Source organism: Bradyrhizobium sp., from assembly GCF_050014615.1.
Classification (GTDB): domain Bacteria; phylum Pseudomonadota; class Alphaproteobacteria; order Rhizobiales; family Xanthobacteraceae; genus Bradyrhizobium.
Genome location: NZ_JBEKCZ010000017.1, coordinates 1 through 55,194, shown reverse-complemented (window position 1 = coordinate 55,194; position 55,194 = coordinate 1). Strand labels below are relative to the sequence as shown.

Sequence of the window (55,194 nt, the reverse complement as noted above, 5' to 3'; positions counted from 1 at the left end):
CATCTCCGCCGGACAATTGACCATCCAGGGAATGCCGAACTGATCGACGCACATGCCGAAGCCCTTGGAGAAGAAGGTCTTGCCGAACGGCATATTGACGCTGCCGCCCTCGGACAGCGCCTTGAACTTGCGCTCGGCCTCGGTGGGGTCGTCGACCGTCAGCGAGACCGCAAAGCCCTGCGGCTTGTTGAAGCGTTCGGGAGGCGCATCGGACGCCATCAATATCGCGCCATTGATCGAAATCCTGGCGTGCATGATTTTCTGTTTGCGTTCCGGCGGCGACGGCATCTCGGCCGGGGCCTCCTCATTTCTCAACATCATCTCGATCTTGCCACCAAGCGCCTTCTCGTAGAACTTGAATGCCGCTTCGCAATTGCTGTCGTAGAACAGATAGGGATTGATCTGCATCGCTTGCTCCTTGGGTAATCCTGGACAACGCGTGGTGCTCTTGACGTGCCCGTGATGTCGCGTCCCGCATCCGGAACACGGCGACTTATGCTTCGGTGAGTCGTTTCAGGTTGGCGAGGCCGGCTTCAAAATCCTTGCCGATCATCGTGTCCAGATTCAGGAACACCTGCATCAGCTTCGACATGAAGCGCGCGGGACCATGCATCACCCATGTGACGCTGGTGGCATCGCCCTGCGGCAGCATGGTGAATTCGGCCGTGTTGTGGCCCTCGAACGGCTTGAAGAAATCAAGCTTGATGATGATTTTCGAAGGCGTGGACGCATCCAGGATTTCCATACGGCCGGAGCCGACATTCTTGTTGCCATCCCAGGCATAGACGGCACCTCTCCCGCTTTCGGCGCCGCTAAAGCTGCGCTGCATCGCGGGATCCTTGGCTTCCCACGGCGACCAGCTTCCCCATTGATGAAAATCGTTGATCAGGGCGAAGATTCTCTCCGGCGGCGCCTTCATGGCGACCCCGCGCTGGACACTGAACGTGTCCGGCTTGGCCGCGGCGAGGATCAGCACGATCGCGATGGCGATCGCAAGCACAATAGCAACGATGGCAATGATCTCAAACATGGGACGCTCCCGCTTCGCTATTATCAGCCAGGCCCATCAATTCCGCAGCGGCACCAACGCGCGCAGGCTCCGCGCAAGACTTTTGCTCGCACCATAGCCGATCCGGTCCATCGTTGCCGTGACCATCCGCCATGACGCCAGCCTGATGATAACGTCGAACAGCAGGAATAAAAACTGGATGGTTTGCATGTTCATCGCTCGTCCCTCTTCAGCAAACTGTCATGCCTTAGAGACGAACGAGACAGGCCCGATCCGACAGGGAACCAATTATTTTTTTGAGATACTGGACCCGCCCGGCGCGCTGTCGCGGATCAGCCGGTCGAGATGCATCCGGATGTGGGCGGCTTCGGCCGAGGTATTGGCCAGCGCGATGGCGCGGTCGAATGCCACGCGGGCTTCTTCATTGCGGTTGAGCTGCATCAGGAACGCACCGCGCACGCCAAAGAAATGGAAATAATTCGAAAGCCGCGGCCCGAGCGGCTCGATCATGTCCAGCGCCGCTTCTGCGCCGCGCACCTTGGACACCGCGACGGCGCGGTTCAGCGTGACCACCGGCGATGGTTGCATGATTTCGAGCGCCCCATAGAGCAGATCGATCTGGGTCCAGTCGGTGTCGTCGGGCTTTGCGGCACGGGCATGCAAAGCCGCGATCGCCGCCTGAACCTGATACGGCCCGCTTTGCCGGTGCCGCATCGCCTTGTCGATCAGCGCCAGGCCCTCGGCGATCATCTTCTGGTTCCACAGCGAGCGATCCTGATCGTCGAGCAGCACCAAGGCGCCCTCGGCATCGAAGCGCGCCGCGGAGCGGGCATGCTGCAGCAGCAATAGCGCGGTCAGGCCCATGATCTCGGGCTCGCTCTGGAACAGCCGCAGCAGCAGCCGCGCCAGGCGGATGGCTTCCTCGCACAGCGGCGCGCGAGCCTCAAGCGTATCGCCGCTGGCGGAATAGCCTTCGTTGAAGATCAGGTAGATCATCGCGGCGACGGCGGAGAGTCGCTCGGCGCGCTCCGCCGCGCCCGGCGTCTCGAACGGCATCCCGGCGTCGGCCACGCGCGCCTTGGCGCGGGTGATACGCTGCTCCATCGCGGCTTCACCGACCAGGAACGCGCGCGCGATCTGCCTCACCGTCAGCCCCGACACGATGCGCAGCGCCAGCGCGATCTGCTGGGTCGCCGGCAAATCGGGATGGCAGCAGATGAACAGCAGCCGCAGAATGTCGTCACGATAATGCGAGCCGTCGAGCCGCTCGGCCAGCGCGTCCTCGGCGTCTTCGAGATCGGAGATCGCCTCGTCCCCGGGCAGCGGCTCCTGCCTGCGATGGCGGCGCACCTCGTCGATCGCGACATTGCGCCCGACCATGATCAGCCATGCCGCCGGGTCGCGCGGCGGTCCGTGTTGCGGCCAGTTCTTCAGCGCGCGCAGGCAGGCGTTCTGGAAGGCTTCTTCGGCGGTATCGAGATTGCGGAAATAACGCAGCAGCGCGCCGACCGCCTGGGGACGCGCCGAGGTCAGCGCGCCGTCGATCCAGGCGGTATCGGTCACGTCGGAATGCTCCCGGGCGTGAACACCCCGACCGGGCGAATTTCGTAGGCCCCGCCGGGATTGACGGCGCCGAGGTCGCGCGCAAAATCGAGCGCCTCATCGAGATTCTTGCAATCGACGACGTAGAAGCCGAGCAGTTGTTCCTTGGTCTCGGCATAGGGGCCGTCGAGCACCAAGGGCGGATTTTCTTTCCGCAACGTCGTCGCCGAGGTCGTCGGCAATAGCCGCGCGACCGGGCCGAGCCGGCCCTGTTCGGCCAATTTGTCCTGCACGACGCTAAGTTTCTGCATGACGGCGGCGTCCTGTTCCTGGGTCCAGGAACCGACGAAGTCCTCATCATGGTAGCAAAGGATGGCATAAAGCATGCGGAAGAATCCCTGTTGCACTGGAAGACGAACCAACAGCCGCGGAGCCGACCGCCCAGCGGAAATATTTTGCATGGTCGGCGCGGGCCGGTAATGTCGCCTGCAATCAGCGATTATAAGGCGAAAATCCAATGAACAAAGGCGCGCTCGCTCTGCTGGTGCATGGCGGGACTGAAAACTGGTCGCCGGAACGCTGGAAACGCCGGTTTGACGAGGTGTGCGGCAACCGGCGCGTCTGGCGGCTGCCCGATGCCGATTGCAACCCCGCCGAAATCCACTACGCCGCGGTCTGGAAGCCGGCCCAGGGCGAGCTTGCGGCATTTCCAAATCTGCGCGTCATTTTCAATCTGGGAGCGGGTGTCGACGCGCTGATGGCGGATACCAGCCTGCCCAAGGTGCCGCTGGTTCGCGTCGCGGTCGGCGATCTCACCGCCCGGATGACGGAATATGTCGTGCTTCACGTACTGATGCATCATCGGCAGGAACCGTACCTGCGGGCCTGCCAGCAAGAAAAACGCTGGGCACCGACGTCTCAATGGCCGGCCGGCGCCATTTCGGTCGGGATCATGGGCCTCGGCACACTGGGTTCGGACGCGGCGCAGGCGCTTCGGCATCTCGGCTTTCGAGTATCGGGCTGGAGCCGAAGCGAGAAGAAAATTGCCGGCGTCGAATGTTTTCACGGCAGCACCCAGATCGATGCGTTTCTGCAGGCGACCGATATCCTGGTTTGTCTGCTGCCGCTCACGCCGGACACACGACACATTCTCAATCGTGGACTGTTCGCGAGGCTCAACCGCAACAGCCCGCTGGGCGCGCCGGTCTTGATTAATGCCGGGCGGGGCGGGCTGCAAAACGAGGCCGACATCCTGGCGTGCCTTGACGACGGCACGCTCGGCGCAGCGTCGCTCGACGTCTATGCCATCGAGCCGCTGCCAGCCGACAGCCGGTTCTGGACCCATCCCAAAGTGGTCCTGACGCCGCACAATGCGGCCGACACCGACCCCGACGAAATATCGAAATATGTGGCGCGCCAGATCGAACGCTTTGAGGCCGGCGGCGCGCTGGAGAACGTGGTCGATCCCGGGCGTGGGTATTAGCGGCAGACGTTGTATTTATCGTCGTCCCCGCGAACGCCGGGACGACGTATGGAGCTAGGCGCCTACCATCAGATCGATCGCGCCCTTCACGATCGCCTCCAATTCCCTCCGCGGCACGCGGGCGCGGGCGCGGATCGCGATGGTGTGGAGGGTCGCGGAGGCGAGTTGCGCCAGCACCACGGGATCGGCGGTGTCAGGCAGTTCGCGCTTTTCCCTGGCAAGGCGGAAGCAGGCCGCGAAGGCTTTATCGAGTTCGGAAAATCCCTCCAGCACCATGGCGCGGATATCGGAATCGGCCACCGCTTCGGACGCCGCCGTCATCACCGTGAAACAGCCGCGCGGACCGGCCTCACCGGAGAGATAGATATCGAGCGCCACCGCGTAGATCCGCTGCAGCCGTTCGCGGATCGGCAGTTCCTCTCTGAAGATGTCGATCATCGCCGCCCGCGCATCGGCGCGATAGCGCGCATAGCTCTTGATGTAGAGCTCGCGCTTGTCGCCGAACGCGGCGTAAAGGCTCGGCCGGTTCATGCCGGTGGCGGCGCTGAGATCGTCGAGCGACGTGGCCGCGAAACCATCCTTGCGAAACAGATCGAGCGCCTTGCCGAGCGCAATTTCCGGCTGATAGGCGCGCGGCCGGCCGCGGCGCTTCGGCGCGGCGGCTGCATCGGCTTTCGCCGGCCGCTTTTTACTTTTTTGTACCATTTCGCAAATAATCCCTTGACCGGGTTTATATTATGCGGAACAGTATAAAAATCAACCATGGTTCGCCAACCCGAACCGAAACCGCCAAGGAGGCACAAATGGACCTGTATTTCTCGCCGCTGGCCTGCTCGCTGGCGACCCGCATCGCGCTGTATGAAGCCGGCGCCGACGCCAACTATCTCGAGGTCGATCCCAAGACCAAGGTGGTGCAGAACGACGGCTCCAATTTTCGCGAGGTGAACCCGCTCGGGCTGGTGCCGACACTGCGCACCGACGACGGTCAAATTCTCACCGAGAACGCCGCGATCCTGCAATATGTCGCCGACCGCTTCCCACAGGCCGGCATCTCGACTGGACCCGGCATGGATCGCAGCCGGTTGCATCAATGGCTGTGTTTCATCGGCACCGAACTGCACAAGGGATTATTCGTGCCGGTGCTCGACCGGAACGCGCCGCCCGAAGTGAAGACCTACATCCTCGGCAAAGGCCTGTCGCGACTCGACTACCTTGAGAACTATCTCAAAGGCCGGGAATTCCTGCTCGACCATTTCAGCGTCGCCGATGCGTATCTGGTCACCGTCATCAACTGGACCATGGCGACGCCGCCGATCGAACTGGCGAAATGGCCCGCCGTGAAAGCCTATTACGAGCGGCTGCGCGCGCGGCCCAGCATCGCCAGAGCCGTCGCCGAGGAGTTCAAGCTGTACCAGGCCGAACTCGCACGCCACAAGGCGGCGGCGTAAACCCCATCCAAGCGCGGGGCGCCGCCAGGCGGCGTCCCGTTGATCAAGACGACGTATTTCACCCCTGCTCCATACTTAATACTTCGTTTTTTCCGCAAGCTTTCTTCAGTTTATGTCCCGGCGATATGCCGATCGTCAAACTTTCGCGGGCAGCATCGGTCATGACGCGCCGGAGCCAGCAGATGACACAGCCGCGATTATACAAAAGAGTTGCTCCGTCGGGGCAGATGTCCCGGACAGGCCAGATCATTGTCGGCCCGAAATTGCCGGCCATGACCTGCAGGGTCGTCGACTATTCCGCCGGCGGCGCCTGTCTCGACATCTACGGCCTGGGCGCGGTGCCGGACCGTTTCGAATTCCTCTATGGCGGCGTCAGAAAGAAAAGCCACATCGTTTGGCGCCGCGGAATTCGTATCGGCGTGGCGTTCTAGGCAAACGCCGGGCACAGCACACCGATCAGAACGGGCTCTCGCCCAGTCCCGCAACATCCGCCGGTCTCGGCCCCGGCGCGCTCCAGTGGAAGCGGCGGTCTTTTTCCGCGATGGCGATATCGTTGATGCTGGCTTCGCGGCGGCGCATCAGGCCGGCCGCGTCGAATTCCCATTGCTCATTGCCGTAGGAGCGATGCCACTGCCCGGCATCGTCGTGCCACTCGTATTGAAACCGCACCGCGATGTGGTTGCCGTCGAACGCCCAGAGATCCTTGATCAGGCGATATTCGTGCTCCCGGCTCCATTTGCGGGTGAGAAACGCCACGATCGCGGCGCGGCCTTCGAAAAACTCGGAGCGATTGCGCCAGCGGCTGTCTTCCGTATAGGCCAACGCGACGCGCTCGGGATCGCGCGAGTTCCAGGCGTCTTCGGCCATGCGCGCCTTCTGGGCGGCGGTCTCTCGGGTGAACGGCGGAAACGGGGGACGTGACATGGCGGGCCCTCTTCTATCGATGCGGCCGGCAATGTAGCGCCATCGAACCATGAGTCGAGGGCGCGTTGCCTATCGCCCGATAGCTAAACCTGATCGGCCTTCATCAGGGTTCGCAGCGCTTTCGGAATCGGCTGCGCCTTGCCCTCGCTGATGAAGGCGACGCGCACCTGCGCCTTCACCAGCACCTGCTCGCCGCGCCGTACCTCCTGCGCCAGCGTGATCGAGGCGCCCTTCACCATCACCGGCCACGTCACCACGTCGAGCACGTCATCCATCCGCGCGGGCTTGAGGTAATCGATCTGCATCGAACGAACCACGAAGGCGAAGCCCGGCGTCTCCGCCTGCGCCTCGGCAAACAATGCGTGCTGCTCCGCGCCCATCAGCCGCAGATGATTGGTCCGTCCGCGCTCCATGAAGCGCAGATAATTGGCGTGATAGACGATGCCGGAAAAATCCGTGTCCTCGTAATAGACCCGGATCTGCATGGTATGGCGGCCATCGCGGATCACGCCGTCAAGATGAGCTGTTTGCACCTGCCGTCCCCGAAATGAACAATCGATCGTGACATGCCCTGGCAATACGCCCCGCGTCAATTCTCCGGCGGATCGCCGGGACTAGTCGCGCCTGGAACGTTGATCGAAGTCAAGACCGGCGTGGTCCCTACGGGATATCCAGCAAGCCAATCGCGAACGCCCGCCGTGCGCTTCACGGCACGCTTTATCGGCAGCGCGGCCCGCATCCAAAAAAGGCGAATCTCATGGCAAACACCGATGGTGCCGCGCAGCGGAGCGAAACCAAGGCCTATCTGGTCGGAAGCGGCATCGCATCGCTCGCCAGCGCAGCCTATTTGATCCGCGACGGCGGTCTTAAGGGAGCCAATATCCGCATTTTCGAAGAGACCCCGCAGCTTGGCGGCAGCCTCGACGGGAGCGGCTCGCCTGATCACGGCTACGTCATCCGTGGCGGCCGAATGTTCACCTACGAGGCCTATACCTGCACTTTCGATTTGCTGTCGTTCGTTCCATCGCTGACGGACCCGACCAAATCCGTCAGCGACGAGATCCATGAATTCAACGACAAGCACATCCCCCATTCGAACGCGCGGCTGGTGCGGGGCGGCGAAAAGGTCGACGTCTCCAACATGGGATTTTCGAACCGGGACCGGCTCGACCTGATCGAGATCATGGCGGTGTCGGAAGCCTCCCTCGGAGCCAAGCGGATCGAGGACGTGTTCGCTCCGTCATTCTTCACCACCAATTTCTGGTACATGTGGGTCACGACCTTTGCCTTCCAGCCCTGGCACAGCGCGGTCGAGCTGAAACGCTATCTGCACCGTTTCATTCAGGAATTTCCCCGTATTCATACGCTCGGCGGCGTTCGCCGCACACCCTACAATCAGTACGATTCCATTGTGCTGCCGGTGACCACCTGGTTGAAGGCCCACGGCGTGGTCTTTCAGACCGGCACCGCCGTCACCGATCTCGATTTCGTCTACGGTCCGAAAGGCAAGGGCGTCGAGCGGCTGCACTGTCTGCGCGACGGCAAGCCCGAGCTGATCGCCGTCGGTGCCGACGATCTGGTGTTCGTCACCAACGGATCGATGACCACCGCGGCAAGCCTGGGTTCGATGACGCGGCCGGCCACGCTCCACGACAAGGACGGCAAGACCGATGGATCATGGACATTATGGGAGAAGCTCGCCGCGAAGCATTCCGAATTCGGCCGGCCTTCGGCATTCAACGGCAAGATTGATGAATCGAAGTGGCTGTCGTTCACGGTGACGATGCGCGATCCGACCTTCTTCGAGCTGATGGAGAAATTCACCGGCAACGTCGCAGGTACCGGCGGCCTTGTTACCTTCACCGATTCGAACTGGCTCATGTCGGTGGTGCTCGCCGCCCAGCCGCATTTCATCGGCCAGCCCGATCATATCAAGGTATTCTGGGGCTACGGCCTGTTCGTCGACCAGGTCGGCAACTTCGTCAAGAAGAAGATGTCGGATTGCAGCGGTGAGGAGCTGATGATCGAACTGCTTGGCCACCTGCGTTTCGATGCGCAGAAAGACCTGATCCTGAAGACTTCGAACTGCATCCCCTGCATGATGCCTTACATTACCAGCCAATTCATGCCGCGCGTCCAGGGTGATCGGCCGCCGGTCAAACCTCCCGGCACCACCAACCTCGCCTTCATCGGCCAATATTGCGAGATCCCCGACGACGTGGTGTTCACCGTCGAATATTCGGTGCGCTCGGCGCAAACCGCGGTGATTGCGCTGCTTGGCCTCGAAAAGGAGGTCTCGCCGCTGTACAAGGCGCAATACGATCTGGGGGTGCTGTTCGGTGCGGCGAAAACGCTGGCTCATTGAGGGCTGAAACTAAGCCAAGCCCAACCAGATGGTTCAGCGATCGTCATTACGATTTTGACGGGCTACGAAATGGTGGAAGGTGGTCCACCCAGCGTCACCAGCACGATTTCGGGCGGAACGCCGAGACGGAATGGCATGAAGCTGCAGCCAAGGCCGCCGGAGACAATGACGTCGCAGTTGACCCGCGTGTGGCCATAGGCCAGCCGGTTTCCGTAACGCGACGGCACCACCGGCGACCATCCGAATAATCGCACCTGGCCGCCATGGGTATGCCCCGAGAGCTGCAATGCGACCCGCGCCGGTACGCGCATCGCGACGTCAGGCTCGTGCGCCAGCAAGATGACCGGGGCATCGTCGGCGACCTTTCCAAGTGTGGCGGCAAGATCATCGACACCGATGCGCCGCACCGGCCGGAAGCGGCTGGCCGGCAGATAAGCCAGTTGATCGCCAAGCCCGGCCAGCCAGAACGCGTGATTGTCCTTGGTCAGGCGCCTGGCGTCATTTTCGTAAACTGGAATTCCCGCAGCTTCGAGCGCCTGCCGCGCCCGCGTTGGCCCCTGCCCCGCACGCTGCACGATATTGTCTTCCCACCAGTCGTGATTGCCGAGAATCGCATGGACACCGAGCGGCGCCTTCAATCCGCCAAGCACGGACGCCCATTCGGTGGCTGGAATGTAACGCGTCACCCGACGATGCCCGGCCACGTAATCGCCCAGCATCACGATGATATCCGCGTTGAGCGCATTGGTACGATCGACGATCGCCTCGACGTGCTCCAGCGTCATCCAGGGATCGCAGGCATGAAGATCGGCGATGACGGCGATCTTGAGCTGGAAATCGGCGGGCCATTGCGGCGGCAGGATATCATACCGCGCGACCCGAAGCCGCAGCATAGGTTCAACGCCGACTCCGTATGCCGTAGTTGACGCACCGAATGCGCCGAAGCCAGCGAGGAAGCGCAAAAAATGTCGGCGTGAGATCATGAAATGGTTAATCGTGATGCATCCTCTTTTTAATCAGGGATTGCAGCTGAATTGGGGTGCGTTTGTGCAGAAAGTCAGCAGAGCGCGTCAGTCATCGCCGCCGAACAATCCGAGTTGCGCCGGATCACGCCATCGAGGGGCGGCAGGCCAGCGGCAGGACATGGTCGCGGGTCAGTGGCGCCAGCAGGATATCGGGCGGCGCAGCCGGGTCGATCCAGATCATCGCATCGATCTCGCGGTTCGGCACGATATCGCCGGTCACGTCGATGCCATACAGGCAAGCGTGAACCCGCCATCCCGGCTCATTCGCCGCGACGGCATCGAACTCGCCGAGCGGCTGGATCGAGTCGCGAACCATGCGACACCCGAGTTCCTCGGCGATTTCGCGCGCCAGCGCCGCCACATCGTCTTCGCCGGGGTCGCGCTTGCCGCCGGGCTGCATGAAGGCTGAGGTTCCGCGCTTGCGCACCAGCAGCACCCGGCCCGCGGCATCGCGTATCAGTGCCGCAACAACCCTGATCGTGCCGGTTTCCATTACCCGTCCTCACCTTGCCCGAACAACCCAAACTGCGCCGGATCGCGCGCAGGTTCGGCGAGACCGAGATGACGGAACGCATGCGAGGTCAACAGCCGGCCGCGCGGGGTGCGCTGCAGATAACCGCACTGGATCAGGAACGGCTCGATAATATCCTCGATCGCGTCGCGCGGCTCCGACAGTGCCGCCGCCATGGTCTCCACGCCGACCGGGCCGCCGCCGTAGTTCATCGCGATGGTGGTGAGATAACGCCGGTCCATGGCGTCAAGCCCGGCGGCGTCGACTTCAAGCGCGCTGAGCGCGTTGTCGGCAATGGCGCGGTCGATCGAGGCGGCGTCCGCCGCGGAAGCAAAATCGCGCACCCGCCGCAGCAGACGACCGGCGATGCGTGGCGTGCCGCGGGCGCGGCGGGCGATTTCGTTGGCGCCGTCGGGCGTCATGCCGATCTTGAGCACGCGGGCGCCGCGGGTGACGATCTTTTCGAGTTCTTCCTCGGTATAGAAATTCAGCCGCACCGGAATCCCGAAGCGGTCGCGCAGCGGATTGGTCAATAGCCCCGCGCGCGTCGTCGCGCCGACCAGGGTGAACTTTGCGAGCTCGATCTTGACCGAGCGCGCCGCCGGTCCCTCGCCGATAATCAGGTCGAGCTGAAAATCCTCCATCGCCGGATAGAGCACTTCCTCGACCGCGGGGCTGAGGCGGTGGATTTCATCGATGAACAGCACATCGCGCTCTTCGAGATTGGTCAGCAGTGCCGCGAGATCGCCGGCCTTCGCGATGACAGGCCCGGAAGTGGCGCGAAAGCCGACGCCGAGTTCGCGCGCCACGATCTGCGCCAGCGTGGTCTTGCCGAGGCCGGGAGGACCGACGAACAACACGTGGTCCAGCGCCTCGTTGCGCTTGCGCGCGGCCTCGATGAAGATCGAAAGATTCGCGCGTGCCTGCGCCTGGCCGACGAATTCGGACAGCAGTTGCGGGCGCAGCGCGGTGTCGCCGACATCGTCGACGCGGCGCTCGGGTGTCACGATGCGGGAGGGCGTGGTCATGCGGCGATGTTAGCACGATGCAGCGGCTTCGCGAGCCACCAGCACAGGGTCGTCGGCAGTATCGCCAATACGGAGAGCACAGCGAACAAGGACAGCGTCTCACCGGCCGATCGGGCGCTCGGCAGGATAACCGCCGATGATTCATCCGGGATAATAAAGACGCCGAGCACGATCACACCGATAATGGCAAGCGCCACCGCGAGCCATGCCATCCAGACCGCATTGACGCCGGCATAGACCGCAATCAATGCGAAAATGCAGCCAGCCACCGCGGACGGCGGAAACGACGCCAGCCACGTCGCGACCACAAGCAGCCACAACGCGACCGAAACCACGGTGCTGAACCCGTCAAGATGGACAAAGGCCAGAGCGATCTGCAGCAGCGGTGCGCTGAACCCGGCCACAATCAGCAGGATCAGCGTCGCGAAGGCGAGCGGCCCCACGATCGAAAAGATCAGGACGATCCCGATCACGCGCCCGAAGCTGCGGAGTGCTGCGCCCACGCTCACTTCGCCAATTCCTTCAGCCCGAGCCGGATCAGCTGCGCGGTCCCGGCACCTTCCCCCGCGATCCGCGAGGCGCCGGCGATCGCGGCGGCCGCCTGCGGAGGACCGTAACCGAGATTGACCAGCGCCGAGATCGCGTCGGTGACCGGACGCGGCGCGCGCTCGTCATCGATAGCGCCCGACAGATGCACCAGCGCTGGATCGACATTGGCGAAGGCCGGCGCCTTGTCCTTGAGTTCAGTGACGATGCGCTCGGCCACCTTGGGGCCGACGCCCGGCGTGCGCGTCACCGCGGCCTTGTCGCGCAGCGCGATCGCGTTGGCGAGATCGGACGGCGGCAAGGTCGAGAGCACCGCCAGCGCCACCTTGGCGCCGACGCCCTGCACCGTCTGCAGCAGCCGAAACCATTCGCGTTCGATATCGCTGCGAAAGCCGAACAGCTTTATTTGATCCTCGCGAACGTAGGTCTCGATCGAGAGCACCGCGGCCTCGCCGATCGAGGGCAGCGCCTGCAGCGTGCGCGCCGAGCAATGCACCTGATAACCGACGCCCCCGACGTCGAGGATCACATAATCCTCGCCGTAGCTGTCGATCAGGCCCTTCAGTTTGCCGATCATACCTCGACCACCCTCAGCCTCAGGGCCGCGCTCTGACGATGATGGGCATGGGTAATGGCGACCGCGAGCGCGTCGGCGGCGTCGGGAGATTTCGGCTCGGCCTTCGGCAGCAGGATCTTCAACATCATCAGAATCTGGTTCTTGTCGGCATGGCCGGCGCCGACAACCGTCTTCTTGACCTGGTTCGGGGCGTATTCCGCGACCGATATCCCGAACATCGCCGGCGCCAGCATCGCCACGCCGCGCGCCTGACCGAGCTTCAAGGTGGCGACGCCGTCCTTGTTGACAAAGGTCTGCTCGACCGCGGCTTCAGCAGGACGAAAATCGCCGAGAACGGCGGCGAGGCCCTCATGAATCGCCAGCAGCCGGCTCGCCAGCGGCAGGCCTTCCGGCGGTTCCACCGAGCCGCAGCCGATAAATATCAGCCGGTTACCGTCGATCTCGATCACGCCCCAGCCGGTGCGGCGCAGGCCCGGATCGATGCCAAGGATGCGGACGGGTTGGCGAATCGGCTGAGATGTCATGGGTTATTTTACACCATGCCGGAGTCTCAAGCCTAGCGCGGGCCATTCATCATCAACCGTCATACCCCGCGAAAGCGGCAGAACTCTCCTTCCGTCGTTCCGGGATGGTGCGTTAGCACCAGACCACAGATGTGCATTGCACATCGGGGAATCTCGAGATTCCGGGCTCGATGCTTTGCATCGCCCCGGAATGACGAAAATCCTACCCGCCCATTTTGGCGACCAGCGCGTCCGAGACCTCGAAATTGGCGAACACATTCTGCACGTCGTCATGCTCGTTGAGAAGGTCGATCAGCTTCAGCAGCTTCTCGCCGGTTTCGTCGTCGACCGGCACGGTGTTATGCGGCTTCCAGGTCAGCGCCGCCTTGCGGGCTTCGCCGAATTTCGCCTCCAGCGCCTTGGCGACGTCGCGGAAGGTCTCCTGCGAGGCATAGACCTCATGGCCGTTCTCGCTGGAGGAAACGTCATCGGCGCCGGCCTCGATCGCCGCATCCAGCATCGCATCGTCGGATGCGACCTTGGCGTCATATTCGATGATGCCGGTGCGATCGAACATGAACGCGACCGAACCGGTTTCACCGAGATTGCCGCCGGACTTGGTGAAGTAGGAGCGGATGTCGGACGCCGCGCGGTTACGGTTGTCGGTGAGCGCCTCGACGATCACGGCGACCCCGCCCGGGCCATAGCCCTCATAGCGGATTTCATCGTAATTCTCGCTCTCGGAGCCGCTGGCCTTCTTCACCGCGCGCTCGATCGAATCCTTCGACATGTTCTCCTGGCGCGCGGAAATGATCGCGGCCCGCAGCCGCGCATTCATGCTGGGATCGGGCTGGCCCAGCTTGGCGGCGACGGTGATTTCCCGCGCCAGCTTGCTGAACAACTTCGACTTCTGGGCATCCTGCCGGCCCTTGCGGTGCATGATGTTCTTGAACTGGGAATGTCCGGCCATGCGATTTCTTTCGGGATTCGTCCGGGATGGGTTTTGGTGGAAAGCGCGGCGTTATAGGCCGTGGCACCGGCAAAATCAAAGATTTGGAGGGATTTTTGGTATTTCGGTAGTGCCAATTGCCTGTATGTGAGGCAATTATTAACCATGAGTTCACAACGGCGTGAGAGGATACCGGTCTCATTCTCATGTTCCCGAGAGAGCCCATGGCGTTCGGTTTGTTTCGAAAGCGTCCACCGGAACCGGCTGCGCCGGCCATCGCGCCGCCGCCAGCGCCGGCCGTCGTCGCTGACGCCTCCGGCGCGTCCGACAACGATTCCGCCAGGCAAATCCTCGAGCTGCTTGAGGTCGAACTCGGCGCGATGATCCGCCAGCTCGAGCGCGCGGCCAATTCGGTCGCCGGCGGCGCCGAAGCAACGGCGACGACGCTCTCCACGATTCGCCAGCGCACCGACGCCCTCACCGGACGCACCAGCGCCGCGCAATCGACCGCAACCACCTTCTCGCAGGCCGCGGACAAGTTCACCCAGTCGGCCGACGGCATTGGAGCGCAGGTGCGCGACGCCGGCAAGCTCGCCGACCAGGCCGCCGCCGCCGCCACTGAAGCCGGCCTGACGATGGACCGGCTCAAGGAATCCTCGGCCGCGATCGGCAATGTCGTCAATCTGATCGCGCAGATCGCGCGGCAGACCACGCTGCTGGCGCTCAACTCGACCATCGAGGCGGCCCGCGCCGGCGAAGCCGGACGCGGCTTTGCCGTCGTCGCCGTCGAGGTCAAGGCGCTCGCGGTGCAGACCCAGAACGCCACTGAAGAGATCACCAAAAAGATCGACGCCCTGCAGAAGGATGCCGCAGGCTCGGTCGATGCGGTGCAGCGTATCTCGCAGGCGATCGAGGCGATCCGGCCGGTGTTCGACAACGTCAATGGCGCGGTGACGGAGCAGAACAAAGCGACCAGCGAGATGTCCGACAATGTCGCGACCACCTCGAACTTCATCGTCTCGGTTGGCGACAGTGCCGCCGAGATCGACAGCGCGGCCAAGGAGGCCGAAGCGCATGGCGAACGGGTCGCGAGCGCCGGCAACGCCGTCACCACATTCGCGCAGAAACTGAAAACCCGCTGCGCGGTGCTGCTGGGGCAGGACGGGCGCACCGAGCGGCGCAAGAACCAACGGATGCCGTGCAGCCTCAAAATCGAAATCCAGACCCCGCGCGGCGCGATCGCCGCACCGGTCTACGAGATTTGCCAGGACAGCATCCTGATCTGCGGTCCCGATGCCGAGACGCTGCCGCTGAACCAAACCCTCACGGCCACGCTGGAGAGCGTCGGGGTTTGCAAGATTCGCCTCACTGAACGTTCCAAAGCGGGTGTGCAGGCGAGGTTCGAGGCGCCGGACGCCGAGCTTCGCGAGAAAATCGAGGACAAGCTTTGGTCGATCCAGGACGAGAACACCGAAGCCGTCACCCGCGCCATGGAAGCCGGCGCCGCGCTGACCAAAATCTTCGAAGGCGCAGTAGCGAGCGGCGCCATCTCCATCGACGACATGTTCGACACTGATTACGTCGAAATCCCCGGCACCAATCCGGTTCAGCACCGGACCCGGATTCTCGACTGGGCGGATCGCGCGCTGCCGCCGTTCCAGGAGGCCTTCCTCACCAAGGACCCGCGCATGGCGTTCGGCGTGATGATCGACCGCAACGGCTATCTGCCGGTGCACAACAAGATCTACTCCCATCCGCAGCGTCCTGGCGATGTCGCCTGGAACACCGCGAACAGCCGTAACCGCCGGATCTTCAACGACGCCGCGGGCCTTGCCGCCGGACGCAATCTGCGCGCCTATCTGATCCAGAGCTACGCCCGCGACATGGGTAACGGCAAAACCGTGATGATGCGCGAGATCGACGTACCGATCCGCGTCAATGGCCGGCACTGGGGCGGTTTTCGGACGGCCTACAAGCTTTAAACAACATTTGTAATTACGTGTTGCCAATCAGTCTTCTCGTCTAGCTACCGGAGAATTGCAACGATGTCGGTTGCGCAGCCTACCAAGCCGGACGCGGCCATCCCCTCGGACAGCGAACGTCTGGTCGACCAGTTGTCGAACCGGATCGGCGGCCTTGGCGTCGAGCTCGCGGATGTTGCGGGAAACCTGCAGGAAGTCGCCGGCCGGGTCGTCACCCAGGCCGACCGCTTCGGGCATCTTCAGAAGACCGCCGAGACCATGGTCTCCGCCAATCACAACATCGCCACCGCGTCGCGCGCGGTGCAAACCGCCTCCTCGGCCGCCGTCGGCGAGATCATGCAGTCGCGCGCCGCGGTCGAGACGGCGGTGCAGCATATCGCCGAATTGATCGAGGCGGTCGGCCGCATCGAGCACCGTCTCGGCGCGGTCGGAACCGCGCTGGCGCAGGTGGCCAAGGTATCCGGCTCGATCGAGGCGATCGCCAAGCAGACCAACCTGTTGGCGCTGAACGCGACCATCGAGGCCGCCCGCGCCGGTGCGGCGGGACGCGGCTTCGCGGTGGTCGCCAACGAAGTGAAGAGCCTTGCCGAAGCGACGCGGCAGGCAACGCATCTGATCGGCGATACCGTTCGCGATCTCGACGGCCAGGTCGGCAGTCTGATCGGCGAGAGCAGCGACGCCTCGCTGCGGGCCAAGAACGCCGGCGAAGGCGCCGGGCAGATTCAGGGCATCATCATCCGCGTGCAGGACGGTTTCACCGCCGTGGGCCAGGAGATCGACGGGGTCGCTAAGGCGGCGACCTCCAATCTCGCGCATTGCGACATGGTGATCGACGAACTCGGCCACCTCGCCAAGGGCGTCGACCTGTCGTCGACCGATCTGAAGCACGCCGACGATCGGGTCGCCAAATTGCTCGATTTGTCCGAGGGCCTGATCGCGCTGATCGCCGACAGTGGCGTGGAGACATCGGACGCGCCGTTGATCCGCATCGTGGTCGACACCGCCAAACGGATTGCCGCGGCCTTCGAGACCGCCGTTGAACGCGGCGACATCAGCCTCGATCAGTTGATGGACGAGAAATACCGCGAAATCCCCGGCACCAATCCCAAGCAATACCTCACCGATTATGTCGCCTTCACCGACCGCATCCTGCCGCCGATCCAGGATCCGATTCAAAAGACCGATCCCCGCATCGTGTTCTGCGTCGCATGGGCCAAGGGCGGCTATCTTCCGACCCATAACCCGAACTATCGCCTGCCGCAGGGTCCGGACCCCGTCTGGAACAACGCCAATTGCCGCAACCGGCGGCTGTTCAACGATCGCGCGGTGCACAAGGTCGCGGCCAACACCAAGCCGTTCCTGCTGCAAACCTACCGAAGAGACATGGGCGGCGGCAATTTCGTGCTGATGAAGGACCTCTCATCGCCGATCCGCGTCCGAGGCCGCCATTGGGGCGCGTTCCGCATGGGCTTTCGGCAGTCCTGAGCCGTCGCCGGACGCGGCGCCGACGAAGACCTCTCGCCAGCACATGATCGCGGATGTAACCTTGCCGGCGCGGCAGAGGAGCGCCGCATCCCATGAAGAGTCTGTTCGACGCGGGAAAATTGCTGCTGCTCGACATGGCCTCGACGTTCTTGTTCCTGGTCCTCTATCTCCTGACCGGGAACATCACGCTGTCGGTTCTGCTCGCGATGGCGCTGGGCGCCGTCCAGATCGGCTGGCAGATCGCGCGCCGGCAGCCGATCGACACCATGCAGTGGATGAGCCTGTTTGTGGTGCTGAGCGCCGGCACGGTCACGCTGATCACCGACGACCCGCGCTTTGTGATGGTCAAACCGAGCGTGATTTATGTCATCGTCGGCATCGTGATGCTGAAGCCGGGATGGATCAACCGCTATCTGCCGCCGGTCGCCCAAGAGTTCGTGCCCGACATCGCCATTATCTTTGGCTACGCCTGGGCCGGGCTGATGTTCTTTTCCGCGGCCCTCAATCTGGTGGTGGCGTGACGTGGTCGGCATCGATGTCGATCTATGCCGTCGTCAGCAAGGCGGTGCTGTTCCTGATCGGCTACGCCACCATGCGGATCATGACCATCCGCCGCCGCCATGCCCGGATGCTGCCGGCCGTTTCCTGAGGCGTTGCCGATAACAGACTTGGCCGATAACAGACTTGGCCGATAACAGACTTGGTCGATAACAGACTTGGTCCCGAGCCGTGCCGGCGATGTCGTCGTTTGTTCATTTGCGGCCCCTATAAGCTGCTGGATTGAGATCCCCAGCATTTTTAGGAGCTTGAAATGAGCGGTGAGCATCCAGAACTCGACACGCTGCAGGCCGCCTACAAGGACGCGGTAGAAGCCTGGGTCGTGGCCATTCGCAAGGAGGAAGCGCTGGCTTCCGTCAATCACGATATTGCCGAAGTCGACCAGTGGGAGGCGGCGCATTTCGAGGAGGACGACCTGCGCAGCAAGGTCAAAGCGGCGAAAGAGAAATACGAGGACGCCCTGCGGGAAAAGTTCTTCGGGTTCTAGGGTTCGGTCCCGGAGCCGCTGATTTCCGATTCGAATTTCAAACAGCCCAGTCAAAAACAGATATGGAGGCTGTCATTGCCGGGCTTGACCCGGCAATCCATCTTCTTCGAAAGACTCTTTACGAAAAAGGATGGATGCCCGGATCAAGTCCGGGCATGACAAGTTGAGTCTCGCGGCGCGATGCGCCCGAGTTGTGCTGAAATTTCTGCCCGTGCAACAAAAAGCACAGGGGTAGAAGCCACAGGTTCGCCGGAACGCCCGGCCTTCCCTGCGCAATGGTTTTAACGGTTTCCTTCGTGATCTCCCCGGTGACCGGGCTTTGTTGTCACCGTCACCCGGCGCAATTTACTGCGCCGAGCTTGACGCCAGCGTCGGGGCGTCAGGACCACACGACTTCGCCGTCCGCTTCCGCGCCGTTCGTCAAAGGCGCCGCCGCGTCCACCGCATCCCGCCCCGCGTCCGTGACGATCGCGAAACGCCCCTCTGATCGGGACGGGACAGCTGCGAATTAAGAAGTGATTTGGGTCAGCGGCGAAGAGAAATATTTTTTCGAAAGGGGCTGGACACGATCCGCGCGCAACAGCGGCAACAGCCCGACGGGCAAATCAGCGGCGTGGGTTGGCTTGAAAATTTCGCGAGAGCTTCTCGCATCCGACACCTTGGCGTCTTCTTCAAACTCAGACATCAAGCCAGTTTCTGCAGCTCGCGGCTCAGCTCATGTAACTGGTAGGGCTTGCGCAGGATCGGAAATTGCGAACCTACCTCGTTGGTAGACGAGCTGTATCCTGTCATCAGCAGAATGGGGATTCTGGGATTTTTATCGCGCAGGGTCTTGGCCAATCCAATCCCGTCCATCTTCCCCGGCATCACGATGTCACTGAATACGATGTCGATGCCGTCTTTTTCAAACTCCGCCAAGGCCGCTGACGCATCGGCCGCCCAGCGCACGGTGTAGCCAAGTTGTTCAAGCAAGCCGATGCTCACTGTTGCCACCTCAGGATTGTCTTCCACCAGCAGAACGGTGCCGCTGCCCTTTGAAGACGCCAGTTCATGGTCGGGTGTCAGTGGCGTGGCCGCCCTCGGCAAGCACATGGTAATCGTGGTGCCGCTGCCGAGGATGCTCCTGATTCCGACGGTTCCTCCGGCCTGATGCGCGAAGCCGTGCACCTGGGACAGCCCAAGGCCCGTGCCTTTTCCGACCGCCTTTGTGGTGAAGAACGGATCGAACACCTTGGCGGCGATGTCGTCCGGAATTCCCACACCGGTGTCCTCCACGGATATCGCGACCTGATCCTTTTCCGGAATGTTTTTCGCGCTGATAATCAGCGAACCGCCTTCCGGCATTGCGTCCCGTGCGTTGACGACCAGATTCACGAGCGCTATCTCAAATTCATTGGGATCGACGGCAATATTCCAGACATCGTCCGCGACATCGATCATCAGTGACACGGCGCTTCCGAGTCCGCTGTTCAAAACTTCCCGGAGCACATCGAGGCGCTCGGTCAGCTTGATGGATTGCGGCTGCAGGTTTTGCCGCCGGGCGAAGGTGAGCAACTGGCGTGTCAGTGCGGCGGCGCGCTGCGAAGCGCCTTCAATGGATTGAAGGGCCTTAACTGCTTTTTCGCCTGTGATATCTTTTCGGATGGTGTGAATGCTGCCGGAAATGATCATCAGGAGATTGTTGAAGTCGTGCGCGATGCCGCCTGTCAGCTGGCCGAGCGCATCGAATTTCTGCGATTCGGCGAGTTGCCGTTGCATCGCAAGCAGTCTTTCCTGCGCTTGCTTGCGTTCGCTGATGTCGCGGGTGATCTTGGCAAAGCCTATCAGCTCACCGGCGTCGTTGCGGATCGGATCAATGACGACACTCGCCCAGAAAAACGAGCCATCCTTGCGAACGCGCCAGCCCTCCTCGTCATAGTGTCCGGTTTCCACGGCAGTTTTCAACGCTCTGGCGGGCTTTCCCGCGGCCTGGTCGGCAGGCGTGTAAAAGCGCGAGAAATGCTGGCCGACGATTTCCTCGGTGGAATAGCCCTTGATGCGTTTGCCACCGGCGTTCCAGTTCGAGACCACGCCGGTCGGATCAAGCATGTAGAGGGCGTAATCGGTCACGCCACCGACAAGTGTCTTGAACTGGTTTTCACTATTCGACAGATCGGAAAGCGCGTTTTGACGCTCGGTGATGTCGCGGGTGATCTTGGCAAAGCCGACGAGCTTGCGCTTCTCGAAAATAGGATCGATGACGACCGAGGCGAAGAAACGGGTGCCATCTTTTCGAACGCGCCAGCCTTCGGCGAGAAAATGTTTGTCCTTTAGGGCTGTTTCCAGCGCCCGTCGCGGAAGATCGGCCGCCAGATCCTCCGGGGTGTAGAAAACCGAAAAATGCTTGCCTACTATATCTTTGGCCCGGTAGCCCTTGATGCGCTCCGCACCCCGGTTCCAGTTGGTGACGTGGCCTTTGGGATCCAGCATATAGATGGCGTAGTCGGTGATGCCCTCGACAAGGAGACGAAAATTACGTTCGCTCTCGTAAAGGTTTCGCTCGTTTTTCTTGCTGCCAGCCATACGTACTCCCACGCTACCCCGGCAAACGGATTTGGCACGAAATGGTTCCAAGGCGAGTGTCGGTAACACGGGGCCGTAAGCGGGAACATTCAAAACATGAGAGGGATGGGCGGCGAAGCACCTCCCATGGTTAAATCGCCGATGGTCCACAGCGCAACGCCGGCTTTGGATGAGCTAGCCGCTCTGCTACTGGTGTCAGATGCGAGCAGCTGTCGTCAGCCGCCTCCATTCAAAAAAAGGACAGTCAATGAAGCTGCGAACCAAACTCGCGATCGGCTCGGTCTTGGCACTTACTCTGGCGAGCCCCGCTCGCGCCGCCGAGGCGATCGCGTCCGCCGATATCGTCTTCGTCAACGGCAAGGTGTTCAGCGCCGACGCGCAGGATCAGGTGTTTCAGGGATTCGCGGTCACGGGCGACCACTTCGTCGCGACCGGGACCAGCGATGCCATGCGGGGCTATGTGGGCCCGCAGACCAAAGTCATCGACCTCATGGGCCGCTTCGTTTCGCCGGGGATCACCGACGACCACTTCCACAATGAGGGCGGCGGTCCCGGCGTTGACCTCAGTCATGTGCGGACGCTGGGCGAGTTGCTGACGACGGTCGCCAACGCGGCAGCGGCGGCCGCACCGGAAGCGGTGATCGTCTCCAACTCCGACTGGCACGAGGCGCAACTCAAAGAGCAGCGCCTGCCCACCGCCGAGGAGCTCGACCAGGCCGCCGGCGACAAACCGGTGGTGCTGGTGCGCGGCGGCCACGAATACATCCTGAACAATGCTGCCTTGAAGAAGTGGAACATCACCGCCGACACGCCGGTGCCGCCGGGTGGACAGATCAGCCGCAAACCCTCCGGCGAACTGACCGGCGAACTGTTCGACGAGGCGAGGAAGCTGGTGACGCTGCCGCGCCCGAAGCCGGTAAGCCTGGAAGATATTCTCGCGACCCAGAAGGCGGTCGCGCCCTATGGCATGACCGCGTTGCGCATCCCCGGCGCCTACAGAGGTGACATGGTCGAAGCCTACCGCCTGATGAAGCAGGCGGAAGCCGAGGGCAGACTGACCCTGCGCTGGACCGTCTACATGCCGGGCTTCGGCCTGCGTTCCGCCGAGGCCGCGCGCAAGGCGATCGAAGCCTGGGGCGTCAGCCAGGGCGACGGCGACGACTGGGTCAGGGTCGACGGGGTGAAGCTGATGGTCGATGGCGGATTTGAGGGCGGCCATCTGTCCAAGCCCTATCTCGAACCCTACGGCCAGGGCGGCAAGTTCACCGGGGTGACGGTGTCGCCGCCGGATGCCTATACGGATGTGGTGCGCGAGCTGAACCGCAAGGGCTGGCACGTGATCACCCATGCGGTCGGCGACGCGGCGCTCGACGAGGTGCTCGACGCCTATGCGGCGGCCGACAAGGATTCGTCGATCAGGGGCAAGCGCTGGTCGGTGGAGCACGCCTTCGTCTCGCGGCCCGAGCAGGTCGCGCGCCTGAAGCAGCTCGACGTGGCGGTCTCGGCCCAGGATCATCTCTATCTGGCCGCGCCGGTGCTCAAGAAGTATTGGGGATGGGAAACCGCCAGCGAGGTGACGCCGGTGAAGACCTATCTCGACGCGGGCCTGCTGGTCGCGGGCGGCACCGACAGCCCGGTGGTGCCCTTCAATCCGTTCTGGAACCTGTACCACATGGCCAGCCGGGACACGATTTCGGACGGCGTGTATGGCGCGGACCAGAAGATCGCCTCGCGCCCGCTGCTGCTGCGGCTCGTGACCATCAATTACGCGAGGCTGATCGGCGAGGACAAGACGAGGGGCTCGATCGAGCCCGGCAAGCTCGCCGACTTCGCGGTGCTGACCGACGACTTCCTGACCGCGAAACCCGAGGCGATCCGCGACATCAAGGCGCTCTCGACCTGGGTCGGCGGACGCGAGGTCTATCACGCCGCGGGCAGCGAGTAGCACCATCCCATTTGATAAACTTGTGGGAGAATGATATTCTCGGCACAATCGAAGGTTCGCACCAGCATAGCAAAGGCACGGACGACTCACCGAGGTAGTCAAATGCCCGCTGATCCCGATGCTATTCCAAAATCGAACAGGGCCGCTGGCCGAATAGCCATATTGACAGCGTCTCTTTTCGCTGTGGCTGGACTGATCGACGCGTTGACCGCCGTCATCAACAAGACCCAGTCACTCACCTGCCTGTTCGGGATTTCTCTTCCCTGGTGCGCGCCACACACTGGAAGTTACACCATCGCAGATTTTGAAGGTGTGTGGATCAACAAGAATCCAATGGCAGATATTAGTCGGATCGATATAGAGCAGCGCCTGGACAAAGCGATCGTTCATATTTGGGGTAAGTGCACCCCCACGGACTGCGATTGGGGTACAGCTGAAACGCCGGCCGCCAATGCCGGCACAGGCATCATTCAAGTTCAGTGGAATCCGGGATTTAAGGTTACTGACGATTCGCGACGGCAAAGAGCTGCAGGTGGACGCGAAGACTCATTTTACCGACAAATCCGGCAGACCCGACTACGAGACCGTAAATTATCTTGAACGAAAATAATTTGACGCTGCACTTAGTAAAACTTGTTCAAGACAGGTTGTATGGGAAGACCGATAGTCGGCCTATGTTTCTTCCCCCGTCGCCAGCCGCAGACCGGACAACGACAATTCGGCGTGTTCAGGGTGGCGCAGCAGCAATCCGATCTTGAGCCACGGCCCGCCGGGGCCAATGCCCTGGCGCGCTGATGTTTGCAGGTGTCGGTGCGATAGCTGCGCTAGCCACCTACCTCGGCGCTGATGATGTCCCCGAACAGATGCCAGGTTTCGCCCTGAAGCTTTTGCAACTGGAGTTGCTGGATGGGAGCAAAGTCGGTCGCGCTGGTCCTGATCGCGATGCCGGGCAGCAAGCCGCCCAGTTCCAGGTCCTTGATGCTGGCAGCCTGCTTCATGACGTTTTCACGCGTCAGATTGTCACCGCAGTGCTGCAGCACATACACCATGGTCTGCGCGACAGTATAGCCGTACACCACGAACGCGTCGTTGCGGTTGGCATCGGGATAGTATTTGTCGAGGAAGGCGTTGAATTTCTTCATCCCGGCGTCATTCTTCCACTGCGGGTCCGTCGGATCCTTGAGGTAGGCCGATGAGATGATGTTCTGCGCGGCGTCGAACCCGGCCGGCTTGATGGTGGCGCCAATCGAGCTCGACACGCTGTTCAGAAAGTGCAGCGGCTTCCATTCGATCTCGGCGTTCTTCCTGATCGCCTGCGCCGCGAATTTCGGAATCGACAGGTCGACGAACACATCGGCGCCGCTGGCCTTGAGGTTGACGATGTGCGAGTCGATGGTCGGCTCGGTGGTCTCGTAGCTCTCCTCGGCAACGATCATCGACGCAGCTTTGGCGCCGAGGCCGTCTTTGAGGCCCTTGAGGTAGTCCTTGCCGTAATCGTCATTCTGATAGAGAACGGCGATCCTGGCGTTGGGCTTTTCTTTCAGGATGTACTTCGCGTAAATCTGCGTTTCGCTCTGGTAGCTCGGCTGCCAGCCCATGGTCCACGGAAAATCCTTCGGATCGTTCCACTTGGTGGCGCCGGTGGCGACGAACAGCTGCGGCACCTTTTTGATATTCATGTATTTCTGGATCGCCGAGTTCGGCGGGGTGCCGAGCCCATTGAAGATCAGCAGCACTTCGTCGCTCTCCACCAGCTTGCGCGCCTGCTCGACCGTCTTCGGCGGGCTGTAGCCGTCGTCATAACTGATGAAGTTGATCTTGCGGCCGTTGATGCCGCCTTCGGCATTGATCTTGTTGAAGTAGGCCTGTTCGGTTTTGCCGATCACGCCGTAAGAGGATGCCGGTCCACTATAGGGCATGATGTTGCCGATCTTGATTTCGGTGTCGGTGGCGCCGGGATCATACTTCTTTTGCGCTAGCGCGCCGCTGCTGGTCGCGATGAGCAAGGCCACGCCCGCGGAAAAGGCAACCAGTCGGGATTGGATAGCAGCCATTTGAATAGCAGCCATGGAGGCCTCCCTGATGTTGTGGTTATGCCATTTTTTGATTGGAAGCGTGTCGGGCTTCGAGGTTCATTCAATACCCGTTGCGGGGAGCCAGCAAGAAAATTGCTGCGCGGCGGAGGTCGTTGACATCAGACCTTCGAATGAGGTCGCCGGTCATGGTGGCGCATTCGGAGCACCGGCCTGTGGGGCAGCGCGGCCCCACAGGCGTCGATCGAACCAACCTCAGCTCACCGGCGCCAGCGCGACGTCGGCGGTGACCATCGAAGCCCGGGTGCGCGGCAGCACGAAGTGGATGATCGTCGTTGCGACCACATAGACGCCCGCGCAGACGAAGAACACCACGGTGTAGTTGTTCCCGGTGGCATCGAGCACCCGACCGACGGCCGCGGCCGAAAACGCGCTGACCAGCGAGCTGATCCCGCCGCCGAGCCCGACCGCGGACGCCACCGCGCCGCGCGGCATGGTGTCCGAGACCAGCGTGAACAAATTGGCGGAAAATCCCTGATGCGCGGCCATGGCGATGCCGATCAGGACCACCGCGGTCCACATGCTGTCGAGCTGCGGCGCCATAAACACCGGCAAGGTGCAGGCCGCGCAGATCAATAGCGTGATCTTGCGGGCGGGGAACACGTCCATGCCGCGCTTGATCAGGGTCGACGAGATCCAGCCGCCCGCGATCGAGCCGACATCGGTGAGCAAATAGATCAGGACCAGCGGCAATCCCACTGCGAACAGCGACACATGAAACTTGCTGTTGAGGAAGCTCGGCACCCAGTTGTTGTAGAACCACCAGGCCGGATTGGTGAGCACGGCGCCGATGATATAGACCCAGGTGCCGGGATAGGTCAGCAACATCGCCCACGGCACTTTTTCGCTCGCGACTTCGGGGTCGCTGTTGATATAGGCGAGTTCGCTTGGCGACACGCGGGGATGTTCGGCGGGGCTGCGGTAGCTCATCAGCCAGTACGCCACCCAGACCAGCCCGACCGCGCCGGTAACGTAGAAGGCGGCTTGCCAGCCGGACAGGCTGACGACGAGCGCGCCGATCAGCGGCGCCAGCATCGCGCCGATATTGCTGCCGCTGTTGAAAATGCCGGTCGCCAGCGCCCGATCGCGCACCGGAAACCAGGTGGCGATGGTCTTGATGCAGGTCGGGAAGTTGCCGCCTTCGCCAAGGCCGAGCACGATGCGGGCGAAGATGAAGCCGGTGACGGAGGCAACCATGCCGTGCGCGGTGGAAGCCAGGCACCACAGGATCGCGGCGGTGGCGAGGCCGAGCCGGATGCCGATCTTGTCGGTGAGCCACCCCATGCCGGCGTAGCCGATCGCATAGGCGATCGAAAAGAAGAAGATGACGTTGCCGAAATCGGTTTCGCTGAAATGCAGGTCGTTCTGAATCGTCGGCTTGAGCACGCCGAGGATATTGCGGTCCATGTAATTGATGGTGGTGATGAGGAACAGCAAGGCGCAGATCACCCAGCGGTAGTGCGTCGAAGCCTTGGTGAAGGCTGGCAAGTCTGAGGTTGTCATCTGGATCCTCCCGGCGGTTGGTTTTTTTGAACTGTTCTCTTGGTCAGGTTTTGTCAGCCGTCGCGCGGCCGTTGATCGTGGGGCGTGTAGTCGGCGCGCGCGTAGCTGCCGCCTTGATAGCGTTGACCGATCGTGTCGAGCGGATTCGGCTGGCGCAGGATCTCGGCCGCGAACTCTTCGGCATTCTGCTTAGGCGCGTAACCGAGGCGCGCGCAGCCGGTCGGCGTCCAGTAGCTGCGGGTATTGTTCGACACGCCCCAGGCCGTGACGAAGCCGACATCCGGCGTGCGGATGCAGCATTGGATGAACTGCAAGAGGTCCTCGAGGCCGAACCAGGTAGAGAGGTGGCGCAGTTCGGTCGGCCGCTCGACCGCGCTGCCGATCCGCACGCAGACGCTCTCGATGCCGTGCTTGTCCCAATAGAGCCGGGCCAGGCCCTCGCCCCACATCTTGCTCAAGCCATAGAAGCTGTCGGGGCGGAAATCACAATCGAGCCCTAGCCGTTCGGTCACCTCGTGCATCCCGATCGCATGGTTCGAGCTCGCGAACACCACGCGCTTGACGCGATGCCGCCGCGCGCCCTCGTACACCGCGTGCAACCCGACCAGATTGTTGTCGAGGATTTCGGGCAATGGCCGCTCGACGCTGGTGCCCGCCATGTGGATCAGAACGTCAACGCCGCGCAGCAACCGGTCGACATTCTCAGGATCGCGCAGATCGCCATGCGCGAGATCCTCGCCGGGACGCAGCGGCTCGAGCGCGTGGCGGCCGGCGGAGCGCAGGTCGACGCCCTGCGCGAGCAGCCGTGGGCGCAAAAACTGCCCGAGTTGTCCTTCGGCACCGGACAGCGCGACCTTGGTCATTCAGGTCACCGGTCCCGGGTTGAACAGCGTCAGATCGTTATGAATGCCCCAGCGGTCGGCCCACACCTTGGTACGGCCGGAGGCAACGTCCAGGATCAGGCGGAACAGGTCCCATCCGGTTTCCTCGATCGTCGCTTCGCCGGTGGCGATGCGGCCGGCGTCGAAGTCGATGAGATCCTTCCAGCGGCGCGCGAGTTCGGTGCGCGTCGACACCTTGATGACCGGCGCGGCGGCGAGCCCATAGGGTGTCCCGCGCCCGGTCGTGAACACCTGTAACGTCATGCCGGAAGCGAGCTGCAGGGTGCCGCAGATGAAGTCGGAGGCCGGCGTGGCCGCGAAGGTCATGCCCTTCTTGCGCACCCGTTCGCCCGGCGACAGCACGTCGACGATCGCGCTGGTGCCGGATTTCACGATCGAACCCAGCGACTTCTCGACGATATTGGCGAGGCCGCCCTTTTTGTTGCCCGGCGTGGTATTGGCGCTGCGGTCCGCATCGCCCTTGGCCAGATAGGTGTCATACCAATCCATCTCGCGGATCAGCGCGCGGCCGACGTCCTCGTTGATGGCGCGGCGCGTCAGCAGATGGATCGCATCGCGCACTTCCGTGACTTCGGAAAACATCACGCTGGCACCGGCGCGGACCAGGAGGTCGGCGGCAAAGCCCAAAGCGGGATTGGCGGTGACCCCGGAAAACGCATCGGAGCCGCCACACTGCATGCCGACGACAAGGTCGGCGGCGGGACAGGTTTCGCGACGGCGGCAGTCGAGCACCTTCAGCCGCGCGTCCGCCATCTCCATGATGGCATCGATGATGGCGCCGAAGCCATCGAAAGCCTCATCCTGCATGCGCACCACGGCGTCGCTTTCGCCACGCGGCAGCAACCGTTCGGGGACGAGTTTCTCGCAGCCGAGGCCGACCACCATGACCTCGCCGCCGAAGTTCGGATTCTTCGCGATGTTCTGCAAGGTCCGGATCGGCACCACCGCCATCGGCGCGGTGATGGCGACGCCACAGCCGTAATTGTGCGTCAGTCCGACGACGTCGTCGACATTGGGATACAGCGGAAGAAGTTCCGCCTTGATACGCTTGAGCGCAAACTCAAGCGTGCCGGCGACGCATTGCACGCTGGTCGAGATCGCGAGCACGTTTTTGGTTCCGACCGAACCGTCGGGGTTGCGGAAGCCCTCGAATGTGTAGCCTTCCAGCGCCGGCTGCGGCGCCGGAACGGCCGTTGCGAGTTCGAGCTTGTCCAGCTCCGGCGGCGTCGGCATGCTGATGCGCGCCTCGTCCACCCACTCGCCCGCCAGGATCGGCTTCGCCGCGGTTCCGATCACTTCATTATAGCGGCGGATCGGCGCGCCCTGCGCAATATCTGAAAGCGCGACCTTGTGGCCCTGCGGCACGAAATGGCGCAGCTCAAGACCGCAGGCAAAACGGCTCTTGGCCGGCAGCCCGAGATCGTTGACCACGATCGCCACATTGTCGTTGGGGTCGAGCCGGATGTAGCGCGGCTCGTAGGCATTGTGTTGCGAATTGTCGGTCACGACGCGCTCCCTTTGTCGAAAATCAGCCGGGATAGGTGTAGGCGGTTTTCACGATGGTGTAGAACTCGCGTGCGTAGGCGCCCTGCTCGCGCGCGCCGTAGCTCGATCCTTTGCGGCCACCGAAGGGCACATGGTAGTCGACGCCGGCGGTCGGCAGGTTGACCATCACCATGCCCGCCTCGCTGTTGCGCTTGAAATGCGAGGCATATTTCAGGCTTGCCGTGCAGATGCCGGCCGCAAGGCCGAATTCGGTGTCATTGGAAATCGCCAGCGCCTCGTCGTAATCCCGGGCCGCGATCACGCTGGCGACCGGACCGAAAATCTCCTCGCGGGCGATCCGCATCGCGTTGGTGGCGCCGGTAAAGATCGCGGGCTGCAGGTAGAAGCCGGGCGTTTCGCGATTGAGCCGTTCGCCGCCCCAGTGCAGTTTGGCGCCTTCGTCCTTGCCGATCCCAATATAGCTGATGTCCTGATCGAGCTGGTTCTGGTCGACCACCGGACCCATATGAGTGCCCGTCTTCAAGGCATCGTCGACAACCAGTCCCTTGACGCGTTCGGTGAGCGCCTCGACGAAACGATCGTGAATGCCCTGGGTGACGATCAGCCGGGAAGACGCGGTACAGCGCTGGCCGGTGGAAAAGAACGCGCCGTTGACGGCGGCCTCGACCGCGACTTTCACATCGGCGTCGTCGAGCACGACCAGCGGATTCTTGCCGCCCATCTCGAGCTGGAATTTCTTCATCGGCGTGGAGGCGACGCAGGCCTGCGCGATCCTGCGGCCGGTTGCGACCGAACCGGTAAAGGACACGGCGGCGACGTCGGGATGCTCGATCAAGGTCTGGCCGACCACCGAGCCCGATCCCATCACCAGATTGAAGACGCCGGCCGCAATACCCGAGCGCGCGATGATCTCCGAGAGCGCGTGGGCGGACCCCGGAACGATCTCCGCCGGCTTGAAAACCACCGTATTGCCGAAGCACAGCGCCGGCGCGATCTTCCACGCCGGAATCGCGATCGGAAAGTTCCAGGGCGTGATCAGGCCGACGACGCCGACCGCTTCGCGCGTGATCTCGACGTCGAGGCCGGGACGTACCGAAGCCCCCTTCTCCCCGGTCAGGCGCAGGGCCTCGCCGGCGAAGAACGCAAAGATCTGTCCGGCGCGCGCGACCTCGCCGATGCCCTCGGCCAGCGTCTTGCCTTCCTCCCGCGCCAGGAGATGGCCGAGTTCGTCCTTGCGCGAAAGGATCTCAGTGGAGATGCGATTGAGCGCATCAAACCGCTCCTGCGGCGTCGAGCGCGACCATTTGGGGAATGCCGCCTTGGCCGCGGCGATGGCTTGCAAGGTCTGCGCCGAATCGGCCTTCGCGTATTCGCCAATGATGTCCTTGGTGTTCGACGGATTGACGTTGCGGCTGATGCCTGCACCGGCGGCCCATTCGCCGGCGACATAATTCTTCAGGACGGCGTTCATTTTATTTCTCCGATTGATCGCTGGCGAACCGTGTCAGCGCACGAGGCAAGGGGATTTGTCGTCAAAACTCCAGCCGGGAATCAGGAATTGCATGGCCAATGCATCGTCACGGGCACCGAGCCCGTGTGTCTTGTAAAGCTTATGCGCCGCTTCAATAGCCGCCCGGTCGATCTCCACACCGAGACCCGGGCGGTCGGGAACCGCGATTTTGCCGCGCAGGATCTGCAATGGATCCGCGGTGAGGTTCTGTCCATCCTGCCAGATCCAATGCGTGTCGATGGCGGTCACTCTGCCGGGCGCGGCGGCCGCGACATGCGTGAACATGGCGAGCGAAATGTCGAAATGGTTGTTGGAATGGGAGCCCCAGGTCAGGCCGTTGTCCCGACAGGTCTGAGCGACGCGCACCGAGCCCTGCATGGTCCAGAAATGCGGGTCGGCGAGTGGAATGTCGACGGCGCCCAGCCGCAGCGCATGCGACAATTGACGCCAATCGGTGGCGATCATGTTGGTCGCGGTGGGCAGGCCGGTCGCGCGACGGAATTCCGCCATGATCTCGCGGCCGGAAAAGCCGTCTTCGGCGCCGCAGGGGTCTTCGGCATAGGCCAGAATACCCTGCATACCCTTGCACAGACGGATCGCCTCATCGAGCGACCATGCGCCGTTGGGGTCGAGCGTGACCCGCGCCTTCGGGAAACGGTTGGCAAGCGCCGTCACCGCCTCGATCTCTTGCTCGCCGCGCAGCACGCCGCCCTTGAGTTTGAAATCGGCGAAGCCGTAGCGGTCGTGCGTCGCCTCGGCGAGGCGCACGATCGCATCCGAGGTCAGTGCCACTTCGTGGCGGAGCCGAAACCAGTCGTTCTCGGCGCCTGCGCCGTCGGCATAGGCCAGATCGGTCTTGTGACGGTCGCCGACATAAAAGAGATAGCCCAGTGTCTCGACGGATTGGCGCTGGATGCCTTCGCCGAGCAGGGCCGCGACTGGAAGGCCCAGATGCTGGCCGAGCAGATCAAGAAGCGCCGATTCGATGGCTGTCACGGCGTGAATGGTGACGCGTAGATCGAAGGTCTGCTTGCCTCGTCCGCCCAAATCACGATCGGCAAACTGCGCGCGAACGGCTGCAAGAATATTGTTGCAGCCGCCGATCGTCTTGCCGACGACCAGGTCATGGGCATCTTCGAGCGTCTTTCTGATCTTCTCGCCGCCGGGGACCTCGCCGACGCCGGCATGCCCGGAATCGTCGGTGAGGATGACGATGTTGCGGGTGAAGAATGGCGCATGCGCGCCGCTCAGATTGAGCAGCATGCTGTCACGGCCGGCGACCGGGATAACCTGCATTCCGGTCACTTTTGGCGCGCCGGAGAAGCCGGAGCGCACAGAATCCTGGATCACCTTGTCCTCCCGCTGCAGGCCCGGTCCGGCCTGCGATTCAGCCGCTTCTTATTCAGCCGCTTGTTTAGCCGCTTGGCGATTGCCCGCGATCGCGCCCGGCAGGCTGGCAACCAGGGCTGCCAGCTCGGCGGTCTCGCTTTCGTTCAGATTTGTCAGCGGCGAACGTACCGGTCCGGAATCCCTGCCGATCACCTTCATGCCCGCCTTGATGATCGAGACGGCGTAGCCCTTCTTCCGGTTACGGATCGCGATCAGCGGCAGGATAAAATTCTTCAGCCCGGCGTCAATGGTCGCGTGGTCGCGGCGGCGGACGGCGGCATAGAAGGCGGTGGCGAACTCCGGCACGAAGTTGAACACGGCCGATGAATAGGTGGTGACGCCCATGTCGAGATAGGGCAGCGCAAACGTCTCCGCCGTCGGCAATCCCCCGACATAGGTCAGGCGGTCGCCGATACGGGCGCGGACGCGGGTCATCAGCTCGATATCGCCAACGCCGTCCTTGTAGCCGACGAGATTGGGGCAGCGGTCGCACAGCCGCGCCAGCGTGTCCTCGTTCAGCATCGCATTATCCCGGTTATAGACGATCACGCCGAGCCTGGTCGACGCGCAGACCGCTTCAACATGCGCCGCAAGACCCTCCTGCTCCGAATGCATCAGATAGGGTGGCAGCAGCAGCAGGCCATCGGCGCCGGCTTTTTCCGCCGAGACCGCGATCTCCGTTGCGAGGGCGGTGCCATAGCCTGTTCCGGCGAGAACGGGGGTGCGGCCCTTGGTTTCGTCGACGGCCACCGCGACGACCCTGGCGACCTCGGCAGGCGTCAGCGAAAAGAACTCGCCGGTGCCGCCGGCGGCGAATAGTCCCGCGACCTCGTAGCCACAGAGCCAGTCCATATTGGAACGATAGGTCGCCTCGTCGAACGAGTAATCCGCCTTGAACGGGGTCACAGGGAAGGAAAGCAGGCCGCCGCCGATGTGCCGGGCCATTTCATGCGGGGTCATCTTGCTCATGGTGCAGTCGCTCCTGGTCAAAGGCGTTCGGGGGAAAAGCGGCGCCGAAACCCCGGCGAAGCGCTTGTTCCCGTTCTTTCTAGGGAGCGGATGGATGCCAGTCCAAGCCAATTACTGGATCGAACAATACCAAATATGCATCAATCTTCTCAGTCTTCCTGGGTATGAGCCGGCGCAAGGCCGCCGGCAATGTCGATCAGCGAGGGCAGCAGCGGGTTCTCGTCGTCTCGCCGCCAGACCAGGAAGAGTTCGACCGGCGCCGGGGCGCGTAGCCGCAGCGGGCGCAATTGCACGCCGCTGAAATTCAGGCCGGCGGCGGCTTCCGGCACGATCGCGAGGCCGAGGCCGGCGCGCACCATCGCGAGAATGGAATGAATCTGGCTGAGATGCTGGACATAGCGCGGCAGGATTTCCGCCCGCGTAAACTGGGTGACCAGCAGCTCGTAAAAATACCGGGACTCATAGGGCGAATACATCACGAAGGGCTGGTCATCGAGATCCCTGGGATTGAGCGATGTGGCGGCGGCGAAGCGATGGCCGTCCGGCACGGCAACAAGGAGGCGTTCGGCCACCACCCGCACCGACGACAATCCGGCACGCGCGATCGGCGGTCGCAGCAATCCGGCGTCGATCTGGCCGGACGCGAGCGCTTCAAGCTGATCGCCCGAAACCATTTCCTTCAGCGACAGATCGACGTCCGGCAGCTTCACGCGGCAGGCGGCGATCAATTCCGGCAGGAAACCGTAGGCCGCCGCGGCGGTGAAGCCGATCTTGATCGATCCGGCCTTTCCCATCGCGATCCGGCGCGCCACCTGCGAAGCGCTTTCCGCCAATTTCAGAATGCGCTTGGCCTCGGGCAGGAAACTGCGGCCCGCCGGGGTCAGCTGAACGGAACGGCTGGTACGATCGAGCAGCGTCGCCTCGACAATGTGCTCCAGCACCTGGATCTGCCGGCTGAGCGGCGGCTGGGTCATATTGAGCCGTGCCGCGGCGCGGCCGAAGTGCAGCTCTTCCGCGACGGTCACAAAGCAACGGAGCTGGCTCAGGTCGAACATCGATGCTTGTCCGGAATGGATGAGTTACTTGAAAGTCAACTCTAGCATTGATGCCCCCAGGGACAACCCCAAGACAACCTCCAAGACGACAACCTCCAAGACAAAAACGCCGGTCCCAGCCGCCGCACGATCCGGGCGAAACATGATCGATTTGCAAGATGCGATGGCGCCCGGCGAGGCCGCCGCCGATCAGACCGACGACATCCAGACGATCCGTTGATCGAGCCAAGGCATCGCGGGCTTGCGTGCTGACGAAAGTCAGTCGCTCGCGGGAATTCTCGTTTCGATGGAAGTATTTCTCGCCAGATATGATCCCGTTCACATTCGGTCAGAGGAGGCGCGTGCTAATCGTGGCCTGAAATCAGCACCGCAGCCCCATTCGCGAGCATGGGTTTGCACAACAGACGCCACGCCAACCCATTGGAAAGTGTCCCATGCCAGCGCCTCTCGCCTATTCAGCGGTCAGCCAAAATGCCCGGCGATCTTCGATATCGAGCTTTGAATGTTCGGTCGTCGCATTCGTCGCTGCAATCATGCTGTTCATGATCGGCTTCGCGCTCGTCGATCCCCGCCACGGCGGCAGCGATTCAGCCGCCAACGCTTCCCTGTTCTCGTCCCGTGACTTTTCGTCGGGCGTGCCGATCCTGTAAGTCGGGCAGCGGGGCGGCTCGCGCCGCCCCTTTGGTACCCATATCCCTGACAGGCTCAGCTCAGGAGCTTCAGGACTTCGTCGTGATTCATCGGCCGTGAGAACATTCCGAAATTGTGCGCCAGCGCCATGTTCTGCTCTTCCTCGCTCAGCGCCGCCGTGCAGTCCTTCAGCGTGATGACGTCGAACCCGCGTTCATAGGCGCTGCGCATGGTCGATTCCACGCAGCAATTGGTCAGGAAGCCGCCCAACACGACGGTCTGAATCCCCTTGCTGCGCAGAATGAAATCGAGATTGGTGCTGGGAAACGTGTCGAGACCGCGCTTGCCTTCGATCACGATGTCTTCCGGGTGCGGCTTCAACACGTCGACAATCGCCGCGCCCCACGATCCCTTGCGAAACGCCTTGTTGTCGACCACCGCTTTGAGGATTCCATAGGGGTTGCCGGTGAGTTCCCCGTAGCCTTCCGCGAAGCTGATCGGCGCATGCATCACGGTCACGCCGGCTTCCCGGCCCTTGTTCACCAACTCGACGGTGTTGGCGAGCATGTTGTTCGACTGCATCACACCCTTGACGCCGTCATGAAAGACGCCCTTCGGGGTGGTGAAGTCGTTCTGGTATTCGATCAACACAATGGCTGTTGTTTTTGGATTCATGGACCTTGCTCCCGTTGTTCCTGCCCTGACGATTTTGCAGCCGGCGATTTTTCAGCCGACGATTTTGCAACCATGGGCCTCGTCTGCCCGTTGTTCGGGCCAAGCCAGGCTAGGCCGGATCATCGCGCGGCGGGTAACAACCCATTGCTACCGCCGCGCTGATTGAAGTTCCGCCGATCAAACACAGCGCTATATCGCTGGCGTAATAACCCGTTACTACGCGCGCGCGCCGTCTGCATTCAAGCTCAGGCGCTTCACCGGATCCGCTGACGGGAAAGAGGTGGCGGCGCGGCGGTGACGCGGCTAAGCTTGGCTTTCACCACTGCCAACCGCCGGGATAGCCGAGGTGCTCATGTGCAAGATATTCGTTCGCGCCGACCCGACCCTCTACGAGACCACCACCCGATCGATGCGATTGCACGGTGTCGTCACCAGTATCCGGCTGGAAAATCTGTTCTGGCAGGTGCTGGGCGAAATCGGTCAGCGTGATGCCATGAACATCAACCAGCTGATCACCAAACTCTACGATGAAGTCACCGAAGCCCGCGGCGAGGTTCAGAACTTCACCTCCTTCCTGCGCGTGTGCTGCCTGCGCTACCTTTCGCTGCAAATCTCGGGCGGCATCCCCGGTGACGTCTCGGTGCCGATTTGGTCGCTCGACGCCAATGCCGTGCTGGCGCGCGAACACGCCGCGTTTGAGCCGCCGGCCCGGGCGATCTAGGTTTTACAGGCGATGCCGCGGCTCCTCGATCGCGACGGCGATGTCTCTTATTCAACGGACGCGTGACCGCTGGAGCTGGGTGGCGGCGGAAGAAGATCGCGTCAGGGCGGCCGGACCACCCGCGGCGGAATTTGCGCTGGCGTCAGGCGCCAGAGCGCCCGCATCGGTTTCAGCCAACTCGGAGCGATTGCGGCCGAGACGTTTGGCCTGATAGAGCGCCTTGTCCGCGGCAGCGACGAGATCGCGGTGCTTTGCCTCGGCGCGAGGCACGAGCGACGCGACGCCGATGCTCAATTGCGCGTTACCGCGCTGGATTTCGTTCGCGCTGCAGCGGACCATCAGATCCTCGCGAATCCGCTCTGCGAGCGCTGCGGCATACTCAAGCGACGTATCCGGCAGCAGAACGGCGAATTCGTCGCCGCCGTAGCGCGCACCGAGATCCGAAGAGCGCTTCACATTCGCGGCGATCGACGCAGCAATGGTCTGCAGCAGACTGTCGCCGGCCTGATGGCCATGACCGTCATTGTAGGTCTTGAAATTGTCGGCGTCGATCATCAGCAGCGCAACAGGGGCACGGCTGCGCATCGCACGCCGCCATTCATAGGCCAATGTCCGGTTGAAATGCCGCCGGTTGGCAAGACCCGTGAGCCCGTCGATCGTGGCCAGAATGGTGAGCTTCCTCTCCGCGGCGCTCCGACGTGCGAGCTCGCGATTCAGAAAGGCCGCCAACATCACCGTCATCGCACACAACGCCGCCATCAGTGCGCCGATGGCGAGCGCCTGACCCCGCCACGGCGCGAAAATGTCGTCGAGCGATTGGCCGACCACGATGATCAGCGGCAGATTGTCGACCTGGGCATACACGTACAGCCGTTTGATCTCGTCCGACACCGCCCGGGATTCATAATGGCCGCTGGGAGCGCCTGCAAAGTGAACGAACAGTCCGGATTGCCTGATGTTGCTGCCGATAAAATCTTCCTGGTAGGGCCAGCGCATCAGCACGACGCCGTCGGTACGTACCAACGTCACCGTGCCATCGGGGCCGAGCGATATATCCCTGAACACCGACTGGTAATAATCCTGCGGCATGGCGCCGAACACGGCGCCGGCAAAGGAGCCATCCGGATGCGACAGCCGCCGGCTGAACGCCACCAGCATGCGGCCGTCGAATCGGGACACCAGCGGCCGACTGATGAACAGACCTGCGGAGTCATCGTCCCTGTGGACCTGGAAATAGTCCCGGTCGGACAGATTCTTTTGCGGGGGGCTGAGCTGCCTGGAATCGTGCGTGATCTGACCCGATTCATCGACGACGAACATCGAAGTCTGATAACGGGCGGTGGGGGAATGGTCGAACAACACATGCTGACGCATTTCCGGACTGAGGCGATCGAGCCCCGGCAGCCTCAGATTGTTCGTCACCACCACGAGCGATCGATTCAGGGCTTCCACGTTGCTCGCGATATCGGATCTGAGCGAGTTGGCGAGGCTGGTGGCGACCTCGGTGGCGCGCGCCTCGGTCGTGCGGCGCCCCTCCAACAGAACCCACCCGCACACCGCTGAAAAGCAGAACGCCAGCAAGAGAATCGGAATGGTGAGCCAGTGGTGCGACTGCGCCCATACCTGGCCAGGCGTGTCGCGCGCCCGTTCGGACCTACGCGACCACAGCAACCTTCGCACCCGGTTTGTGACTTCAACCCTTGCCACGGAATTCAGCCTGCCGTTCGTTTCCTCCCTTAGTGCGCCCGTGGAAAGTGCAGGGGATTAATGTCAATGGGAATTCGCCGCATATGGTTCACAAATCACCGCGAAACCGGTTGAAATCGCCGCACTATTCCGGCCCCGCGCAAAAAAGAAGCCTGGCATTCGCAATTCAGGAGCTGGCCCGGCGTCACACTGACCAGGCCGCGATCTACCCCACCCAGAACCCCGGCAGCGCCGGCTCCAGCCGGCCACCCAGCCGCACCGGCGCGATCTTGAGCGCGAGCCCGGTGGCATCGTCGGTCTCGACCGCGACCCCGCTCAGCGTGGCAACACCAAGCGCCGGCTCGAACCGTCCCGACGGAATGCCCGAGGTGAACCGCCGCAGCGGTTCTTCCTTCTGCATCCCGATGATCGAGTCATAATCGCCGGTCATGCCGGCGTCGGTCATGTAGCCGGTGCCGCCGGTGAGGATCTGATGGTCGGCGGTCGGCACATGGGTGTGGGTGCCGACCACCAGACTGGCGCGGCCGTCGCAGAAAAACCCGATGCCTTGTTTTTCGCTGGACGCCTCGCCATGGAAATCGACCACCACGGCATCCGCCGCCTCGCGCAGCGGACAGGCTTCGAGTTCGCGGTTGATGACCCTGAACGGATCGTCGAACGGCGTCATGAAGACGCGGCCGATGGCGTTGATGACCAGCGCGCGCTGGCCGCTTTTGGTGTCGACCAGTGCCGCGCCACGGCCGGGCGTGCCCCTCGGAAAATTCGCCGGGCGAACCAGCCGCGGCGCGCGCTCGATGAACACCAGCGCCTCGCGCTGATCCCAGGCATGATTGCCGAGCGTGACCGCGTCGGCGCCGGCGTCGATGAATTCCTGGTAGATCGCCTCGGTGATGCCGAAGCCGCCGGCGGCGTTCTCGCCATTGACCACGACCAGGTCGAGCGCCCAGTCGCGGATCATGCCGGGCAGATGCTCCGAGATGGCGGTGCGCCCGGCCCTGCCGACCACGTCACCGACGAACAGAATGCGCAAATCATCAACTCCGGAAATCGAGCATATCGGTTTCCGTTAGCACATAATCCAGCGCCACGTCGTGCGGCAGCGCCGGTACGGCGACGATTTCCTGCGCCGCGAAGGCGAGACCGATGGCGATGACGTGCTTCAATTTGCGCAGATGCGCCAGGGTGAAATCATAATGCCCGGCGCCGTAGCCGATGCGATGTCCCAGACCATCGAACGCCGCCAGCGGCACCAGCATGATGTCGGGCATGACCTCGGCGGCCGCCGGCGACGGCTCGGGAATACCGAGTGATCCCAAAACCAGCCTGTCGCTGGGTGACCAGGCCCGAAACGACAGCGACTTGCCGCGCGCCAGCACCACCGGCAGCGCCAGTTGCGCGCCTTGCGCGGCGAGCGAGCGCATCAAGGGCGCCGGATCGACCTCGCTGCGGATCGGCGAGTAGCCGGACACGATCGTGCCGGGCGCGATCTTGAGCGGCAGTCCGCGCGCGGCGATGGCCTGCGCCGCGGCGGCGCGCTCATCTCCGCTCAGCGCCTCGCGCGCCGCGAGCCCGGCGGTGCGCAGATCAGCCTTTGAGGTCGCAGAGCTACCAGACATGTCGCGTCATATGTCGCTGTCATCACCCGCGAAAGCGGGTGATCCAGTATTCGGGAGCAGTCGTAGTAACCCGAGACGCCGCGGCGTACTGGATACCCCGCTTTCGCGGGGTATGACGGAAAGGGCTGGACGAGCCCGGCCACGACGACGGAGGCCATACTCAATAAATAAAGTGCGAAGCCGCGATGGCCGTTGGAGCGCTCGATCCCGGAGTTCCCTACGAAAGTAGGTGGGCACCATGTGACCAAGTCCACGGACCTGGCCAGGGACAGTTCCCTGAAGGATCGATCCCTGAAGGATCGATAAGGCCCCGGGGATATATGGCTCCTGACGCGCGACACAGCTTCGCCCGGTCAATGTAACCACGATGCATCCAAACCGCCAGCGTTAAGGCGGGAGATGATTACCCTCCCCTGCAAGGGAGGGCGAAAAGGCCCGAACGTGCCGCCTTCCCTTGCTCTGATTTCGCGGATGCGCTCCACTTACCCTCCCCTGGAGGGGTCGAGACGAGCGAAGCTCGCTCTCTGGGTCGGCTCGCATAGAGCGCAGCGAGATGCGAGACGGGGTGGGGTGATCTATCCGCGGGTGGGATGCCTATGGTCTCGACTTCGATCCGCCGAGCAACGGCCAAGAAATTGCGAGCCAGCACCACGCCCCATGAGCGAACCCTATGGCGCGCGCTGAAAGAACTGCCGGTAGACGGCACACACTTCCGACGTCAGGCGCCGATCGGCCCCTATGTTGTGGACTTCTTATGCCCAGCTGCCCATCTCGTCATCGAACTCGACGGTGGTCATCATAATGACGACGAAACCGCCAAGCGCGATCGTGAAAGACAGCTTTGGCTAAAGCAGGAGGGATATCGCGTCGTCCGGTTCTGGAATTCGGAGATCACGGACGATCTGAACGCGGTACTCGAGCGGATCTATGTGGAGTTGCATGGTTCGCGCGAGGCTCCGGCCGAGCCGCTGAAACACCGGCGGCGACGATAGACCTTCACCCCACCCCGCTTGCGCTCGACGAGCGCAAGCGACCCTCCCCCTCCAGGGGAGGGTTGAGCCATGCGCTACCCGATCGCGACGCCGCCGCCGATGGTGCGGTTGAGCACTTGCGTGGTTTTCTCGATCCGCTCGGCGGCGGAGTTCAGCGCATTGGCGACCGCGATCTGGGTCGCCCGGGCGCGGTCCGCCGCCACCACGCGGACGTCGCGCAGCGCGTCGAGCTCCTCCTCGAGGCTGCGGATACGATTGTTGGCGTCGACCAGTTCATCGCACACCGTCAGCGCCGCCATCACGGTCAGCCGCGCATCGCCGATTTCGCCGAACTTGCCGCGCAGACTTTCGACCCGCGATTCCAGGCTCTCGGCGAGCCGCAGCAGCCGCACCTCCTGTCCTGCCTCGCAGGCCATCCGGTATTGCCGGCCGTTGATGGTGACGTTGATATGGCTCATGAGCTCTCTCCCGCATCGAGCACCGAACGGATGGTGCCGATCGCCGCGTCCAGCCGCTCGGCGATTTCGCGATTGGCGCGCTCCAGCCGGCGCGATTTCACCAGCGATCCGTCGAGTTCGTCGGCGAGCCGCGATCGATCCGCGCCGAGCGCCTGAATCCGGGTCGCCAGTTCATTCTCGTCGCGGTCGGCTTCGCGCCGCCGCTCGACCGCGCTTTCCAAAGCGTCGAGCGCCGCCATCAGCCGCCGTGTCGCGGCGTCGATGTCGACGAAGGCTGGTTCGGCAGGGCCCGAACCGTTGGCGGGACGATCGCTCATGACAGACAGCGCACACCTTACCCAAGCCGCAACACTTAAGCCGCAACCCAAATGACTTAGCCGCAACCGAAGCCGCACGCACGGCAAAATCCGCGGTTCGGCAAGCGTTTAGGCAGCGAAATTTACGTGGCAAGCGAGGCCAGCGCAACGCCGCTCGCGAACTATGCACCGCAAAGCAACTTTTCAGCCCCATAGCGCGTTGCACCGCCTTGGACTCCGGGAATACAGATGCTATCCAGCCTTGCCCTCTCCATTCAACAAGCCTTCTCAAGCTAACAAGATTTGGCCGGCCAGGCCTTCCGAGGCACTTAGCTCGACCGGCGGGTCGCCATCAAACAGCTCATTTCAGGCGGATTTTCATCATGACGAATGTCGATCATACCCGTATGGCCAATGCGATCCGCGGGTTGGCGATGGATGCCGTCGAGAAGGCAAATTCCGGCCATCCCGGCCTGCCGATGGGCGCGGCCGATGTCGCCACCGTGCTGTTCACGCAATTCCTGAAATTCGATGCGGCCGATCCAAAATGGCCGGACCGCGACCGCTTCGTGCTGTCGGCGGGCCACGGCTCGATGCTGCTGTATGCGCTGCTTTACCTGACCGGCAATGTCGACATGACGCTCGACCAGATCAAGCATTTCCGCCAGCTGGGATCGCTGACCCCGGGCCATCCCGAGAATTTCCACACCAAGGGCATCGAGACCACGACGGGTCCGCTGGGCCAGGGCATCGCGACCTCGGTCGGCATGGCGGTCGCCGAGAAAATGCTCGCGGCCGAGTTCGGCAAGAAGGCGGTCGACCACCATACTTACGTGCTGTGCTCCGACGGCGACCTGATGGAGGGCGTCTCGCAGGAAGCGATCGCACTGGCCGGACACTGGCGGCTCAACAAGCTGATCGTGCTGTATGACGACAACGGCATTTCGATCGACGGCCCGACCTCGCTGTCCGACTCGGTCGACCAGGTGAAACGTTTCAAGTCCGCCGGCTGGGCGGCCGAACACATCGACGGCCATGATCCGATCGCGATCGCCGCGGCGATCACCCGCGCGCAGAAATCCGGCAAGCCGTCGCTGATCGCCTGCAAGACCACGATCGGTTTCGGCGCGCCGACCAAGGCCGGCACCAACAAGGCGCATGGCGAGGCGCTCGGCGCCGCGGAGCTCAAGGGCGCCAAGGAAAAACTCGGCATTTCGCTGGAGCCGTTCTCGGTCCCCGACGACGTCCTGAAGGCCTGGCGCGAAGCCGGCAGCCGCGGCGTCCCCGCGCGCAAGGAATGGGAAGTCCGGATGGCGACTTTGTCCGCCCGCAAGCGCGCCGAATTCGACCGCCGGCTGCGGCACGAGCGGCCGGCCTCGCTGGCGAAAGCGTTCAAGGCCCACAAGAAGATGCTGCTGGAGACGCCGCAGAACATCGCGACCCGCAAATCGTCGGAATCCGTGATCGAGGCGATCGTCGCGGCGATGCCGATGGAGTTTCTCGCCGGCTCGGCCGATCTCACCGGCTCCAACAACAACAAGGCGAAGTCAGCGGTATCGTTCGCGGCCAAGACGCCGAAGGGCCGCTTCGTGCATTACGGCATCCGCGAGCACGGCATGTGCGCGGCCATGAACGGCATCTTCCTGCATGGCGGGTTCGCGCCCAACGGCGCCACCTTCCTGGTGTTCACCGACTATGCCCGCCCGGCGATGCGGCTCGCGGCGCTGATGGGCACCGGCGTGGTCTATGTGATGACCCACGATTCGATCGGGCTCGGCGAGGACGGACCGACGCATCAGCCGGTCGAACACCTCGCCGCGCTGCGCGCCATCCCCAACATGCGGGTGTTCCGTCCCTGCGATGCGGTCGAAGTCGCCGAGTGCTGGGAGCTGGCGCTGAACAGGATCGACGGGCCGACGGTATTGGCGCTGACCCGCCAGAACCTTCCGCAATTGCGCACGTCAGCGCGCTCCGACAATCCCTGCAGCCAGGGCGGCTATGAACTGGTCGCCGCGCAGGGCGAGGCCAAAGTGTCGCTGTTCGCCACCGGCTCCGAGGTCGAGATCGCGGTCGCCGCGCAGAAACAGCTGGCCGAGCGCGGCATTGCGACGCGGGTAGTTTCGGTGCCCTCGCTCGAATTGCTGCTGGCGCAGCCGGCGGACAAGCTGCAGACGATCATCGGCAAGGCCCCGGTCAAGGTCGCGATCGAGGCCGCGGTACGCTGGGGCTGGGACGCCGTGATCGGCCAGGATGGCGCATTTATCGGCATGCATGGCTTCGGCGCCAGCGCGCCGGCCAAGGACCTTTTCAAGCACTTTGGAATTACCGCTGAGGCGACGGTTAATGCAGTGCTGAAGCGCCTGGGCGAATAGTTGAGATCGCCGCGAAAAAGGACTACGAAAGAGCACCATTTTCCGTTCTCGTCCGGCCGAACCGGGCGATCCGCAGTCAGAATCTCCGTGGGAAGCGCTTCCTGCGGGGATGGCATCAGCTTTTAGAGGAGAAACGAGCATGGCAATCCGGGTCGCTATCAACGGATTTGGTCGCATCGGCCGCAACGTGCTGCGGGCCATCGCCGAATCCGGCCGCACGGATATCGAGGTGGTTGGCATCAACGACCTCGGCCCGGTCGAGACCAACGCGCATCTGTTGCGCTTCGACTCGGTCCATGGCCGCTTTCCCGGTACCGTGACCGTCGATGGCGACACGATCAGCGTCGGCAACGGCAAGATCAAGGTCACCGCGGTTCGCGATCCCAATACGCTGCCGTGGAAGGAACTCGGCGTCGACATCGCGCTGGAATGCACCGGCATTTTCAGCGCCAAGGCCAAGGCCTCCGCGCATCTTGTCGCCGGCGCCAAGCGCGTGCTGGTTTCGGCGCCGTCGGACGGCGCCGACGCGACCATCGTGTTCGGTGTCAACCACGATAAATTGACCAAGGAACATCTCGTGGTCTCGAACGGTTCGTGCACCACCAACTGCCTCGCGCCGGTGGTGAAGGTGCTGAACGACACCGTCGGCATCGAGACCGGCTTCATGACCACGATCCATGCCTATACCGGCGACCAGCCGACGCTGGACACGCTGCACAGCGATCTGTACCGCGGCCGCGCCGCGGCGATGTCGATGATCCCGACCTCCACCGGCGCGGCCAAGGCGATCGGCCTGGTGCTGCCGGAACTGATGGGCAAGCTCGACGGCGTCGCGATCCGCGTGCCGACCCCGAACGTCTCGGTTATCGATCTCAAGATCGTGGCTTCGCGCAAGACCACCAAGGAAGAAATCAACGAGGCGATGAAGCGCGCCAGCGAGCAGCAGCTCAAGGGCATCCTCGGCTACACCACCGCGCCCAACGTCTCGATCGACTTCAACCACGACCCGCACTCGTCCACCTTCCACATGGACCAGACCAAGGTGCAGAACGGCACGCTGGTGCGGGTGATGTCGTGGTACGACAATGAATGGGGCTTTTCCAACCGCATGGCGGATACCGCCGTGGCGATGGGGAAATTGCTATAGGGGGCTCAATGACCCTTCCGGCCTGGATCGGCATTCCCGGCGCGGTCCTGTTGATCGCGTTTATCGTGTACGGCTTTCGCCAGGGCACGAAGGTCACGACCAGGCAGGATGGGGATCCGCCCGAGCGCGTCCTCTAACTTGTGATCGTCACATGAACAAGTTCCGCACCCTCGATGACGTCGATGTAAAGGGCAAGCGCGTGCTGCTGCGCGTCGACCTCAACGTGCCGATGGAAAACGGCCACGTCAGCGACGCCACCAGGCTCGAACGCGTGGCGCCGACCATCCTTGAGATTTCCGGCAAGGGCGGCAAGGTCATCCTGCTCGCGCATTTCGGCCGGCCCAAGGGACGCGACGCCAAGGATTCGCTGAAACCGGTCGCGGCCGCGCTGGCGCAGGTGATCAAGCGACCGGTGGCATTTGCCGAGGAGTGCGTCGGCGAGATCGCCGCCAAGGCCGTCGCCGCGATGAAGGATGGCGACATCCTCTGCCTGGAAAACACCCGCTTCCATAAAGAAGAAGAAAAGAACGATCCGGCATTTACAGCCGAACTCGCAAAACTCGGCGACATCTGGGTCAATGATGCGTTCTCGGCGGCGCACCGGGCGCACGCCTCGACCGAAGGCCTCGGCCACCAATTGCCGGCCTATGCCGGGCGTACCATGCAGGCCGAACTCGACGCGCTGGCGAAGGCGCTGGAGGCCCCGACCAAGCCGGTGATCGCGATCATCGGCGGTGCCAAGGTCTCGACCAAGATCGATCTTTTGGAAAATCTCGTCAGCAAGGTCGATGCGCTGGTGATCGGCGGCGGCATGGCCAATACGTTCCTGCATGCCCAGGGCGTCGGCATCGGCAAGTCGCTGGCGGAAAAGGACCTCGCGGCGACGGCGCTGCGGATCATCGACAAGGCGGAAGCGGCCAATTGCGCCATCATCCTCCCCGTGGATGCCGTGGTCGCGTTTCACTTCGCCGCCAACTCGCCATCGCACGCCTACGGCCTCGACGCGATCCCCCCGGACGGCATGATCCTCGATGTCGGGCCGCAATCGGTGGCGCGGATTCACGCCGCGATCGACGACGCCAAGACGCTGGTCTGGAACGGACCGCTCGGCGCCTTTGAGATGACGCCATTCGACCGCGGCACCATGGTGGCGGCACGGCACGCGGCCGAGCGGACCAAAGCCAAGAAGCTGATTTCGGTCGCCGGCGGCGGCGACACGGTGGCGGCCCTGAATCAGGCCGGCGTGGCCGGCGATTTCAGCTATGTTTCAACCGCGGGCGGCGCGTTTCTTGAATGGATGGAAGGGAAACCATTGCCCGGGGTCGAGGTTTTAAGGATACGCTAGCTCAGCTCTTTGCTTGAGCATGATCTTTGGACGGGCATTGCAGCCCCAACGCGGAGAACAGGACAGATGGCTCGGATCACGTTGCGTCAATTGCTCGACCACGCGGCAGAGCACGATTACGGCGTGCCGGCCTTCAACATCAACAATATGGAGCAGGCGCTGGCCATCATGGAAGCCGCCTCCAGCCTCGATGCGCCGGTCATCATCCAGGCCTCGCGCGGCGCGCGCTCCTACGCCAACGACATCATGCTCAAACACATGATGGATGCGGTCACCGAAATCTATCCGCAGATTCCGGTCTGCGTGCACCTCGATCACGGCAACGGACCCGATACCTGCATGACCGCGATCCAGGCCGGCTTCACCTCGGTCATGATGGACGGCTCGCTGAAGGCCGACGGCAAGACCGCCGCCGACTGGGACTATAATGTCGGCGTCACCAAGACCGTCACCGACATGGCGCATCTCGGCGGCATTTCGGTCGAGGGTGAACTCGGCGTGCTGGGTTCGCTCGAGACCGGCATGGGCGACAAGGAAGACGGCCACGGCGCCGAGGGCAAGCTGTCGCACGACCAGCTGCTCACCAATCCGGACGAGGCGGTCAAATTCGTCAAGGAGACCAAGGTCGACGCGCTGGCGATCGCGATGGGCACCTCGCACGGCGCCTACAAGTTCACCCGCAAGCCGGACGGCGACATCCTGGCGATGAACGTGATCGAGGAAATTCACCGCAAGCTGCCCAACACGCATCTGGTGATGCACGGGTCATCCTCGGTGCCGCAGGACCTGCAGGACATCATCAACGCCAATGGCGGCAAGATGAAAGCGACCTGGGGCGTGCCGGTCAGCGAGATCCAGCGCGGCATCAAGAACGGCGTCCGCAAGATCAACATCGACACCGATAATCGCATGGCGATGACCGGCCAGATCCGCAAGGTGCTGCACGACAATCCGGAGGAATTCGATCCTCGCAAATATCTCAAGCCGGCGATGGAAGCGATGGCCAAGCTGTGCAAGCAGCGGCTGCAGGAATTCAATACCGCGGGGCAGGCCGGCAAGATCAAGAAGGTGCTGACCACCGCCGAGATGGCCAAGCGCTACGTCAAGGGCGAGCTCGATCCGAAAGTCGCATAAGCCTCTCGCTTCCAGCGCCCAACCTTTTTTTGGGAATTGCCCGAGAACCGTCTATTTTGACTTGTCTATCCTGACTTGCAGGGATACCCCGCTCTGGAGAGGCACCGATGAATCTCGCCGATCTCAACAAGGTCGCTCTGGCCATGGTCACGCCGGGCAAGGGCCTGCTCGCGGCCGACGAATCCTCCGGCACCATCAAGAAGCGCTTCGACGACATCAACGTGGCGTCGACCGAGGGAACCCGCCGCGACTATCGCGAAATGCTGTTTCGGGCCAGTGAGGCCATGACGCAGTACATCTCCGGCGTCATCCTCTATGACGAAACCATCTGGCAAAATGCCGCCGACGGCACACCGCTGGTCAGGCTGATCGAACAATCCGGCGCGATCCCCGGCATCAAGGTCGATGAGGGCACGCAGGCGTTGCCGGGTTGCCCCGGTGAATTGATCACCACCGGATTGGACCAGCTCGCCGGGCGGCTGGAAAAATATTACCGGCAGGGCGCACGGTTCGCCAAATGGCGCGCGGTGATCGATATCGGCCAGGATATCCCTTCCAGGACGGCGATCCATGTCAACGCCCATGCGCTGGCCCGTTACGCGGCCTTGTGCCAGGCCGCGCAGATCGTACCCATTGTCGAGCCGGAAGTGCTGATGGACGGCGATCACGACATCGACCGCTGCTATGAAGTGACCGAGCGCGTGCTCAACAAGACCTTTCAGGAATTGCGGATCCAGCGCGTCGCGCTGGAAGGCATGATCCTGAAACCCAACATGGTGATCGCCGGCAAGAAGAGCCCAAAGCAAGCCTCCGTTGCGGAAGTCGCGGAGAAAACCATCCGGCTGCTGAAGACCTGCGTGCCCGCCGCGGTTCCCGGCATTGCCTTTCTGTCCGGCGGGCAGTCCGACCAGGACGCCACCGCGCATCTTGACGCCATGAACCGGACCTCTGGCCTGCCGTGGCCGCTCACCTTCTCCTACGGCCGCGCGCTGCAGGCGGCGCCGCAAAAGGCGTGGTCGGGCAAGGCCGAGAACGTCGCCGCGGGTAAGCTCGCCTTCATCCATCGCGCACGGATGAATTCGCTCGCCAGCAAGGGCGAGTGGCAGGCCGATCTGGAAGCCAGGAAGGCGGCATAGACTTGGCCACGAAACCTGCCCCGCCGCGCCCCGTGCCGCGTCTCTATCTCGCGACGCCTGAGGTCGACGATTCCCAAGCCTTGCCCACGGCCTTGCTGGCCAGCCTTCCGCGCCTGCTCGCCGAGGCCGATGTCGCGGCCGTCCTGGTGCGGCTCAAGCCCACCGACCAGCGCACCATGATCTCGCGGATCAAGGCGCTGGCACCGGCGGTCCAGGACAAGGGCGCGGCGCTGTTGCTCGATGGCCATGTCGAACTGGTCGCGCGCGCCGGCGCCGATGGCGCCCATCTGACCGGCATCGCTGCGATGGAGGATGCCCTGCCGACGCTGAAACCCGACCGCATCGCCGGCATCGGCGGGCTGACAACGCGACACGATTCGATGGCCGCGGGCGAAGCCGGTGCGGACTACGTGCTGTTCGGCGAGCCCGACGCCAGGGGACAGCGGCCATCCATCGACGCCATCGCCGAACGTCTGGAGTGGTGGGCCGAGCTGTTCGAACCGCCCTGTGTCGGATTCGCCGCGTCACTCGATGAAGCCCGCGAATTCGCCGCGGCCGGCGCCGATTTCGTTCTGGTCGGCGATTTCATCTGGAACGATCCGCGTGGCGCCGCGGTGGCCCTGAGAGAGGCGGAGCAGGCGATCCGGCAAGCGCACGCCGCGACGGCCGAAACAGCCAAAGCCGCCCAGGGATGACGCCGGCAATGAAGATCCTGCGTCCGATCGCGGTGCTCGCAAGCCTTTTGATCTTGACGGCAAGCGCCGCCGCGCAAATGTCGCTGATGCCGCCTCCGGCGCAGACGCCACCGCCGGCGGCGAGCCAGCCCGCTTCCAAACCGAAAGCAAAGCCGGCCGCCAAAAAGCCGGCGGCAACCGCAAAGCCCGCGGCGGCGCCGACCGTGACCGTTATCCCCGCCCCTGTGCCCGACGATCCCAATGTCGATCTGGTCTACGGCGCCTATCAGCGCGGCCTCTACAAGACCGCCTTCGATCTCGCGACCAAGCGCGTGCAGGATAGTGGCGACCCCAAGGCGATGACCATGCTCGGCGAGCTCTGCGCCAATGCGCTGGGCGTCAAGCGCGACTATGTGAAAGCAGCCGAATGGTACAAGCGCGCCGCCGATGGCGGCGATCGCGAGGGCATGTTCGCGCTGGCCATGATGCGGCTCGGCGGCCGTGGTGGCCCGGTCAATCGCGAGGAGGCCGTGAAATTGATGGCGTCCTCGGCCAAGCTCGGCAGCCCGAAGGCGGCGTACAATCTGGCGCTGCTCTATCTCGACGGCCAGACGCTGCCGCAGGACCTGCGGCGCGCCGCCGAACTGCTTCGCCTTGCCTCCGATGCCGGCAATGCGGAAGCGCAATACGCGCTCGCGACCTTCTACAAGGAAGGCACGGGTGTCCCGAAAGACGTCGAAAAGTCGGTCCGGCTGCTGCAGGCGGCCTCCCTCGCCGACAATGTCGACGCCGAGGTCGAATACGCGATCGCGCTCTACAACGGCACCGGCACGCCCAAGAATGAAGCCGCCGCGGTCGCCCTGTTGCGCAAGGCCGCCAGGCAAAACAACCCGATCGCCCAGAATCGCCTGGCGCGCGTGCTGGTGAGCGGACAGGGCGAAGCGGGAGACCTGGTCGAGGGCTTCAAATGGCACCTGGTGGCGAAAACCGCCGGGAAGGGCGACCCCGAGCTCGACGCGGCCATGTCGAAGCTAAAGCCCGAGGATCGCGCCAAGGCCGAGGCCGCGGCCCGCAAATGGGTCGGCGCCAAATGATCCGCCTTGACGCCACCGCAACCGCAGGGCACCCAGTCCAAGGCCCGGCTGGGGGTGAGGGGTTCGAACCTCTCTGAAACCGTCCCCCTCACCCCGACCCTCGCTGGAAGTGGGAGCGCACTTCCACCCCTCGAAACATCCATTACAAGCCGGGATCATGCTGCATTCAGCCCTTATCAACGTCATGGTCAAAGCCGCGCGCCGCGCCGGCCGCAGTCTCAAGCGCGACCTCGGCGAGATCGAGCATCTTCAGGTCTCGCTGAAGGGACCCGCCAATTTCGTCACCATGGCCGACAAGCGCGCCGAGGAGATGCTCTACGACGACCTCATCAAGGCCCGGCCCGGCTACGGCTTCATCGGCGAGGAAGGTGGCACCCGCGAAGGCGCCGACAAGAGCCACACCTGGATCGTCGATCCGCTCGACGGCACCACCAATTTCCTGCACGGCATCCCGCAATTCGCGATCTCGATCGGGCTGCAGCGCGAGGGCACCATGATCGCGGGCCTGATCTACAATCCGGCCAATGACGACCTCTATCTCGCCGAACGCGGCAAGGGCGCCTTCCTCAACGACCAACGCCTGCGCGTCGCCGGCCGGCGCAAGCTCGATGAATGCGTGGTGGCCTGCGGCCTGCCGCATATCGGCCGCGGCGACCATGAATTGTCGCGGCTGGAAATGACCGCCATCCAGAACAGAGTGGCGGGCCTGCGCCGGTTCGGCGCCGCCTCGCTCGACCTCGCCTTCGTTGCGGCCGGCCGCCTCGACGGCTACTGGGAACGCAATCTGCAGCCCTGGGACATGGCCGCGGGACAGATCATGGTGCGCGAGGCCGGCGGCACCATCAGCGGCATCGCCGGCGACGACGACCCGCTCAAGACCGGCAACGTGATCTGCGGCAATGAATTCGTCCACGCCGAACTGGTGAAGATTCTGAAGCCGCTGGGGAAGTAGGGACGCTTCTCTTTCCCTTCTCCCCTTGTGGGAGAAGGTGGCGCGAAGCGCCGGATGAGGGGGTTCGGACTCGCGGTGAGAGACCCCTCACCCGTCGCCTCACTTCGTGAGGCGCCACCCTCTCCCACAAGGGGAGAGGGGAAAAGCAATCCGGCAATGACCGGCAAAATTATCCCGCCGCCTTCATCCGGTAATGGCTGACGCCCCATTCGCTGCCGTCGGCGTAGCCGAACAGGCCCGCGGTGGCGAGGAAGAACCAGCGCCAGCGCCGCATCCATAAGTTTGTGTCGGTGCCGTAGACCGAACGCAGGATGCTTTCGATCTCGTCGCGATGGGCATCGAAATTGGCGAGCCAGTCCAGCGCGGTGCGCTGATAATGGCTGCCGCTCCAGCGCCATTCCTTCTCGACCTCGAACAAGTCAGAATATTGCCGGATCAGATGGTGGCTCGGCATCACCCCGCCGGTGAAGAAATGCTGCGCGATCCAGTCCTCGCCGTCGGCGCGATCGAACAGATAGGCGCCGGCACGATGGGTGAAGATATGCAGGAAGAAGCGGCCGTCCGGCGCCAGCCATGATTTCACCCGCGTCATCAATTCGCGCCAGTTCATCATGTACTCGAACATTTCAATCGAGACGACGCGGTCGAATTTCTGCTCGGGGTGGAACACGTTCATGTCGGCGGTGACGACGCGAAGATTTGTCAGCCCGCGCGCGGCCGCCTCCTGCTCGATATATTCGCGCTGCGAATGCGAGTTCGATACCGCGGTGATCTCGGCATTGCGGAATTGCCGCGCCATCCACAGCGACAGCGAACCCCAGCCGCAGCCGAGTTCGAGGATCGATTGCCCGTCGGCGAGGTCGGCATGCGCGACGGTCTGGCGCAGCGCTTCCTCCTCGGCCTCCTGCAGCGTCGATTCCGCCCCCTTGTAGAAGCACGACGAATATTTGCGGTTCGGCCCCAGCACGCGCGCAAAGAACGCCGCAGGGACCTCGTAATGCTGGGCATTGGCCGCGCCGGTATGTTCGGCGATGGCGCGGGCCGCCATGTCGTCCGCGAACACGGCATCGCTTTCGGCATTGCCGCGGGCCAGCCTCGTCGCGGTGCGCGAGCACAGCCGCTGGATCGCGGCGCGGATCACAAGATCGGGCAGCGGCACCCGTTCGGCGGTGCCTATCACGGAGGAAATCAGGCTCATGTCACCACTCCCTTTTGCGGCGGCAACGGAAAGAACATGCTGGTACGCGATTGATAGTCGCGGTAGCGCTCGCCGCGCGAACGCAGCATCTGCTGCTCGAGCGGCGGGATGCCGGTGACATGCACCAGGATCCAGTACATGAAGGCCGGCGCCAGCAAGGTCGCCCAGCCCCAGGGATAAACGGCTGACAGCGCGATCACGGGATAGGCCAGCCAGCCGAACCATTCGAAGAAATAATTCGGATGCCGCGACCAGCGCCACAGGCCGATGTCGCAGACCCGGCCCTGGTTGGTGGGATCGAGGCGGAAGCGCTTGAGCTGCGCATCGGCCAGGGCTTCGCCTGATATCCCGGCCAACAGGATCAGCACGCCCAGATAATCCTGCAGCCGCAGCAGCTCCGACGGAAAGCGCGCCGCGACAAAAATCGAGAACACCAGCGGGATCGATCCGAAGCCCTGATTCTGCAGAAACACGAACATCCTGCGCGGCGAATCGACGCCCCACTCCTTGGCGAAGGCGGCATAGCGCGGATCGTCTGTAATCCCCGCTGTCCGCACCGCGATATGCAGGCCGAGCCGGAGCGACCAGATCGCTACCAGGACCGCCACCAGCCATTGCCGCGCATTCGGCGCGGCGCCTGCCACCGGCCACAGCGCGCTGGCGGCGCCGACCAGCCCGAGCGAGAAGGTCCAGATGGTGTCGACCCAGCCGGAATTGCCGGTGCGCTGCTGCACCATCCACGCGCCCGCCATCAGCACCGACAGAGACAGCGCGATCGCGGCGATCGCCCAAACATACAAACCCATCCGAAATTCCCGTTAACCGCCTGGGGCGTCAAAGATTTGTAAAATACGCACAAGTCTAAGCCGGGTTTCACGCGGAAGTTCCCTGTTCTCGCCTCAGGCCGACCGCAACCGGCCTTTTTTCTCAGGCCCGCTGTGCCATATTGGTGCCCGAAACGCCTTCCCCCCAACGGATGACACCGGCAATGCCTTCAGGCCCCTCTGCCCGCTCCGCGATGGAGATCGAACTGAGCAAATTGTCCTCGCCGAGGATTTTCCTGGTGCGGATGCTGGTCTTCCTGGTGCTGTGCGCGCTGCTGATGGTGGTGCTCTACAAGCAGATCATCAATGCCTTCTTCGCCAATCCCGGGCTCAACGCGCTGATCGGCCTGGTGCTGCTGATCGGCACCATCCTCGCCTTCCGCCAGGTGATCCGGCTCTATCCGGAAGTCGCCTGGGTCAACAATTTCCGCATCGCCGATCCCGGTCTGGCGGTCGAGCGGCACCCGACGCTGCTGGCGCCGATGGCGGCGATCCTCGGCGGCGAGCGCACCGGGCGGATGACGATCTCGCAGCAGACCATGCGGCATCTGCTGGATTCGATCGCGACCCGGCTCGACGAGGCCCGCGACATTTCCCGCTACATGACCGGCCTATTGGTCTTTCTCGGACTGCTCGGCACATTTTGGGGCCTGATCGAAACCGTCGGCTCGGTCGGCAAGGTGATCGACGGCCTGAAAGTCGGCGGCGACGCCGGCGCCTTGTTCGACACCCTCAAGGAAGGCCTGGCGGCGCCGCTCGGCGGCATGGGCATTTCGTTCTCGTCGTCGCTGTTCGGCCTCGCCGGCTCGCTGATTCTCGGCTTTCTCGACCTGCAATCAAGCCAGGCCCAGAACCGGTTCTATACCGATCTCGAAGACTGGCTCGCCTCCACGGTGCGCGAATATTCCGGCGAGACCGCCGCCGGCGCCAGCGGCGACTTACAAAACGCGATCGAGCGATTGCGCGCGACCATGGAGGAAGGCGGCAACAACCGCGGCACCACCGCGGCGATGGCCAATCTCGCCGAAGCCATTCAGGGCCTGGTCGCGCATATGCGGACCGAGCAGCAGATGATCCGGGAATGGGCCGACGGCCAGGGCGAGCAGAACCGCGAAATCAAGAAACTGCTGGAGCGGATCGCGCGCCAGCCCGAGAAGCATTAGCCCAACAACCTGACAGAGAACGCCGATGGCCCTTGCCCGTGCACGCCGCAGCGAAAGCGCCTTCAATTACTGGCCGGGCTTCGTCGACGCGCTGTCGACGCTGGTGCTCTCGATCGTGTTTCTGCTCTCGGTATTTCTGGTGGTGCAATTCTTCCTGTCGCAGGAAGTCACCGGCAAGGACAAGGCGCTGGAAGAGCTCAACGCCAAGCTGGCGCAGCTCAACGACCTGCTGTCGCTGGAAAAGCTCGGCAAGCTCAATCTCGACGACCAGCTCTCGCAGGTGCGGGCGGGACTGGTGGCCGCGGAGACCGAGCGTGACCGCATCAAGGGGCTCTATGAAGGTCTCGCCGGGGCCGGCAGCGACGCCGCCGGCCGCGCCTCCGAGCTCAACAAGGCGCTGGATTCCGAAAAGCAGGTGTCGGCGCGCGCGCTGGCGCAGATCGAGGTTCTGAACCAGCAGATCAGCGCGTTGCGCCGCCAGCTTGCGGCCCTCGAAGAGGCGCTCGATGCCTCGGAGAAACGCGACAAGGAATCGCAGGGGCGGATCGCCGATCTCGGCCAGCGGCTTAATGTCGCGCTGGCGCAGCGGGTGCAGGAATTATCGCGCTACCGTTCGGAATTCTTCGGACGGCTGCGCGCCATCCTCGGCAACCGGCCGGATATCAGGATCGTCGGCGACCGCTTTGTGTTCCAGTCGGAAGTGTTCTTCGACACCGGACAGGCGCTGTTGCTGCCCGAAGGCCGCGCCGAACTCGACAAGCTGGCGACCGCGCTTGTTGACCTCGACAAGCAGATCCCGAGTGAAATCGCCTGGGTGCTGCGGGTCGACGGCCACACCGATGTGCGGCCGATCAACAGCCCGCTGTTCAAGTCGAACTGGGAGCTGTCGTCGGCGCGCGCGATCTCGGTGGTGCAGTATCTGGTCTCGCTCGGCGTCCCGGCGCAGCGGCTGGTCGCGGCCGGGTTCGCGGAATTCCAGCCGCTCGACACCGCCGCCACCGAAGACGCCTACAAGCGCAACCGCCGCATCGAGCTGAAGCTGACGGAACGCTGAGGGTGATGTCTTTGGCTAATTCTCCACATCGTCATGGCCGGGCTTGTCCCGGCCATCCACGTCTTAAGGCGCCGCAGGGGAAAATTCGTGGATGCCCGGATCAAGTCCGGGCATGACGGCGAATACTCCCTTCCACCTTCGCCCCTATCG

Annotated in this window: 59 protein-coding genes and 1 other RNA gene (1 of these 60 only partly in view); 26 read left to right on the top strand and 34 right to left on the bottom strand. The window is 63.0% G+C overall.

All coding sequences use genetic code 11. The features are described from left to right. From ABR948_RS04825 to ABR948_RS04805, 5 genes are all read right to left on the bottom strand, one after another. On the bottom strand, positions 1-408 hold the 5' portion of the coding sequence (locus ABR948_RS04825; protein ID WP_428114304.1) for a VOC family protein. It extends 3 nt beyond the left edge of the window; 408 of the gene's 411 nt are visible here — the first part of the coding sequence; it begins with the start codon at positions 406-408; the stop codon falls past the left edge of the window. Between the two features lie 85 nt (positions 409-493). After that, positions 494-1,030 (bottom strand): SRPBCC family protein, encoded by a 537-nt coding sequence (locus tag ABR948_RS04820; protein ID WP_428114303.1) that lies wholly within the window; start codon positions 1,028-1,030, stop codon positions 494-496. A gap of 36 nt (positions 1,031-1,066) precedes the next feature. Then, entirely contained in the window at positions 1,067-1,225 is a 159-nt protein-coding gene (locus ABR948_RS04815; protein ID WP_428114302.1) for a hypothetical protein, read from the bottom strand. Between the two features lie 72 nt (positions 1,226-1,297). Further along, positions 1,298-2,572 carry an RNA polymerase sigma factor gene (locus ABR948_RS04810; RefSeq protein WP_428114301.1) on the bottom strand — a complete coding sequence of 425 codons (1,275 nt, stop codon included), beginning with the start codon at positions 2,570-2,572 and terminating at the stop codon, positions 1,298-1,300. After that, a complete protein-coding gene (locus ABR948_RS04805; protein WP_428114300.1) occupies positions 2,569-2,937 on the bottom strand; it encodes a YciI family protein in 369 nt (122 codons plus the stop codon). The genes ABR948_RS04810 and ABR948_RS04805 overlap by 4 nt, the downstream gene beginning before the upstream one ends. Before the next feature lie 131 nt (positions 2,938-3,068). Between ABR948_RS04805 and ABR948_RS04800 the strand changes: the two genes are divergently transcribed. After that, positions 3,069-4,034, top strand: coding sequence for a 2-hydroxyacid dehydrogenase (locus ABR948_RS04800; protein ID WP_428114299.1), 966 nt, complete (start codon positions 3,069-3,071; stop codon positions 4,032-4,034). 54 nt (positions 4,035-4,088) lie between these two features. On the opposite strand, the gene ABR948_RS04795 is transcribed toward ABR948_RS04800, so the two are convergent. Continuing rightward, positions 4,089-4,739, bottom strand: a complete 651-nt coding sequence (locus ABR948_RS04795) for a TetR/AcrR family transcriptional regulator (RefSeq protein WP_428114298.1) — start codon at positions 4,737-4,739, stop codon at positions 4,089-4,091. A 98-nt stretch (positions 4,740-4,837) separates the two neighbouring features. On the opposite strand from ABR948_RS04795, the gene ABR948_RS04790 reads away from it, so the two are divergent. Both ABR948_RS04790 and ABR948_RS04785 read left to right on the top strand, forming a co-directional pair. Then, entirely contained in the window at positions 4,838-5,482 is a 645-nt protein-coding gene (locus ABR948_RS04790; RefSeq protein ID WP_428114297.1) for a glutathione binding-like protein, read from the top strand. A 227-nt stretch (positions 5,483-5,709) separates the two neighbouring features. After that, positions 5,710-5,913, top strand: coding sequence for a PilZ domain-containing protein (locus tag ABR948_RS04785; protein ID WP_428114296.1), 204 nt, complete (start codon positions 5,710-5,712; stop codon positions 5,911-5,913). A gap of 25 nt (positions 5,914-5,938) precedes the next feature. Here the strand turns inward: ABR948_RS04785 and ABR948_RS04780 are convergent, their stop codons facing one another. Beyond that, a complete protein-coding gene (locus ABR948_RS04780) occupies positions 5,939-6,406 on the bottom strand; it encodes a nuclear transport factor 2 family protein (protein ID WP_428114295.1) in 468 nt (155 codons plus the stop codon). A gap of 83 nt (positions 6,407-6,489) precedes the next feature. Then, complete coding sequence (gene ybgC, locus ABR948_RS04775) at positions 6,490-6,891, bottom strand: tol-pal system-associated acyl-CoA thioesterase (protein ID WP_428114326.1); 402 nt, start codon at positions 6,889-6,891, stop codon at positions 6,490-6,492. Positions 6,892-7,163: 272 nt separating this feature from the next. Here ybgC and ABR948_RS04770 point away from each other — a divergent pair, with 272 nt between their 5' ends. Then, entirely contained in the window at positions 7,164-8,771 is a 1,608-nt protein-coding gene (locus ABR948_RS04770; protein ID WP_428114294.1) for an oleate hydratase, read from the top strand. A 62-nt stretch (positions 8,772-8,833) separates the two neighbouring features. Here ABR948_RS04770 and ABR948_RS04765 read toward each other — a convergent pair whose 3' ends face one another. The 7 genes from ABR948_RS04765 to ABR948_RS04735 all read right to left on the bottom strand — a co-directional run bounded on the left by ABR948_RS04765 (position 8,834) and on the right by ABR948_RS04735 (position 13,931). Beyond that, complete coding sequence (locus tag ABR948_RS04765; protein ID WP_428114293.1) at positions 8,834-9,754, bottom strand: metallophosphoesterase; 921 nt, start codon at positions 9,752-9,754, stop codon at positions 8,834-8,836. 124 nt (positions 9,755-9,878) lie between these two features. Continuing rightward, the gene (locus ABR948_RS04760) at positions 9,879-10,289 is read right to left on the bottom strand and encodes an NUDIX hydrolase (protein ID WP_428114292.1); all 411 of its coding nucleotides are present in this window, start codon (positions 10,287-10,289) and stop codon (positions 9,879-9,881) included. Beyond that, positions 10,289-11,335, bottom strand: coding sequence for a Holliday junction branch migration DNA helicase RuvB (gene ruvB, locus ABR948_RS04755; RefSeq protein ID WP_428114291.1), 1,047 nt, complete (start codon positions 11,333-11,335; stop codon positions 10,289-10,291). Before ruvB ends, ABR948_RS04760 begins: the two co-directional genes overlap by 1 nt. After that, entirely contained in the window at positions 11,332-11,838 is a 507-nt protein-coding gene (locus ABR948_RS04750) for a hypothetical protein (RefSeq protein ID WP_428114290.1), read from the bottom strand. The genes ruvB and ABR948_RS04750 overlap by 4 nt, the downstream gene beginning before the upstream one ends. A gap of 2 nt (positions 11,839-11,840) precedes the next feature. Beyond that, on the bottom strand, positions 11,841-12,458 hold the full coding sequence (gene ruvA, locus ABR948_RS04745; protein WP_428114289.1) for a Holliday junction branch migration protein RuvA: 618 nt from the start codon (positions 12,456-12,458) through the stop codon (positions 11,841-11,843). Then, positions 12,455-12,982 carry a crossover junction endodeoxyribonuclease RuvC gene (ruvC, locus tag ABR948_RS04740; protein ID WP_428114288.1) on the bottom strand — a complete coding sequence of 176 codons (528 nt, stop codon included), beginning with the start codon at positions 12,980-12,982 and terminating at the stop codon, positions 12,455-12,457. Before ruvC ends, ruvA begins: the two co-directional genes overlap by 4 nt. A 202-nt stretch (positions 12,983-13,184) precedes the next feature. Beyond that, positions 13,185-13,931 carry a YebC/PmpR family DNA-binding transcriptional regulator gene (locus ABR948_RS04735; protein WP_428114287.1) on the bottom strand — a complete coding sequence of 249 codons (747 nt, stop codon included), beginning with the start codon at positions 13,929-13,931 and terminating at the stop codon, positions 13,185-13,187. A 203-nt stretch (positions 13,932-14,134) separates the two neighbouring features. On the opposite strand from ABR948_RS04735, the gene ABR948_RS04730 reads away from it, so the two are divergent. From ABR948_RS04730 to ABR948_RS04710, 5 genes are all read left to right on the top strand, one after another. Further along, positions 14,135-15,892 (top strand): methyl-accepting chemotaxis protein, encoded by a 1,758-nt coding sequence (locus tag ABR948_RS04730; protein ID WP_428114286.1) that lies wholly within the window; start codon positions 14,135-14,137, stop codon positions 15,890-15,892. A gap of 63 nt (positions 15,893-15,955) precedes the next feature. Then, positions 15,956-17,377 (top strand): methyl-accepting chemotaxis protein, encoded by a 1,422-nt coding sequence (locus ABR948_RS04725; protein WP_428114285.1) that lies wholly within the window; start codon positions 15,956-15,958, stop codon positions 17,375-17,377. A gap of 92 nt (positions 17,378-17,469) precedes the next feature. Beyond that, complete coding sequence (locus ABR948_RS04720; protein WP_428114284.1) at positions 17,470-17,898, top strand: inner membrane-spanning protein YciB; 429 nt, start codon at positions 17,470-17,472, stop codon at positions 17,896-17,898. Beyond that, positions 17,895-18,026, top strand: coding sequence for a hypothetical protein (locus ABR948_RS04715; protein WP_428114283.1), 132 nt, complete (start codon positions 17,895-17,897; stop codon positions 18,024-18,026). The genes ABR948_RS04720 and ABR948_RS04715 overlap by 4 nt, the downstream gene beginning before the upstream one ends. A gap of 162 nt (positions 18,027-18,188) precedes the next feature. Further along, a complete protein-coding gene (locus ABR948_RS04710) occupies positions 18,189-18,422 on the top strand; it encodes a hypothetical protein (protein ID WP_428114282.1) in 234 nt (77 codons plus the stop codon). Between the two features lie 508 nt (positions 18,423-18,930). Here the strand turns inward: ABR948_RS04710 and ABR948_RS04705 are convergent. Together ABR948_RS04705 and ABR948_RS04700 are read right to left on the bottom strand one after the other, a co-directional pair. Next, the gene (locus ABR948_RS04705) at positions 18,931-19,107 is read right to left on the bottom strand and encodes a hypothetical protein (RefSeq protein ID WP_428114281.1); all 177 of its coding nucleotides are present in this window, start codon (positions 19,105-19,107) and stop codon (positions 18,931-18,933) included. Further along, entirely contained in the window at positions 19,107-20,984 is a 1,878-nt protein-coding gene (locus ABR948_RS04700; RefSeq protein WP_428114280.1) for a hybrid sensor histidine kinase/response regulator, read from the bottom strand. The genes ABR948_RS04705 and ABR948_RS04700 overlap by 1 nt, the downstream gene beginning before the upstream one ends. A 247-nt stretch (positions 20,985-21,231) precedes the next feature. Here ABR948_RS04700 and ABR948_RS04695 point away from each other — a divergent pair, with 247 nt between their 5' ends. Together ABR948_RS04695 and ABR948_RS04690 are read left to right on the top strand one after the other, a co-directional pair. After that, a complete protein-coding gene (locus ABR948_RS04695) occupies positions 21,232-22,929 on the top strand; it encodes an amidohydrolase (RefSeq protein ID WP_428114279.1) in 1,698 nt (565 codons plus the stop codon). Between the two features lie 102 nt (positions 22,930-23,031). Next, positions 23,032-23,529, top strand: a complete 498-nt coding sequence (locus ABR948_RS04690) for a hypothetical protein (protein WP_428114278.1) — start codon at positions 23,032-23,034, stop codon at positions 23,527-23,529. 224 nt (positions 23,530-23,753) lie between these two features. Here ABR948_RS04690 and ABR948_RS04685 read toward each other — a convergent pair whose 3' ends face one another. The 8 genes from ABR948_RS04685 to ABR948_RS04650 all read right to left on the bottom strand — a co-directional run bounded on the left by ABR948_RS04685 (position 23,754) and on the right by ABR948_RS04650 (position 33,856). After that, positions 23,754-24,983: an ABC transporter substrate-binding protein gene (locus tag ABR948_RS04685; protein ID WP_428114325.1), complete on the bottom strand. Its 1,230-nt coding sequence runs from the start codon at positions 24,981-24,983 to the stop codon at positions 23,754-23,756. Between the two features lie 234 nt (positions 24,984-25,217). After that, entirely contained in the window at positions 25,218-26,525 is a 1,308-nt protein-coding gene (locus tag ABR948_RS04680; protein WP_428114277.1) for an MFS transporter, read from the bottom strand. A 53-nt stretch (positions 26,526-26,578) separates the two neighbouring features. Further along, positions 26,579-27,388 carry an NAD-dependent epimerase/dehydratase family protein gene (locus ABR948_RS04675; RefSeq protein ID WP_428114276.1) on the bottom strand — a complete coding sequence of 270 codons (810 nt, stop codon included), beginning with the start codon at positions 27,386-27,388 and terminating at the stop codon, positions 26,579-26,581. Further along, the gene (garD, locus tag ABR948_RS04670; protein ID WP_428114275.1) at positions 27,389-28,933 is read right to left on the bottom strand and encodes a galactarate dehydratase; all 1,545 of its coding nucleotides are present in this window, start codon (positions 28,931-28,933) and stop codon (positions 27,389-27,391) included. It abuts the gene before it with no gap. A 22-nt stretch (positions 28,934-28,955) separates the two neighbouring features. Next, complete coding sequence (locus ABR948_RS04665; RefSeq protein WP_428114274.1) at positions 28,956-30,404, bottom strand: aldehyde dehydrogenase family protein; 1,449 nt, start codon at positions 30,402-30,404, stop codon at positions 28,956-28,958. Between the two features lie 33 nt (positions 30,405-30,437). Beyond that, a complete protein-coding gene (gene gudD / locus ABR948_RS04660; RefSeq protein ID WP_428114273.1) occupies positions 30,438-31,793 on the bottom strand; it encodes a glucarate dehydratase in 1,356 nt (451 codons plus the stop codon). Between the two features lie 48 nt (positions 31,794-31,841). After that, positions 31,842-32,801 carry a 5-dehydro-4-deoxyglucarate dehydratase gene (kdgD, locus tag ABR948_RS04655; protein ID WP_428114272.1) on the bottom strand — a complete coding sequence of 320 codons (960 nt, stop codon included), beginning with the start codon at positions 32,799-32,801 and terminating at the stop codon, positions 31,842-31,844. A 149-nt stretch (positions 32,802-32,950) separates the two neighbouring features. Then, positions 32,951-33,856 (bottom strand): LysR family transcriptional regulator, encoded by a 906-nt coding sequence (locus ABR948_RS04650; protein ID WP_428114271.1) that lies wholly within the window; start codon positions 33,854-33,856, stop codon positions 32,951-32,953. Between the two features lie 19 nt (positions 33,857-33,875). On the opposite strand from ABR948_RS04650, the gene ABR948_RS04645 reads away from it, so the two are divergent. Then, entirely contained in the window at positions 33,876-34,076 is a 201-nt protein-coding gene (locus ABR948_RS04645; RefSeq protein WP_428114270.1) for a hypothetical protein, read from the top strand. A 214-nt stretch (positions 34,077-34,290) separates the two neighbouring features. Further along, complete coding sequence (locus ABR948_RS04640) at positions 34,291-34,506, top strand: hypothetical protein (RefSeq protein WP_428114269.1); 216 nt, start codon at positions 34,291-34,293, stop codon at positions 34,504-34,506. A 55-nt stretch (positions 34,507-34,561) separates the two neighbouring features. On the opposite strand, the gene ABR948_RS04635 is transcribed toward ABR948_RS04640, so the two are convergent. Then, on the bottom strand, positions 34,562-35,161 hold the full coding sequence (locus tag ABR948_RS04635) for a cysteine hydrolase family protein (RefSeq protein WP_428114268.1): 600 nt from the start codon (positions 35,159-35,161) through the stop codon (positions 34,562-34,564). Positions 35,162-35,513: 352 nt separating this feature from the next. Between ABR948_RS04635 and ABR948_RS04630 the strand changes: the two genes are divergently transcribed. Beyond that, the gene (locus ABR948_RS04630) at positions 35,514-35,882 is read left to right on the top strand and encodes a ribbon-helix-helix domain-containing protein (protein ID WP_428114267.1); all 369 of its coding nucleotides are present in this window, start codon (positions 35,514-35,516) and stop codon (positions 35,880-35,882) included. A 51-nt stretch (positions 35,883-35,933) separates the two neighbouring features. Here ABR948_RS04630 and ABR948_RS04625 read toward each other — a convergent pair whose 3' ends face one another. The 4 genes from ABR948_RS04625 to ssrS form a co-directional block, all read right to left on the bottom strand. Continuing rightward, positions 35,934-37,553 (bottom strand): sensor domain-containing diguanylate cyclase, encoded by a 1,620-nt coding sequence (locus ABR948_RS04625; protein WP_428114266.1) that lies wholly within the window; start codon positions 37,551-37,553, stop codon positions 35,934-35,936. Between the two features lie 241 nt (positions 37,554-37,794). Further along, positions 37,795-38,619, bottom strand: coding sequence for a TIGR00282 family metallophosphoesterase (locus tag ABR948_RS04620; protein ID WP_428114265.1), 825 nt, complete (start codon positions 38,617-38,619; stop codon positions 37,795-37,797). Positions 38,620-38,623: 4 nt separating this feature from the next. Further along, complete coding sequence (locus ABR948_RS04615; protein WP_428114264.1) at positions 38,624-39,205, bottom strand: 5-formyltetrahydrofolate cyclo-ligase; 582 nt, start codon at positions 39,203-39,205, stop codon at positions 38,624-38,626. 173 nt (positions 39,206-39,378) lie between these two features. After that, positions 39,379-39,554: non-coding RNA, 6S RNA (ssrS, locus tag ABR948_RS04610), on the bottom strand. Positions 39,555-39,801: 247 nt separating this feature from the next. Here ssrS and ABR948_RS04605 point away from each other — a divergent pair. Then, positions 39,802-40,197 (top strand): endonuclease domain-containing protein, encoded by a 396-nt coding sequence (locus ABR948_RS04605; protein WP_428114263.1) that lies wholly within the window; start codon positions 39,802-39,804, stop codon positions 40,195-40,197. Positions 40,198-40,271: 74 nt separating this feature from the next. On the opposite strand, the gene ABR948_RS04600 is transcribed toward ABR948_RS04605, so the two are convergent. Together ABR948_RS04600 and ABR948_RS04595 are read right to left on the bottom strand one after the other, a co-directional pair. Beyond that, positions 40,272-40,655, bottom strand: coding sequence for a cell division protein ZapA (locus ABR948_RS04600; RefSeq protein ID WP_428114262.1), 384 nt, complete (start codon positions 40,653-40,655; stop codon positions 40,272-40,274). Then, a complete protein-coding gene (locus ABR948_RS04595; RefSeq protein WP_428114261.1) occupies positions 40,652-40,972 on the bottom strand; it encodes a DUF4164 domain-containing protein in 321 nt (106 codons plus the stop codon). Before ABR948_RS04595 ends, ABR948_RS04600 begins: the two co-directional genes overlap by 4 nt. A 362-nt stretch (positions 40,973-41,334) precedes the next feature. Between ABR948_RS04595 and tkt the strand changes: the two genes are divergently transcribed. The 9 genes from tkt (at position 41,335) to ABR948_RS04550 (ending at position 50,805) form a co-directional block, all read left to right on the top strand. Continuing rightward, positions 41,335-43,323, top strand: a complete 1,989-nt coding sequence (gene tkt / locus ABR948_RS04590) for a transketolase (protein WP_428114260.1) — start codon at positions 41,335-41,337, stop codon at positions 43,321-43,323. A gap of 139 nt (positions 43,324-43,462) precedes the next feature. Further along, on the top strand, positions 43,463-44,470 hold the full coding sequence (gap, locus tag ABR948_RS04585; RefSeq protein WP_428114259.1) for a type I glyceraldehyde-3-phosphate dehydrogenase: 1,008 nt from the start codon (positions 43,463-43,465) through the stop codon (positions 44,468-44,470). Positions 44,471-44,478: 8 nt separating this feature from the next. After that, complete coding sequence (locus ABR948_RS04580) at positions 44,479-44,607, top strand: hypothetical protein (RefSeq protein WP_428114258.1); 129 nt, start codon at positions 44,479-44,481, stop codon at positions 44,605-44,607. A 14-nt stretch (positions 44,608-44,621) separates the two neighbouring features. Then, the gene (locus tag ABR948_RS04575; RefSeq protein WP_428114257.1) at positions 44,622-45,815 is read left to right on the top strand and encodes a phosphoglycerate kinase; all 1,194 of its coding nucleotides are present in this window, start codon (positions 44,622-44,624) and stop codon (positions 45,813-45,815) included. A 66-nt stretch (positions 45,816-45,881) separates the two neighbouring features. Continuing rightward, entirely contained in the window at positions 45,882-46,949 is a 1,068-nt protein-coding gene (gene fba, locus ABR948_RS04570) for a class II fructose-bisphosphate aldolase (RefSeq protein WP_428114256.1), read from the top strand. Between the two features lie 107 nt (positions 46,950-47,056). Beyond that, a complete protein-coding gene (locus ABR948_RS04565) occupies positions 47,057-48,085 on the top strand; it encodes a class I fructose-bisphosphate aldolase (RefSeq protein ID WP_428114255.1) in 1,029 nt (342 codons plus the stop codon). 2 nt (positions 48,086-48,087) lie between these two features. Next, positions 48,088-48,780: a thiamine phosphate synthase gene (locus tag ABR948_RS04560; protein ID WP_428114254.1), complete on the top strand. Its 693-nt coding sequence runs from the start codon at positions 48,088-48,090 to the stop codon at positions 48,778-48,780. 8 nt (positions 48,781-48,788) lie between these two features. Next, positions 48,789-49,853, top strand: coding sequence for a tetratricopeptide repeat protein (locus ABR948_RS04555; RefSeq protein WP_428114253.1), 1,065 nt, complete (start codon positions 48,789-48,791; stop codon positions 49,851-49,853). Positions 49,854-50,010: 157 nt separating this feature from the next. After that, entirely contained in the window at positions 50,011-50,805 is a 795-nt protein-coding gene (locus tag ABR948_RS04550; protein ID WP_428114252.1) for an inositol monophosphatase family protein, read from the top strand. A 169-nt stretch (positions 50,806-50,974) separates the two neighbouring features. On the opposite strand, the gene ABR948_RS04545 is transcribed toward ABR948_RS04550, so the two are convergent. Continuing rightward, positions 50,975-52,003 (bottom strand): SAM-dependent methyltransferase, encoded by a 1,029-nt coding sequence (locus ABR948_RS04545; RefSeq protein ID WP_428114251.1) that lies wholly within the window; start codon positions 52,001-52,003, stop codon positions 50,975-50,977. Continuing rightward, complete coding sequence (locus ABR948_RS04540) at positions 52,000-52,809, bottom strand: DUF1295 domain-containing protein (protein WP_428114250.1); 810 nt, start codon at positions 52,807-52,809, stop codon at positions 52,000-52,002. Before ABR948_RS04540 ends, ABR948_RS04545 begins: the two co-directional genes overlap by 4 nt. Before the next feature lie 182 nt (positions 52,810-52,991). Here ABR948_RS04540 and ABR948_RS04535 point away from each other — a divergent pair, with 182 nt between their 5' ends. Together ABR948_RS04535 and ABR948_RS04530 are read left to right on the top strand one after the other, a co-directional pair. Next, positions 52,992-53,990 (top strand): flagellar motor protein MotA, encoded by a 999-nt coding sequence (locus ABR948_RS04535; protein WP_428114249.1) that lies wholly within the window; start codon positions 52,992-52,994, stop codon positions 53,988-53,990. Between the two features lie 25 nt (positions 53,991-54,015). Next, positions 54,016-55,044 carry a peptidoglycan -binding protein gene (locus tag ABR948_RS04530; protein ID WP_428114248.1) on the top strand — a complete coding sequence of 343 codons (1,029 nt, stop codon included), beginning with the start codon at positions 54,016-54,018 and terminating at the stop codon, positions 55,042-55,044. The last annotated feature ends 150 nt before the right edge of the window (positions 55,045-55,194 follow it).

Excerpts from the sequence above, each read along its gene's own strand:
- ABR948_RS04820 (WP_428114303.1), bottom strand. The coding sequence starts at position 1,030 with ATGTTTGAGATCATTGCCATCGTTGCTATTGTGCTTGCGATCGCCATC.
- ABR948_RS04815 (WP_428114302.1), bottom strand. The coding sequence starts at position 1,225 with ATGAACATGCAAACCATCCAGTTTTTATTCCTGCTGTTCGACGTTATC.
- ABR948_RS04805 (WP_428114300.1), bottom strand. The coding sequence starts at position 2,937 with ATGCTTTATGCCATCCTTTGCTACCATGATGAGGACTTCGTCGGTTCC.
- ABR948_RS04800 (WP_428114299.1), top strand. The coding sequence starts at position 3,069 with ATGAACAAAGGCGCGCTCGCTCTGCTGGTGCATGGCGGGACTGAAAAC.
- ABR948_RS04795 (WP_428114298.1), bottom strand. The coding sequence starts at position 4,739 with ATGGTACAAAAAAGTAAAAAGCGGCCGGCGAAAGCCGATGCAGCCGCC.
- ABR948_RS04790 (WP_428114297.1), top strand. The coding sequence starts at position 4,838 with ATGGACCTGTATTTCTCGCCGCTGGCCTGCTCGCTGGCGACCCGCATC.
- ABR948_RS04785 (WP_428114296.1), top strand. The coding sequence starts at position 5,710 with ATGTCCCGGACAGGCCAGATCATTGTCGGCCCGAAATTGCCGGCCATG.
- ABR948_RS04780 (WP_428114295.1), bottom strand. The coding sequence starts at position 6,406 with ATGTCACGTCCCCCGTTTCCGCCGTTCACCCGAGAGACCGCCGCCCAG.
- ybgC (WP_428114326.1), bottom strand. The coding sequence starts at position 6,891 with ATGCAGATCCGGGTCTATTACGAGGACACGGATTTTTCCGGCATCGTC.
- ABR948_RS04770 (WP_428114294.1), top strand. The coding sequence starts at position 7,164 with ATGGCAAACACCGATGGTGCCGCGCAGCGGAGCGAAACCAAGGCCTAT.
- ABR948_RS04765 (WP_428114293.1), bottom strand. The coding sequence starts at position 9,754 with ATGATCTCACGCCGACATTTTTTGCGCTTCCTCGCTGGCTTCGGCGCA.
- ABR948_RS04760 (WP_428114292.1), bottom strand. The coding sequence starts at position 10,289 with ATGGAAACCGGCACGATCAGGGTTGTTGCGGCACTGATACGCGATGCC.
- ruvB (WP_428114291.1), bottom strand. The coding sequence starts at position 11,335 with ATGACCACGCCCTCCCGCATCGTGACACCCGAGCGCCGCGTCGACGAT.
- ruvA (WP_428114289.1), bottom strand. The coding sequence starts at position 12,458 with ATGATCGGCAAACTGAAGGGCCTGATCGACAGCTACGGCGAGGATTAT.
- ruvC (WP_428114288.1), bottom strand. The coding sequence starts at position 12,982 with ATGACATCTCAGCCGATTCGCCAACCCGTCCGCATCCTTGGCATCGAT.
- ABR948_RS04735 (WP_428114287.1), bottom strand. The coding sequence starts at position 13,931 with ATGGCCGGACATTCCCAGTTCAAGAACATCATGCACCGCAAGGGCCGG.
- ABR948_RS04730 (WP_428114286.1), top strand. The coding sequence starts at position 14,135 with ATGGCGTTCGGTTTGTTTCGAAAGCGTCCACCGGAACCGGCTGCGCCG.
- ABR948_RS04725 (WP_428114285.1), top strand. The coding sequence starts at position 15,956 with ATGTCGGTTGCGCAGCCTACCAAGCCGGACGCGGCCATCCCCTCGGAC.
- ABR948_RS04720 (WP_428114284.1), top strand. The coding sequence starts at position 17,470 with ATGAAGAGTCTGTTCGACGCGGGAAAATTGCTGCTGCTCGACATGGCC.
- ABR948_RS04710 (WP_428114282.1), top strand. The coding sequence starts at position 18,189 with ATGAGCGGTGAGCATCCAGAACTCGACACGCTGCAGGCCGCCTACAAG.
- ABR948_RS04705 (WP_428114281.1), bottom strand. The coding sequence starts at position 19,107 with ATGTCTGAGTTTGAAGAAGACGCCAAGGTGTCGGATGCGAGAAGCTCT.
- ABR948_RS04700 (WP_428114280.1), bottom strand. The coding sequence starts at position 20,984 with ATGGCTGGCAGCAAGAAAAACGAGCGAAACCTTTACGAGAGCGAACGT.
- ABR948_RS04695 (WP_428114279.1), top strand. The coding sequence starts at position 21,232 with ATGAAGCTGCGAACCAAACTCGCGATCGGCTCGGTCTTGGCACTTACT.
- ABR948_RS04690 (WP_428114278.1), top strand. The coding sequence starts at position 23,032 with ATGCCCGCTGATCCCGATGCTATTCCAAAATCGAACAGGGCCGCTGGC.
- ABR948_RS04685 (WP_428114325.1), bottom strand. The coding sequence starts at position 24,983 with ATGGCTGCTATCCAATCCCGACTGGTTGCCTTTTCCGCGGGCGTGGCC.
- ABR948_RS04680 (WP_428114277.1), bottom strand. The coding sequence starts at position 26,525 with ATGACAACCTCAGACTTGCCAGCCTTCACCAAGGCTTCGACGCACTAC.
- ABR948_RS04675 (WP_428114276.1), bottom strand. The coding sequence starts at position 27,388 with ATGACCAAGGTCGCGCTGTCCGGTGCCGAAGGACAACTCGGGCAGTTT.
- ABR948_RS04665 (WP_428114274.1), bottom strand. The coding sequence starts at position 30,404 with ATGAACGCCGTCCTGAAGAATTATGTCGCCGGCGAATGGGCCGCCGGT.
- kdgD (WP_428114272.1), bottom strand. The coding sequence starts at position 32,801 with ATGAGCAAGATGACCCCGCATGAAATGGCCCGGCACATCGGCGGCGGC.
- ABR948_RS04650 (WP_428114271.1), bottom strand. The coding sequence starts at position 33,856 with ATGTTCGACCTGAGCCAGCTCCGTTGCTTTGTGACCGTCGCGGAAGAG.
- ABR948_RS04645 (WP_428114270.1), top strand. The coding sequence starts at position 33,876 with ATGAGTTACTTGAAAGTCAACTCTAGCATTGATGCCCCCAGGGACAAC.
- ABR948_RS04640 (WP_428114269.1), top strand. The coding sequence starts at position 34,291 with ATGCCAGCGCCTCTCGCCTATTCAGCGGTCAGCCAAAATGCCCGGCGA.
- ABR948_RS04635 (WP_428114268.1), bottom strand. The coding sequence starts at position 35,161 with ATGAATCCAAAAACAACAGCCATTGTGTTGATCGAATACCAGAACGAC.
- ABR948_RS04630 (WP_428114267.1), top strand. The coding sequence starts at position 35,514 with ATGTGCAAGATATTCGTTCGCGCCGACCCGACCCTCTACGAGACCACC.
- ABR948_RS04615 (WP_428114264.1), bottom strand. The coding sequence starts at position 39,205 with ATGTCTGGTAGCTCTGCGACCTCAAAGGCTGATCTGCGCACCGCCGGG.
- ABR948_RS04605 (WP_428114263.1), top strand. The coding sequence starts at position 39,802 with ATGGTCTCGACTTCGATCCGCCGAGCAACGGCCAAGAAATTGCGAGCC.
- ABR948_RS04600 (WP_428114262.1), bottom strand. The coding sequence starts at position 40,655 with ATGAGCCATATCAACGTCACCATCAACGGCCGGCAATACCGGATGGCC.
- ABR948_RS04595 (WP_428114261.1), bottom strand. The coding sequence starts at position 40,972 with ATGAGCGATCGTCCCGCCAACGGTTCGGGCCCTGCCGAACCAGCCTTC.
- tkt (WP_428114260.1), top strand. The coding sequence starts at position 41,335 with ATGACGAATGTCGATCATACCCGTATGGCCAATGCGATCCGCGGGTTG.
- gap (WP_428114259.1), top strand. The coding sequence starts at position 43,463 with ATGGCAATCCGGGTCGCTATCAACGGATTTGGTCGCATCGGCCGCAAC.
- ABR948_RS04580 (WP_428114258.1), top strand. The coding sequence starts at position 44,479 with ATGACCCTTCCGGCCTGGATCGGCATTCCCGGCGCGGTCCTGTTGATC.
- ABR948_RS04575 (WP_428114257.1), top strand. The coding sequence starts at position 44,622 with ATGAACAAGTTCCGCACCCTCGATGACGTCGATGTAAAGGGCAAGCGC.
- fba (WP_428114256.1), top strand. The coding sequence starts at position 45,882 with ATGGCTCGGATCACGTTGCGTCAATTGCTCGACCACGCGGCAGAGCAC.
- ABR948_RS04565 (WP_428114255.1), top strand. The coding sequence starts at position 47,057 with ATGAATCTCGCCGATCTCAACAAGGTCGCTCTGGCCATGGTCACGCCG.
- ABR948_RS04555 (WP_428114253.1), top strand. The coding sequence starts at position 48,789 with ATGAAGATCCTGCGTCCGATCGCGGTGCTCGCAAGCCTTTTGATCTTG.
- ABR948_RS04550 (WP_428114252.1), top strand. The coding sequence starts at position 50,011 with ATGCTGCATTCAGCCCTTATCAACGTCATGGTCAAAGCCGCGCGCCGC.
- ABR948_RS04545 (WP_428114251.1), bottom strand. The coding sequence starts at position 52,003 with ATGAGCCTGATTTCCTCCGTGATAGGCACCGCCGAACGGGTGCCGCTG.
- ABR948_RS04540 (WP_428114250.1), bottom strand. The coding sequence starts at position 52,809 with ATGGGTTTGTATGTTTGGGCGATCGCCGCGATCGCGCTGTCTCTGTCG.
- ABR948_RS04535 (WP_428114249.1), top strand. The coding sequence starts at position 52,992 with ATGCCTTCAGGCCCCTCTGCCCGCTCCGCGATGGAGATCGAACTGAGC.
- ABR948_RS04530 (WP_428114248.1), top strand. The coding sequence starts at position 54,016 with ATGGCCCTTGCCCGTGCACGCCGCAGCGAAAGCGCCTTCAATTACTGG.